General features: G+C 71.6%; 60 protein-coding genes (2 of these 60 cut by a window edge). 52 read left to right on the top strand and 8 right to left on the bottom strand.

The annotated features are described in order from the left end of the window. The 8 genes from PKE99_RS12040 to rplL all read left to right on the top strand — a co-directional run. A protein-coding gene (locus PKE99_RS12040) for an MCE family protein (RefSeq protein WP_037046079.1) crosses the window boundary here: on the top strand, positions 1–854 show its 3' portion. The gene continues 118 nt to the left of window position 1, outside the view; 854 of the gene's 972 nt are visible here — the last part of the coding sequence; the start codon falls outside the window, past its left edge; its stop codon occupies positions 852–854. Continuing rightward, positions 854–2197, top strand: a complete 1344-nt coding sequence (locus PKE99_RS12045; RefSeq protein WP_063739765.1) for an MCE family protein — start codon at positions 854–856, stop codon at positions 2195–2197. The genes PKE99_RS12040 and PKE99_RS12045 overlap by 1 nt, the downstream gene beginning before the upstream one ends. Further along, complete coding sequence (locus PKE99_RS12050; RefSeq protein WP_051737481.1) at positions 2194–3501, top strand: MCE family protein; 1308 nt, start codon at positions 2194–2196, stop codon at positions 3499–3501. Before PKE99_RS12045 ends, PKE99_RS12050 begins: the two co-directional genes overlap by 4 nt. Before the next feature lie 11 nt (positions 3502–3512). Continuing rightward, the gene (locus PKE99_RS12055) at positions 3513–4739 is read left to right on the top strand and encodes an MCE family protein (protein ID WP_231498216.1); all 1227 of its coding nucleotides are present in this window, start codon (positions 3513–3515) and stop codon (positions 4737–4739) included. Positions 4740–4802: 63 nt separating this feature from the next. Continuing rightward, a complete protein-coding gene (locus PKE99_RS12060) occupies positions 4803–5393 on the top strand; it encodes an Rv1363c family protein (RefSeq protein ID WP_051737482.1) in 591 nt (196 codons plus the stop codon). 68 nt (positions 5394–5461) lie between these two features. Further along, positions 5462–6448, top strand: coding sequence for a hypothetical protein (locus PKE99_RS12065; RefSeq protein ID WP_051737483.1), 987 nt, complete (start codon positions 5462–5464; stop codon positions 6446–6448). A 313-nt stretch (positions 6449–6761) separates the two neighbouring features. Then, positions 6762–7331: a 50S ribosomal protein L10 gene (rplJ, locus tag PKE99_RS12070; protein ID WP_037046081.1), complete on the top strand. Its 570-nt coding sequence runs from the start codon at positions 6762–6764 to the stop codon at positions 7329–7331. A gap of 48 nt (positions 7332–7379) precedes the next feature. Next, positions 7380–7772: a 50S ribosomal protein L7/L12 gene (rplL, locus tag PKE99_RS12075; RefSeq protein WP_037046082.1), complete on the top strand. Its 393-nt coding sequence runs from the start codon at positions 7380–7382 to the stop codon at positions 7770–7772. A 110-nt stretch (positions 7773–7882) separates the two neighbouring features. On the opposite strand, the gene PKE99_RS12080 is transcribed toward rplL, so the two are convergent. Both PKE99_RS12080 and PKE99_RS12085 read right to left on the bottom strand, forming a co-directional pair. Further along, positions 7883–9547, bottom strand: a complete 1665-nt coding sequence (locus PKE99_RS12080) for a class I adenylate-forming enzyme family protein (RefSeq protein ID WP_037046083.1) — start codon at positions 9545–9547, stop codon at positions 7883–7885. A gap of 8 nt (positions 9548–9555) precedes the next feature. Then, positions 9556–10530: a cyclase family protein gene (locus PKE99_RS12085; RefSeq protein WP_037046084.1), complete on the bottom strand. Its 975-nt coding sequence runs from the start codon at positions 10528–10530 to the stop codon at positions 9556–9558. Between the two features lie 664 nt (positions 10531–11194). On the opposite strand from PKE99_RS12085, the gene rpoB reads away from it, so the two are divergent. Beyond that, the gene (rpoB, locus tag PKE99_RS12090; RefSeq protein ID WP_037046085.1) at positions 11195–14704 is read left to right on the top strand and encodes a DNA-directed RNA polymerase subunit beta; all 3510 of its coding nucleotides are present in this window, start codon (positions 11195–11197) and stop codon (positions 14702–14704) included. 42 nt (positions 14705–14746) lie between these two features. Beyond that, the gene (locus PKE99_RS12095) at positions 14747–18649 is read left to right on the top strand and encodes a DNA-directed RNA polymerase subunit beta' (protein ID WP_037046086.1); all 3903 of its coding nucleotides are present in this window, start codon (positions 14747–14749) and stop codon (positions 18647–18649) included. Positions 18650–18963: 314 nt separating this feature from the next. Here PKE99_RS12095 and PKE99_RS12100 read toward each other — a convergent pair whose 3' ends face one another. Next, on the bottom strand, positions 18964–21297 hold the full coding sequence (locus tag PKE99_RS12100) for an alpha/beta hydrolase fold domain-containing protein (RefSeq protein WP_197040648.1): 2334 nt from the start codon (positions 21295–21297) through the stop codon (positions 18964–18966). A 512-nt stretch (positions 21298–21809) separates the two neighbouring features. On the opposite strand from PKE99_RS12100, the gene rpsL reads away from it, so the two are divergent. From rpsL to PKE99_RS12255, 31 genes are all read left to right on the top strand, one after another. Next, complete coding sequence (rpsL, locus tag PKE99_RS12105; RefSeq protein ID WP_037046087.1) at positions 21810–22184, top strand: 30S ribosomal protein S12; 375 nt, start codon at positions 21810–21812, stop codon at positions 22182–22184. Further along, complete coding sequence (rpsG, locus tag PKE99_RS12110; protein ID WP_037046089.1) at positions 22184–22654, top strand: 30S ribosomal protein S7; 471 nt, start codon at positions 22184–22186, stop codon at positions 22652–22654. The genes rpsL and rpsG overlap by 1 nt, the downstream gene beginning before the upstream one ends. 48 nt (positions 22655–22702) lie before the next feature. Further along, positions 22703–24802 (top strand): elongation factor G, encoded by a 2100-nt coding sequence (gene fusA, locus PKE99_RS12115; protein WP_037046090.1) that lies wholly within the window; start codon positions 22703–22705, stop codon positions 24800–24802. Between the two features lie 131 nt (positions 24803–24933). Then, positions 24934–26127 carry an elongation factor Tu gene (gene tuf, locus PKE99_RS12120; protein ID WP_037046092.1) on the top strand — a complete coding sequence of 398 codons (1194 nt, stop codon included), beginning with the start codon at positions 24934–24936 and terminating at the stop codon, positions 26125–26127. A gap of 433 nt (positions 26128–26560) precedes the next feature. Beyond that, positions 26561–26866 (top strand): 30S ribosomal protein S10, encoded by a 306-nt coding sequence (gene rpsJ, locus PKE99_RS12125; protein WP_003938093.1) that lies wholly within the window; start codon positions 26561–26563, stop codon positions 26864–26866. Positions 26867–26873: 7 nt separating this feature from the next. Continuing rightward, positions 26874–27527 carry a 50S ribosomal protein L3 gene (gene rplC / locus PKE99_RS12130; RefSeq protein ID WP_037046096.1) on the top strand — a complete coding sequence of 218 codons (654 nt, stop codon included), beginning with the start codon at positions 26874–26876 and terminating at the stop codon, positions 27525–27527. Beyond that, positions 27524–28201 (top strand): 50S ribosomal protein L4, encoded by a 678-nt coding sequence (rplD, locus tag PKE99_RS12135; RefSeq protein ID WP_037046097.1) that lies wholly within the window; start codon positions 27524–27526, stop codon positions 28199–28201. Before rplC ends, rplD begins: the two co-directional genes overlap by 4 nt. After that, the gene (rplW, locus tag PKE99_RS12140) at positions 28198–28497 is read left to right on the top strand and encodes a 50S ribosomal protein L23 (RefSeq protein ID WP_037046098.1); all 300 of its coding nucleotides are present in this window, start codon (positions 28198–28200) and stop codon (positions 28495–28497) included. The genes rplD and rplW overlap by 4 nt, the downstream gene beginning before the upstream one ends. Before the next feature lie 16 nt (positions 28498–28513). Next, a complete protein-coding gene (gene rplB / locus PKE99_RS12145) occupies positions 28514–29347 on the top strand; it encodes a 50S ribosomal protein L2 (RefSeq protein WP_037046100.1) in 834 nt (277 codons plus the stop codon). 16 nt (positions 29348–29363) lie between these two features. Next, a complete protein-coding gene (gene rpsS / locus PKE99_RS12150; RefSeq protein ID WP_037046102.1) occupies positions 29364–29645 on the top strand; it encodes a 30S ribosomal protein S19 in 282 nt (93 codons plus the stop codon). A 40-nt stretch (positions 29646–29685) separates the two neighbouring features. Continuing rightward, positions 29686–30108 (top strand): 50S ribosomal protein L22, encoded by a 423-nt coding sequence (gene rplV, locus PKE99_RS12155; RefSeq protein WP_037046103.1) that lies wholly within the window; start codon positions 29686–29688, stop codon positions 30106–30108. Continuing rightward, complete coding sequence (rpsC, locus tag PKE99_RS12160; RefSeq protein ID WP_037046104.1) at positions 30108–30938, top strand: 30S ribosomal protein S3; 831 nt, start codon at positions 30108–30110, stop codon at positions 30936–30938. Before rplV ends, rpsC begins: the two co-directional genes overlap by 1 nt. Before the next feature lie 3 nt (positions 30939–30941). Further along, positions 30942–31361, top strand: a complete 420-nt coding sequence (rplP, locus tag PKE99_RS12165) for a 50S ribosomal protein L16 (protein ID WP_037046105.1) — start codon at positions 30942–30944, stop codon at positions 31359–31361. After that, positions 31361–31597 carry a 50S ribosomal protein L29 gene (gene rpmC / locus PKE99_RS12170; protein ID WP_037046106.1) on the top strand — a complete coding sequence of 79 codons (237 nt, stop codon included), beginning with the start codon at positions 31361–31363 and terminating at the stop codon, positions 31595–31597. Before rplP ends, rpmC begins: the two co-directional genes overlap by 1 nt. After that, complete coding sequence (gene rpsQ, locus PKE99_RS12175; protein WP_037046108.1) at positions 31594–31866, top strand: 30S ribosomal protein S17; 273 nt, start codon at positions 31594–31596, stop codon at positions 31864–31866. Before rpmC ends, rpsQ begins: the two co-directional genes overlap by 4 nt. Further along, positions 31863–32231 carry a 50S ribosomal protein L14 gene (gene rplN, locus PKE99_RS12180; RefSeq protein WP_037046109.1) on the top strand — a complete coding sequence of 123 codons (369 nt, stop codon included), beginning with the start codon at positions 31863–31865 and terminating at the stop codon, positions 32229–32231. Before rpsQ ends, rplN begins: the two co-directional genes overlap by 4 nt. Positions 32232–32234: 3 nt before the next feature. Beyond that, positions 32235–32564, top strand: a complete 330-nt coding sequence (gene rplX / locus PKE99_RS12185) for a 50S ribosomal protein L24 (RefSeq protein ID WP_037046110.1) — start codon at positions 32235–32237, stop codon at positions 32562–32564. Next, on the top strand, positions 32564–33127 hold the full coding sequence (gene rplE / locus PKE99_RS12190; RefSeq protein ID WP_037046112.1) for a 50S ribosomal protein L5: 564 nt from the start codon (positions 32564–32566) through the stop codon (positions 33125–33127). The genes rplX and rplE overlap by 1 nt, the downstream gene beginning before the upstream one ends. A 3-nt stretch (positions 33128–33130) precedes the next feature. Next, the gene (locus PKE99_RS12195; RefSeq protein WP_037046117.1) at positions 33131–33316 is read left to right on the top strand and encodes a type Z 30S ribosomal protein S14; all 186 of its coding nucleotides are present in this window, start codon (positions 33131–33133) and stop codon (positions 33314–33316) included. Between the two features lie 79 nt (positions 33317–33395). After that, positions 33396–33794 (top strand): 30S ribosomal protein S8, encoded by a 399-nt coding sequence (rpsH, locus tag PKE99_RS12200; protein WP_037046119.1) that lies wholly within the window; start codon positions 33396–33398, stop codon positions 33792–33794. 15 nt (positions 33795–33809) lie between these two features. After that, entirely contained in the window at positions 33810–34346 is a 537-nt protein-coding gene (gene rplF / locus PKE99_RS12205) for a 50S ribosomal protein L6 (protein ID WP_037046120.1), read from the top strand. A gap of 3 nt (positions 34347–34349) precedes the next feature. Beyond that, complete coding sequence (gene rplR, locus PKE99_RS12210; RefSeq protein WP_037046122.1) at positions 34350–34754, top strand: 50S ribosomal protein L18; 405 nt, start codon at positions 34350–34352, stop codon at positions 34752–34754. 31 nt (positions 34755–34785) lie between these two features. After that, entirely contained in the window at positions 34786–35406 is a 621-nt protein-coding gene (rpsE, locus tag PKE99_RS12215) for a 30S ribosomal protein S5 (protein WP_037046124.1), read from the top strand. Positions 35407–35411: 5 nt separating this feature from the next. Next, a complete protein-coding gene (gene rpmD, locus PKE99_RS12220; protein ID WP_037046537.1) occupies positions 35412–35600 on the top strand; it encodes a 50S ribosomal protein L30 in 189 nt (62 codons plus the stop codon). Further along, positions 35600–36049: a 50S ribosomal protein L15 gene (rplO, locus tag PKE99_RS12225; protein ID WP_037046125.1), complete on the top strand. Its 450-nt coding sequence runs from the start codon at positions 35600–35602 to the stop codon at positions 36047–36049. Before rpmD ends, rplO begins: the two co-directional genes overlap by 1 nt. A 160-nt stretch (positions 36050–36209) precedes the next feature. After that, the gene (gene secY, locus PKE99_RS12230) at positions 36210–37520 is read left to right on the top strand and encodes a preprotein translocase subunit SecY (protein WP_037046126.1); all 1311 of its coding nucleotides are present in this window, start codon (positions 36210–36212) and stop codon (positions 37518–37520) included. A 156-nt stretch (positions 37521–37676) separates the two neighbouring features. After that, positions 37677–38228 carry an adenylate kinase gene (locus PKE99_RS12235; RefSeq protein WP_037046128.1) on the top strand — a complete coding sequence of 184 codons (552 nt, stop codon included), beginning with the start codon at positions 37677–37679 and terminating at the stop codon, positions 38226–38228. 22 nt (positions 38229–38250) lie between these two features. Continuing rightward, entirely contained in the window at positions 38251–39075 is an 825-nt protein-coding gene (gene map, locus PKE99_RS12240; RefSeq protein ID WP_037046129.1) for a type I methionyl aminopeptidase, read from the top strand. 102 nt (positions 39076–39177) lie between these two features. Next, complete coding sequence (locus PKE99_RS12245; RefSeq protein ID WP_051737484.1) at positions 39178–40290, top strand: Re/Si-specific NAD(P)(+) transhydrogenase subunit alpha; 1113 nt, start codon at positions 39178–39180, stop codon at positions 40288–40290. Further along, positions 40290–40652, top strand: a complete 363-nt coding sequence (locus tag PKE99_RS12250; RefSeq protein WP_037046539.1) for an NAD(P) transhydrogenase subunit alpha part 2 — start codon at positions 40290–40292, stop codon at positions 40650–40652. Before PKE99_RS12245 ends, PKE99_RS12250 begins: the two co-directional genes overlap by 1 nt. Then, positions 40652–42046, top strand: coding sequence for an NAD(P)(+) transhydrogenase (Re/Si-specific) subunit beta (locus PKE99_RS12255; RefSeq protein WP_425566514.1), 1395 nt, complete (start codon positions 40652–40654; stop codon positions 42044–42046). The genes PKE99_RS12250 and PKE99_RS12255 overlap by 1 nt, the downstream gene beginning before the upstream one ends. Before the next feature lie 51 nt (positions 42047–42097). Here the strand turns inward: PKE99_RS12255 and PKE99_RS12260 are convergent, their stop codons facing one another. Continuing rightward, entirely contained in the window at positions 42098–43378 is a 1281-nt protein-coding gene (locus PKE99_RS12260; protein WP_231498217.1) for an MFS transporter, read from the bottom strand. Between the two features lie 326 nt (positions 43379–43704). Here PKE99_RS12260 and infA point away from each other — a divergent pair, with 326 nt between their 5' ends. The 8 genes from infA to truA all read left to right on the top strand — a co-directional run bounded on the left by infA (position 43705) and on the right by truA (position 48366). Then, positions 43705–43926 (top strand): translation initiation factor IF-1, encoded by a 222-nt coding sequence (gene infA, locus PKE99_RS12265; protein WP_010228514.1) that lies wholly within the window; start codon positions 43705–43707, stop codon positions 43924–43926. A 54-nt stretch (positions 43927–43980) separates the two neighbouring features. After that, positions 43981–44094 (top strand): 50S ribosomal protein L36, encoded by a 114-nt coding sequence (gene rpmJ / locus PKE99_RS12270; protein ID WP_015883600.1) that lies wholly within the window; start codon positions 43981–43983, stop codon positions 44092–44094. Between the two features lie 166 nt (positions 44095–44260). Then, the gene (rpsM, locus tag PKE99_RS12275; RefSeq protein ID WP_037046145.1) at positions 44261–44641 is read left to right on the top strand and encodes a 30S ribosomal protein S13; all 381 of its coding nucleotides are present in this window, start codon (positions 44261–44263) and stop codon (positions 44639–44641) included. Next, a complete protein-coding gene (gene rpsK / locus PKE99_RS12280) occupies positions 44641–45048 on the top strand; it encodes a 30S ribosomal protein S11 (RefSeq protein ID WP_013677438.1) in 408 nt (135 codons plus the stop codon). The genes rpsM and rpsK overlap by 1 nt, the downstream gene beginning before the upstream one ends. Positions 45049–45068: 20 nt before the next feature. Then, positions 45069–45674 carry a 30S ribosomal protein S4 gene (gene rpsD / locus PKE99_RS12285; protein ID WP_037046149.1) on the top strand — a complete coding sequence of 202 codons (606 nt, stop codon included), beginning with the start codon at positions 45069–45071 and terminating at the stop codon, positions 45672–45674. Positions 45675–45774: 100 nt separating this feature from the next. Beyond that, a complete protein-coding gene (locus PKE99_RS12290) occupies positions 45775–46824 on the top strand; it encodes a DNA-directed RNA polymerase subunit alpha (RefSeq protein WP_037046151.1) in 1050 nt (349 codons plus the stop codon). Between the two features lie 2 nt (positions 46825–46826). Next, positions 46827–47483, top strand: a complete 657-nt coding sequence (gene rplQ, locus PKE99_RS12295) for a 50S ribosomal protein L17 (protein WP_037046154.1) — start codon at positions 46827–46829, stop codon at positions 47481–47483. A 16-nt stretch (positions 47484–47499) separates the two neighbouring features. Continuing rightward, positions 47500–48366: a tRNA pseudouridine(38-40) synthase TruA gene (gene truA, locus PKE99_RS12300; protein ID WP_051737485.1), complete on the top strand. Its 867-nt coding sequence runs from the start codon at positions 47500–47502 to the stop codon at positions 48364–48366. Here the strand turns inward: truA and PKE99_RS12305 are convergent. After that, positions 48344–50230: a hypothetical protein gene (locus tag PKE99_RS12305; RefSeq protein ID WP_197040649.1), complete on the bottom strand. Its 1887-nt coding sequence runs from the start codon at positions 50228–50230 to the stop codon at positions 48344–48346. The genes truA and PKE99_RS12305 overlap by 23 nt on opposite strands. Positions 50231–50316: 86 nt before the next feature. Between PKE99_RS12305 and PKE99_RS12310 the strand changes: the two genes are divergently transcribed. After that, on the top strand, positions 50317–50766 hold the full coding sequence (locus PKE99_RS12310) for a nucleoside deaminase (RefSeq protein WP_037046156.1): 450 nt from the start codon (positions 50317–50319) through the stop codon (positions 50764–50766). A 148-nt stretch (positions 50767–50914) separates the two neighbouring features. Then, a complete protein-coding gene (eccB, locus tag PKE99_RS12315) occupies positions 50915–52243 on the top strand; it encodes a type VII secretion protein EccB (protein WP_037046159.1) in 1329 nt (442 codons plus the stop codon). Here eccB and PKE99_RS12320 read toward each other — a convergent pair. Then, positions 52240–53112 carry a LysR family transcriptional regulator gene (locus PKE99_RS12320; RefSeq protein WP_037046161.1) on the bottom strand — a complete coding sequence of 291 codons (873 nt, stop codon included), beginning with the start codon at positions 53110–53112 and terminating at the stop codon, positions 52240–52242. The genes eccB and PKE99_RS12320 overlap by 4 nt on opposite strands. Before the next feature lie 89 nt (positions 53113–53201). Between PKE99_RS12320 and PKE99_RS12325 the strand changes: the two genes are divergently transcribed. Beyond that, the gene (locus PKE99_RS12325) at positions 53202–53786 is read left to right on the top strand and encodes a hypothetical protein (RefSeq protein WP_051737486.1); all 585 of its coding nucleotides are present in this window, start codon (positions 53202–53204) and stop codon (positions 53784–53786) included. Here PKE99_RS12325 and mycP read toward each other — a convergent pair. Together mycP and eccD are read right to left on the bottom strand one after the other, a co-directional pair. Beyond that, entirely contained in the window at positions 53725–54897 is a 1173-nt protein-coding gene (gene mycP, locus PKE99_RS12330) for a type VII secretion-associated serine protease mycosin (protein ID WP_037046162.1), read from the bottom strand. The two genes, PKE99_RS12325 and mycP, sit on opposite strands and share 62 nt — an antisense overlap. Next, a protein-coding gene (gene eccD, locus PKE99_RS12335) for a type VII secretion integral membrane protein EccD (RefSeq protein WP_037046164.1) crosses the window boundary here: on the bottom strand, positions 54891–56142 show its 3' portion. It continues 86 nt past the right edge of the window; 1252 of the gene's 1338 nt are visible here — the last part of the coding sequence; the start codon falls outside the window, past its right edge — the gene reads right to left on this strand; it ends in the stop codon at positions 54891–54893. Before eccD ends, mycP begins: the two co-directional genes overlap by 7 nt.

Here is a 56142-nt window from a genome sequence, read left to right on the forward strand (position 1 = left end):
ACGCCGAGTTCGGCGAGGCCGCCGGCCTGCAGGCCGACGACCGGGTCACCGTCGCCGGCGTCGAGGTCGGGCGGGTGACGTCCGTGGAGCTCGCCGGCGACCACGTCGACGTCGCCTTCCGGGTCGACGACGCCTGGGTGGGCGACCGGACCTCGGCCTCCATCGAGATCGCCACGCTGCTGGGCTCGAAGTACCTGGCCCTGGACCCGCAGGGCGACCAGGAGCTCGACCCGGGCACGACGATCCCGCGGGACCGCACGATCTCGCCGTTCGACGTCGTCGAGGCGTTCAACGGGCTGTCCGGGACGATCGACCAGATCGACACGAACCAGCTGGCGGACAGCCTCCGCACGCTGTCCGACACGTTCAAGGACACCCCGGACGACGTCCGCGGCACGCTCGACGGCCTGTCCCGGCTCTCGACCACGATCTCCAGCCGGGACCAGCAGATCCGCCAGCTCCTCGCCGGCGCCCGGAACCTGTCGTCGATCCTCGCGGAGCGCCGCGGCGACTTCGACGAGCTGCTCTCCGACGGCAACCTGCTGCTCTCCGAGCTGCAGCGGCGCAAGGACGCGATCGACCGGCTGCTCGACGGCACCCGGCTGCTCTCGCAGCAGCTGTCCGGGCTCGTCGCGGACAACTCCGACCAGCTGCGGCCGACCCTCGAGACGCTCGACCGGGTCACCGAGGTGCTGCAGCGCCACCAGGACGACCTGGCGGACACGCTGAAGAACGAGGCGGTGTTCGTGCGGCTGTTCACCAACGCCGTCGGCAACGGGCGCTGGTTCGACAACTACATCTGCGGTCTGCTCCCGATCCCGACGATCGGCCCGCTGAACCCCGGAGGCTGCTGATGGTCGGCTCCTGGGCGAACGACCGCCGCGCGCTGCAGATCACGGCGCTGGTCGCGATCGTCGCCGTGCTCGTCGCGACCGGCGTCTGGCTGATCGGCAACGGGGGCGGCCGGAAGATCACGGCCTACTTCGCCAACGCCTCGGCGCTGTTCGAGGACAACGACGTGCGCGTGCTCGGCGTGCCGGTCGGGCAGATCGACTCGATCACCCCACAGGGCACGCAGGTCGAGGTCCACATGACCATCACCGACCCGGACGTGCACCTCGCGCCCGACGCCAAGGCCGCGGTCGTCTCGCCGAGCCTGGTGACCGGCCGCTACGTGCAGCTGTTCCCGACGGTCGCGGAGGACGCGCCGCAGCTCGAGACCGGTGCCACGATCCCGCTCGAGCGGACCGCGGTCCCGCTCGGCGTCGACGACCTCGCCAAGGCCGCCACGGACCTGTCCCGGGCCCTCGGCCCGGAGGGCGCCAACTCCGCCGGCGCGGTGTCGCAGGCCCTCGACGTCGGTGCGCAGAACCTGGCCGGCAACGGCGAGGCGTTCAACGACACCATCCGCGGCCTCGGCAACCTGTCCAACACGCTCGCCGGCTCGAGCGAGGACCTCTTCGGCACCGTCACGGAGCTGCAGAAGTTCACCGAGACCCTGGCCCAGGACGACGCGAAGGTCCGGGAGTTCAACGGCCGGCTCGCCGACGTCACCGGCTTCCTCGCGAGCGAGCGGGAGGACCTGGGCGGGGCGATCAGGGACCTGTCGGTGGCCCTCGGCGACGTGGCCGGGTTCGTCCGGGACAACCGGGACACCATCCACTCCAACGTCGACCGGCTCGCCGACGTCACCCAGGTGCTGGTGGACCAGCAGCGGGCGCTCACCGAGATCCTCGACGTCGCGCCGCTGGGCATCTCCAACCTCGCGAACACGTACAACGGCTCGTCGGGCACGCTCGACACCCGGGCGAACATCAACGAGCTCAGCCGGCCGCCGATCTACTTCCTCTGCGACCTGCTGAAGACCGGCGCCCCCGACGCGCTCAAGCCGCTCGTGCCCACGTGCGCCGCCCTGCCGGACGTGAACACGCTCCCGACACCGGCGCAGATCCTGAGCTCGGTGACCAGCGGGCAGACCCCGCCCGTCCCCGGCCTCGCGATCCCGTCCGTGCCGCTCGTGCCGCAGAACCCGGCCGCGCCGGAGGCCGGTCAGCCGGCGCCGGCGGTCCCGGGGCAGGCGAACCCCGCCCCGGCCGCGCCGGCCACCACCGCCCCGGCCGCGCCGGCGCCGCAGGAGCAGGAGTCCGGCGGCGGGATCGGCGGGTTCTTCTCGAAGCTCTTCGGAGGTGGGTCGTGAGGCGCACGAGGCTCGCGGCCAGGCTCGCGGTCCTGGTGACCGTCGCGTCGGTCGCGCTGAGCGGCTGCGGGGTGTTCTCCGGCGGGCTGCGCGGGGTGGAGCTCCCCGGTGGCGCCGACCTCGGCGAGGACCCGTACGCCGTGACGATCGAGTTCCCCGACGTCGTCGACCTGGTACCGCAGTCCCTGGTCAAGGTGGCCGACGTCAGCGTCGGCACCGTCCGGTCCATCGACGTGGACCCGGCGACCTGGAACGCGCGGGTCACCGTCGCGGTGAACCGGGGCGTCCGACTGCCGGCCGACTCCGAGGCCCGGGTGCGCACCACGAGCCTCCTCGGCGAGAAGTTCGTGGAGCTGGCGGCGCCCACCCAGGGCGGCACCGGCACCCTGTCGGACGGCGCCACGATCCCGATCGAGCGGGCGGGCCGCGCGGTCGAGGTCGAGGAGGTCTTCGGCGCGCTGTCCATGCTGCTCAACGGCGGCGGCGTCGCGCAGATCAAGACCATCTCGACCGAGCTGAACAAGGCCCTCGACGGGCGCGAGCCGCAGATCCGCGGCCTGCTCGACAACCTGAACACGCTCGTCGGCGCGCTCGACGACCGCAAGGGCGAGATCACCCGCGCCCTCGACGGGCTCAACCGGCTGTCCGCCACGCTGAACGACCGGCGGCCGCAGATCGAGAACGCCCTGGACAACCTGGGCCCGGGCCTGGCCGAGCTGGAGCGCCAGCGCGGGCAGCTGGTCGACATGCTCAAGGCGCTCGACCGGCTCTCCGGCACCGCCACGGACACGATCAACCGCAGCCGGGACGACGTCCTCGCCGACCTGCGGGCCCTGCAGCCCACGCTGTCGAAGCTCGCCGAGTCCGGGCAGGACCTGCCGAACTCGCTGGAGCTGATCGGCAGCTTCCCGTTCACCGACGCCGCGGTCGACGCGTTCGCCGGTGACTACGCCAACCTGTACGTCCGGGCGGACCTGGACGCGAAGACGCTGCTGGACAACCTGCTGCGGACCCGGCAGGCCTTCCCGACGCCGGACACGCCGCTGTTCAACCAGCTCCCGCCCGTCGGCCAGCTGCTGTCGCCGCTGCTGGGCGGCAACCCGGACCAGCCCTCGCTGCCGCTGCTCGGCCCGTCGCCGACCCCGCTCGGCCAGGCCGACCCGAACAACCCGCCGCCGACCACCCCACCGACGCCGAGCGCGGTGCCCCCGCCGCCGACGGACGGCAGTGGCGCCCCCGGCGGCTCGGGTGACTCCGGCTCGGGCGGCGGTCTCCTCGGCGGACTCCTCGGAGGTGGCCGGTGATCACCCGGACCATGAGGTGGCAGCTCCTCGCGCTGCTGCTGGTCACGCTGGTCGGAGTCGGGTACACCGGCTTCCGCTACGCGAACTTCGGCGCGATCTTCGGCGCCACGACCTACCCGGTCACGATGAAGCTCGCCGACTCCGGCGGCATCTTCACCGGCGCCGACGTCACCTACCGTGGTGTCAGCGTCGGCCGGGTCGGCCCGCTGACCCTGACCGCCGACGGCGTCGACGCTCAGCTCGATCTCGAGCGCGGCGGCCCGGAGATCCCCGCCGACGTGACCGCCGCCGTGCGGAACCTGTCGGCGATCGGCGAGCAGTACGTCGACCTGCAGCCGGCCAGCGACTCCGGCCCGGACCTGGAGTCCGGCTCGGTCATCCCGCTGACCCGGGTGAGCACGCCGGTGCAGGTGGACCAGGTCGTGTCGAGCCTCGACGGGTTCGTGCGGTCGGTGCCGCTGGAGAGCCTGCGCACGGTCGTCGACGAGCTGGGCAAGGGCTTCGCCAACAGCGGCGTCCCGCTGCAGAAGCTGCTCGACACCACCAGCGAGTTCACGAAGGCGGCCACGGACGCGCTCCCGCAGACCACCGCACTGCTGCGCGACGGGCGCACGGTCCTGACCACGCAGAACGAGGTCGCCGGGCAGTTCGCCGACTTCAGCTCGAGCCTGAAGCTGCTGGCCGAGCAGCTCAAGGAGTCCGACCCGGACCTGCGGCGGCTGATCCACACCGCGCCCGAGGCCGCGGACCAGATCCGCGGGCTGCTGCGGGAGAGCGGCGCCGGGCTGTCCACGACCGTCGCCAACCTGCTGACCGTCGCCCGGATCGCCGAGCCCCGGCAGTCCAACCTGGAGCAGCTGCTCGTGACCTACCCGGGCGTGATGGCCAACGGCTACACGGCGGCGCCCAACGACGGCACCGCGCACCTCGGCCTGGTGCTCAACTTCTTCGATCCCTTCCCCTGCGTGTACGGCTACCAGGGCACACCGCACCGGCCCGGTAACGACACCAAGGACACCGAGGTCTACAAGAAGGCGTACTGTGCCGAGCCACAGGGGAGTCCGACGAGCGTCCGCGGTGCCCAGAACGCTCCCCCGGCGCCGCACTCGACGACCCCCCGCGCCAAGCCCGGCACGACCGGCAACCCGTCCGCGGGGCTCCCGCTCCCGGCGGGCTCCGACGACCCGCAACCGCTGAACCCGCTCCCCCTCGGAACACCCGCCGGGATCCTGGCCTGACGGCCGGTCCCGCACGCCACACCCCCGATGGCCGACGCCCCCACGGCCGGATGGAGTCCCGCAATGACTGCGAGCACGACCGAGAGCACGGCGAACACGAGGCCCGCCGACGAGCCCGACCCCGGGCCGTCGGGCGGCGGGAGGCGGTTCGGCGGACCGCGGGCCCTGCAGGTCGCGGCGGCGGTCGCGGTCGTCGCGGCGATCGTGTTCGGGGTGCTGTGGCTGACCACGCTGCTGAGCGGGGAGCGGAAGCTCGCCGAGGCGCGCGACGACGTGCTTGTCGCGGCCCGGCAGTCCGCGATCAGCCTGAACACGCTGGACTGGCACGACGTCGACGGCGGCCTGGACCGGTGGGAGCAGACCTCCACCGGCGCGGTCCTCGACGAGTTCCGCACCAACCGGGCGCAGTACGCGCAGTTCGTGGCCCAGTCCAAGCGGACCACCACGGCGACCGTCTCCGACGCCGCGGTCAGCGAGCTCGACGACCGCGCGGGCGTCGCGCGGGTGCTGGTGGGTGTCGACGTGACGGTGACCCCGGACGGGCAGCAGCCCATCCCCACCCGGCAGCGCCTGCAGCTCGAGATGAGCCGCACGGACGACGGCTGGAAGGTCAGCAAGCTCGCGCCGGTCCGCGCCCCCGGACAGAGCGGCTGAGCCGGGCCCACCCGCCCGACCCGGCGCCCGTCCGCTTCCGGTCGACCGACGGCCCCCAGGAGGTCACCATGTCCCCCCAGCCCCGCAAGCCCGTCCCCACCACCGCGTCCCGGCGCCGCGCCACCACCGGCATCCGCCGCCCGCGCGTCGCCGGCCGCCCGGACACCGGCCGGCCCGACACCGGGCGCCCGGACGCGCCGGGCGAGACCGCCGAGACCGAGGTCCGGCCGGACGTCACCCGCGCGGACAGCCGGCACGCCCTGTTCGAGCCGGAGACCGAGGCGCTCACCGCGCCGGAGGTCGAGGACGAGGCGGAGACCGCCGCCGTCCCGGCCGCGGAGGAGGCGGACGGCGCCGGGGAGACGGGAGCGGGGGAGCGGCCGGACGGCGCCCGCGCCCGTCGCGCCCGGCGGGCCCGCCGCGAGCGCGCCGAGGCCTTCGGGGAGCCCGCGGAGACGACAGCAGAGACGGCGGGGGAGGCGGCGGGGGAGGACCGGCCCCGGCGCGGGCTCACGGACCTGCTGCGGGTCCCGGCCCCGCCCCGGACGAAGCGGGGCACCACGATCCTCGCCGGTGTCACGGTCGTCGCGCTGGCGCTCGCCGTCCTGGCCGGCGTGAGCTGGTGGAGCATGAAGAGCACGCCCGCGGCGCAGAACACCGCGCTGGTGGACGTCGCGGCCACCACCCAGGTCAGCCAGCAGCTCGGCGACGCGGTGAAGACCGTCTACTCGTACGACTACACCCGGCTCGACCAGAACGAGGCCGCCGCCCGCGAGGTCATCACGCCGGAGTTCGGCCAGCAGTTCGACCAGCTCTTCGGCGAGGTCCGCAAGCTCGCGCCGGAGCAGCAGGCCGTGGTCACCGCGACGATCTCGCAGGCCGCCGTCGAGTCGATCGCCGGGGACCGCGCCGTGCTGGTGGTCTTCCTCGACCAGCAGGCCACCCGCGCCGCGAGCGACCAGGCCGGCCAGCAGGTCGCCGCCGCGGGCCGGCTCACGGTGACCGGGCAGCTCGTCGACGGCACCTGGAAGATCGCGGACGTCGCCGTCGCGTAGCGGCGCATCTGCAGCGTCGCGTAGCGGCGCACCGGCCCCGTCGCGTAGGTATGGGCACCCCGGCGGCGGGGGCGTCGCCGGGGTGCGTATGCTCGACGTCGGTTCCACCGAAGACCGCAGGTCTGCCCACCGGCCCCGCCGGTGGACACGAAGGCCCCGCAGCCGCGGGCGTCCCGCGCAGGAGGACGAGGCAAGCAGCCCGGGTGCGCACGCACGCCCGCACCTCACGCCCCGTGCCCTGCGCACGGGGCGTTCGTCGTCTCCTGGGTCTCGGGACGCGGTGGCACACCGACACCCCGAGAGGAGGCATCACATGGCACGACCCGACAAGGTCGAGGCGGTCGCAGAGATCGCCGACCGGTTCCGGGGCGCGTCCGCCTCGGTGGTCACGGAGTACAGCAGTCTCACCGTGGCTCAGCTGAGCCAGCTGCGCCGCGCCCTGGGCGAGAACGCCAGCTTCCGCGTCGCCAAGAACACCCTGGTGAAGCGGGCGGCGGCCGACGCCGGCGTCGACGGTCTGGACGAGCTCCTGGCCGGCCCGACGGCGATCGCGTTCGTCACCGGCGAGGCGGTCGACGCCGCCAAGGCGCTGAAGAACTTCGCCAAGGACAACAAGGGCCTGGTGATCAAGGGCGGCTACATGGACGGCCGCGCCCTGTCGGGCGCGGAGGTCGAGCGGCTGGCCGATCTCGAGTCCCGCGAGGTCCTGCTGGCCAAGCTGGCCGGCGCCATGAAGGGCAACCTGGCGAAGGCCGCGGGCCTGTTCAACGCCCCGGCGTCGCAGGTCGCGCGGCTGGCCCAGGCCCTGGCCGACAAGCGGGCCGCCGAGGGCGCGTCCGCCGAAGGCGGCCAGGACGACACCGCCGCCCCCACCGAGAGCTGATCCGGCTCCACCCCAGTTACACCCCAGACACACGAGAAGGAGCCAGAGATGGCGAAGCTGTCCAGCGACGAGCTGCTCGACGCGTTCAAGGAGCTCACCCTCATCGAGCTCGCCGAGTTCGTGAAGAAGTTCGAGGAGACCTTCGAGGTCACCGCGGCCGCCCCGGTCGCCGTCGCCGCCGCGGGTCCCGCCGCCGGTGCCGCCCCGGCCGAGGCCGAGGCCGAGAAGGACGAGTTCAACGTGGTCCTCGAGGCCGCCGGCGACAAGAAGATCCAGGTCATCAAGGTCGTCCGCGAGCTGGTCTCGGGCCTCGGCCTGAAGGAGGCCAAGGACCTCGTCGAGTCGGCCCCGAAGCCGGTTCTCGAGGGTGTCGCCAAGGACGCGGCCGACGCCGCCAAGGCGAAGCTCGAGGAGGCCGGCGCGAAGGTCTCCCTGGCCTGACCCAGAGGATGATCAGCGCCGCCTGATCCCCGCCGCGAGGCCGCCCCTGGCGGCACCGGCGGGTCCACGAACGGCACTTCCGCTCGCGCGGAAGTGCCGTTCGTGCGTTCTCAGGAGTTCTCGCGGTCCCGCAGCTCGCGGCGCAGGAGCTTGCCGCTGACCGTCTTCGGGATCTCGTCGAGGAACTCGACCTGCCGCGGGTACTTGTAGGCCGCCATCCGCTCCTTGGTGAAGGCGATCAGCTCCTCGGCGGTGACCTGCTTGCCCGCCCGGAGGCTGACGAAGGCCTTCACGGTCTCGCCGCGGTACTCGTCGGGGACCCCGACGACGGCCGCCTCGCGCACCGCCTCGTGCTCGTAGAGCACGTCCTCGACCTCGCGCGGCCACACCTTGTAGCCGCCCGCGTTGATCTGGTCCTTCTTGCGGTCGACGATGTAGAACCAGCCCTGGTCGTCCATGTACCCGACGTCGCCGGTGTGCAGGGAGCCGCCGGGCAGCGCCCGCTCGGTCTCCTCCGGCTTGTTCCAGTAGCCCTTCACGACCTGCGGGCCCGTGGTGACGATCTCGCCGACCTCGCCGGGCGGGAGGTCCTGCCCGGCCTCGCCGACGATCCGCACGACGGTGTCGTAGACCGGCACGCCCACCGACAGCGCCCCGGAGGCCTCGTCGACCGGCGCCTCGGCGCGCCTGGGGGTGCAGTGGCTGGGCGAGGTGGTCTCGGTGAGCCCGTAGATGTTGTGGATGTACTGGCCGAAGGCCTGCTGGAAGGCCTTCACCGTCGACGGCGGGATGGGCGCCCCGCCGGACCAGATCTTGTCGAGCGTGCGCAGCGCGTCCTGGTCGGCGTTGGGGGCGTTCATCAGCGCGATGAACACGGTGATCGAGCCGACCGTGAACGTCGGCCGCTCCTCGCGGATGATGTCGATCGCCGCCGACGGCTCGAAGCGGTGGAACAGCACGAGCGGCGCCCCGAGCAGCATGGCGATCGTGACGTGCCCGATCAGCCCGGTGATGTGGAAGAGCGGCGCGATCCCGAGGACGACGTCGTCGGGGCCGAGCTCGCAGAAGCCGCGGTAGGTCTGCGAGTTGAACACCAGGTTGGCGTGGGTGTTCATGGCGCCCTTGGGCGGGCCCGTGGTGCCCGAGGTGTAGGTGAGCACCGCGGTGTCCTGCGGGTCGAAGGACACCGCCGGCGGCCGCTGCCCGCGGAAGCGCTCCACGAGCTCGCCGAGGTCGACGGTGCCGTCGACCGCGCCGATGCGCTCGACGCCGCCGAGGATGCGCGCGTCGTTCCGGGTCTGGTGGTCGAGCTCGCTGGTGGTGAGCACCGTCCGGACGGAGGTGTCGCCGACCACCTTCGACGCGACGTCCCGGTACAGGCTCTCGAGCGTGACCAGCACGCTGGCCCCGGAGTCGGTGAGCAGCAGGTGCAGCTCGCGCTCCCGGTTCATGGGGTTGACGTTGACGGCGATGCCGCCCGCCTTCCACGTGCCGACCAGCGCGATCACGTACTGCGGGTCGTTCTGCAGGAACAGCGCGACGCGCTCTCCCGCGGAGAACCCGGAGTCGAGCAGGCCGGCGGCGACGGCGTCGGACAGCTCGTCGAGCTCGCGGTAGGTGATCCGGCCGTCGAAGTAGCGGATCGCGTCCCGGTCGCCGTGCTGCTCCACGGTGGCCCGGAACAGCGCCAGCATGTCCGGGAACTCGGGGGTGATCGAGGTGGGCTGGCCCTCGTCGTAGCGGGCGAGCCAGGGCTTGTCGTCGTAGACGGACACCGGGTCTCCTAGCGGATGGCGATGGGGTTGACCGGCGCGCCCGTGCCGTGCACGACCTTCAGCGGGGCGGCCGCGTAGAGGAAGGACCAACGGTTGTCGGCGGCGCAGGCGTCGGCCAGGTCGTCGAGCCAGGCGATCTCGGTGAGGGTCACGCCCAGGTTGCGCATCAGCGCACAGTGCAGCGGCAGCGCGACGCCGGAGTCGGGGTCGGCGGTCACCTCGTTGGCGATGGTGTCGGTGACGAGGTTCGGGATCTCACGCTGCTGGAACCACTCGACGAGCTCGCGGGAGTAGGTCAGCCCGGGCTCGACGAAGCCGTCGTAGAACTTCTCGGGGTCGTTCAGCTCGTACCAGTACTTCATCCAGCCCGTGCGGATCAGCAGCACGTCCCGCGGCTCGATCTCCACGCCCTGGTTCTTGGCCGCGGCCTCCAGGTCGGTGTGGTCGAACGTCTCGCCCTTGTCGAGCCACTGCTTGCCGCGGTGCCGGGCCATGTCGATCAGCACCCCGCGCCCGACGACGCCCTTCTCGGCGATGGGCAGCACCGAGGCCTTGTCCATGGCGTCGATGGTCGTACGGGCGTCGTAGCCGTTCCAGAGCTTGCCGTCGTACCAGACGTGCCCGAGGGCGTCGTACTGCGTGGAGCCCTGCAGGAAGATGTGGGCGGTGTCGTCGGCGTAGTGCAGGCCGCCCGGGAAGGCCGGTGCGTCGGGGGAGTCCCAGGTGCCCTCGTCGAGCTCGTTCTTGCGGGACATCCCCCGGCGGCCCGGCCAGATCGGGTCGCCCGGGCTGTCGGTGCGGCCCATGTGGATCTGGAGGGTGAAGACCTCGCCGGACCTCACGTGCCGGATCCCGCGCAGGACCTGGCCGGCGTCGAGGTAGTTGAGACAGCCCAGCTCGTCGTCCGGGCCCCACTTCCCCCAGTTCGTCGGGGCGTCCGCGCCCAGCAGCTCGCCCATCGTCGGCACGGTGTTCTCGGCCATTCGTCGACCCCTTCGTCAACGGGTGTGAGGCAGGTGCATGATCACGCCCGATCCTTCTGTCGGCCGTCTGCGGGCGTCAAGGCCGGTGGGCGAGGCGGCCTGACCGGAGGATCGGGCCGGGGCGTAGGGTGGAGGTCGAACCCAGGCCCGTTGCTCCGGACGAGTGAATTCCGTGCGGCGCGACGGGCGGCAGGCCGGGCCCGCGGGCCCGCCGACGGACGGTCCACCGGGGGGCCGGGAGCCCTGAGCTGCCGGTCGTCCTCCGGGAGGGACCACTTACCGACGCGTACGGTCTTGACTCGGTGCGCCTGCCGGGTCACTCTTACGTCACGGTGCTTGGCTCCGGTGGTGAGCTGAGCGACGTGTCTCGACAGCGGCTGCCTTCGCGGCTAGACTGACTCTTTGCGCTGCCTCCGCCCAGGTTCGGCGTGCACGCTGTCGGAAGTCCGCCGGTCCGAGAAGGCCGGGTCCGGAAGGTCCGCCAGGGTGCTCGGCGGACCTGGTCGGAGCGTGGCGTTCTGACAACGAACGGCGAGTTCAGCTCCCCGGCCACACCCGACACGTCGCCAGATCGCCGGACCGGTACCGGTGCGGTGACGCCGAACGGTAGCGCCTCGGGGGCAGTGCCCGCCAGACGAGAGCGTAGTTCTCGGAAGGACGCATCTTGGCTGTCTCCCGCGCCACCGTGACCACTGCGAACCCGGGGAGCGTCGTCTCGGCGAACCCCAACTTCCCTGGCGCACCCACCCGAGTCTCGTTCGCGAAGATCGCCGAGCCGCTCGAGGTGCCGGACCTCCTCGACCTGCAGATCCAGTCCTTCCAGTGGCTGGTCGGCGACGAGGCGTGGTTCCAGCGCCGGATCGACGCGGGGGACGAGAACCCGGTCGGGGGTCTCGAGGAGATCCTCACGGAGATCTCTCCCATCGAGGACTTCTCGGGCTCCATGTCGCTGTCCTTCTCGGACCCGCGCTTCGACGAGGTCAAGGCCTCCGTCGAGGAGTGCCGGGACAAGGACATGACCTACGGCGCCCCGCTGTTCGTCACCGCGGAGTTCACCAACAACACCACCGGCGAGATCAAGAGCCAGACGGTGTTCATGGGCGACTTCCCGGTGATGACCGACAAGGGCACCTTCATCATCAACGGGACCGAGCGCGTCGTCGTGTCGCAGCTCGTCCGGTCGCCGGGCGTGTACTTCGACCACGCCATCGACAAGACGACCGAGAAGGACGTCTACTCGGTCAAGGTCATCCCCAGCCGCGGCGCGTGGCTGGAGTTCGACGTCGACAAGCGCGACACCGTCGGCGTCCGCATCGACCGCAAGCGCCGCCAGCCGGTCACCGTGCTGCTCAAGGCGCTGGGCTGGACCACCGAGCAGATCCAGGAGCGCTTCGGCTTCTCCGAGACGATCCTCGCCACCCTGGAGAAGGACCACACGGCCGGCCAGGACGAGGCGCTGCTCGACATCTACCGCAAGCTGCGCCCGGGCGAGCCGCCGACGCGCGAGAGCGCCCAGACGCTGCTCGAGAACCTGTTCTTCAAGGACAAGCGCTACGACCTGGCGAAGGTCGGCCGCTACAAGGTCAACAAGAAGCTGGGCCTGGCGGAGCCCACCGAGGTCGGCACGCTGACCGAGGAGGACATCGCCACCACCATCGAGTACCTCGTCCGCCTGCACGCCGGTGAGACCTCGATGAAGGCCAAGGACGGCGAGACCGACATCCCGGTCGAGACGGACGACATCGACCACTTCGGCAACCGGCGCCTGCGCACGGTCGGCGAGCTCATCCAGAACCAGGTCCGCGTCGGCCTGTCCCGGATGGAGCGCGTCGTCCGCGAGCGCATGACCACGCAGGACGTCGAGGCCATCACGCCGCAGACCCTGATCAACATCCGGCCCGTCGTGGCCGCGATCAAGGAGTTCTTCGGCACCTCGCAGCTGTCCCAGTTCATGGACCAGCACAACCCGCTGGCCGGCCTGACCCACAAGCGGCGCCTGTCCGCGCTGGGCCCGGGCGGTCTGTCGCGCGAGCGCGCGGGCTTCGAGGTCCGGGACGTGCACCCGTCGCACTACGGCCGCATGTGCCCGATCGAGACCCCTGAGGGCCCGAACATCGGCCTGATCGGCTCGCTGTCCACGTTCGCGCAGGTCAACCCGTTCGGCTTCATCCAGACGCCGTACCGCAAGGTCGTCGACGGCGTCGTCACGGAGCAGATCGACTACCTGACCGCGGACGAGGAGGACCGCTTCGTCATCGCGCAGGCGAACGCGCCGCTGAACGCGGACGGCTCGTTCACCGAGGACCGCGTCCTGGTCCGCCGGAAGGGCGGCGAGGTCGACCTGATCCCGCCGACGGGCGTCGAGTACATCGACGTCTCGCCGCGGCAGATGGTGTCGGTCGCGACCGCGCTGATCCCGTTCCTCGAGCACGACGACGCGAACCGCGCCCTCATGGGCGCGAACATGCAGCGCCAGTCCGTGCCGCTGCTCCGCTCCGAGGCGCCGCTGGTCGGCACCGGCATGGAGCTGCGTGCCGCGGTCGACGCCGGCGACGTCGTCGTCACCGAGAAGGCGGGTGTGGTCGAGGAGCTCTGCGCCGACTACATCACCGTCATGTCGGACGACGGCACCCGCCAGACGTACCGGCTGAACAAGTTCCGGCGCTCCAACCAGGGCACCTGCAACAACCAGAAGCCGATCGTCGACGAGGGCCAGCGGGTCGAGGTGGGCCAGGTGCTCGCCGACGGGCCGTGCACCGAGAACGGCGAGATGGCGCTGGGCAAGAACCTGCTCGTGGCGATCATGCCGTGGGAGGGCCACAACTACGAGGACGCGATCATCCTGTCGCAGCGCCTCGTGCAGGACGACGTGCTCACCTCTATCCACATCGAGGAGCACGAGATCGACGCCCGGGACACCAAGCTCGGCGCCGAGGAGATCACCCGGGACATCCCGAACGTCTCCGAGGAGGTCCTCGCGGACCTGGACGAGCGCGGCATCATCCGGATCGGCGCCGAGGTCCAGCCCGGCGACATCCTGGTCGGCAAGGTCACCCCGAAGGGCGAGACCGAGCTGACCCCGGAGGAGCGGCTGCTCCGTGCGATCTTCGGCGAGAAGGCGCGCGAGGTCCGCGACACCTCGCTGAAGGTGCCGCACGGCGAGAACGGCAAGGTCATCGGCATCCGGGTCTTCTCCCGGGACGACGACGACGAGCTGCCCCCCGGCGTCAACGAGCTGGTCCGCGTCTACGTGGCCCAGAAGCGCAAGATCTCGGACGGCGACAAGCTCGCCGGCCGGCACGGCAACAAGGGCGTCATCGGCAAGATCCTGCCGGCCGAGGACATGCCGTTCCTGCCGGACGGCACGCCGGTCGACATCATCCTGAACACGCACGGTGTGCCGCGACGCATGAACATCGGCCAGGTCCTGGAGACCCACCTCGGGTGGATCGCCAAGTCCGGCTGGGAGATCGACGGCAACCCGGACTGGGCGAAGATGATGCCCGAGGAGCTCTACTCCGTGCCGCCGAACACGAACACGGCGGTGCCGGTGTTCGACGGCGCCAAGGAGCACGAGATCACCGGGCTGCTCGGGTCCACGCGCCCGAACCGCGACGGCGACCGCATGGTCGGCCCGGACGGCAAGGCGCAGCTCTTCGACGGGCGCTCGGGCGAGCCGTACCCGTTCCCGGTGGCCGTCGGCTACATGTACATCCTGAAGCTGGCGCACCTGGTGGACGACAAGATCCACGCGCGGTCGACCGGCCCGTACTCGATGATCACCCAGCAGCCGCTCGGCGGTAAGGCCCAGTTCGGCGGCCAGCGCTTCGGCGAGATGGAGTGCTGGGCGATGCAGGCGTACGGCGCGGCCTACACGCTGCAGGAGCTGCTCACCATCAAGTCCGACGACGTGGTGGGCCGGGTCAAGGTCTACGAGGCCATCGTCAAGGGGGAGAACATCCCCGAGCCGGGCATCCCGGAGTCGTTCAAGGTGCTCCTCAAGGAGCTCCAGTCGCTGTGCCTGAACGTCGAGGTGCTCTCCAGCGACGGCGCGGCCATCGAGATGCGCGACACGGACGACGAGGACCTCGAGCGCGCGGCGGCGAACCTGGGCATCAACCTGTCCAGCCGCCCGGGCTCGGACTCGATGTCCGTCGACGACGTCGTGAACTGACCCAGAGCCGAGACTCGCGAATTCCGAGAGAAGGACACACTCTTGCTCGACGTCAACTTCTTCGACGAGCTGCGCATCGGCCTGGCCACCGCCGAGGACATCCGCCAGTGGTCGCACGGTGAGGTCAAGAAGCCGGAGACCATCAACTACCGCACCCTCAAGCCCGAGAAGGACGGCCTCTTCTGCGAGAAGATCTTCGGCCCGACCCGGGACTGGGAGTGCTACTGCGGCAAGTACAAGCGCGTCCGGTTCAAGGGCATCATCTGCGAGCGCTGCGGCGTGGAGGTCACCCGCGCCAAGGTGCGGCGTGAGCGCATGGGCCACATCGAGCTGGCCGCCCCGGTCACGCACATCTGGTACTTCAAGGGTGTGCCGAGCCGGCTGGGTTACCTGCTCGACCTGGCGCCGAAGGATCTCGAGAAGATCATCTACTTCGCCGCCTACGCCATCACGTCGGTGAACACCGAGCTGCGCCACCAGGACCTGTCCACGCTCGAGAACGAGATGAGCGTGGAGCGCAAGCGGGTCGAGCAGCGCCGCGACGGCGACCTGGAGGCCCGGGCCCAGAAGCTCGAGTCCGACCTGGCCGAGCTCGAGGCGGAGGGCGCCAAGAGCGACGTCCGCCGGAAGGTCAAGGAGGGTGGCGAGCGCGAGATGCGCCAGCTCCGCGACCGCGCCCAGCGCGAGCTGGACCGCCTCGACGAGATCTGGACCACCTTCACCAAGCTGGACGTGCAGCAGCTGATCGCGGACGAGGGGCTCTACCGCGAGCTCTACGACCGCTACGGCGACTACTTCACCGGCGCCATGGGTGCGGAGTCCATCCAGACGCTGCTGCAGAACTTCGACATCGAGGCCGAGGCCGAGAAGCTCCGCGAGATCATCCGCAGCGGCAAGGGGCAGAAGAAGCTCCGCGCCCTCAAGCGCCTCAAGGTCGTCGCCGCGTTCCAGTCCACCGGCAACTCGCCGATGGGCATGGTGCTCGACTGCGTCCCGGTCATCCCGCCCGACCTGCGCCCGATGGTGCAGCTCGACGGTGGCCGCTTCGCCACGAGCGACCTGAACGACCTGTACCGCCGGGTCATCAACCGGAACAACCGCCTCAAGCGGCTGATCGACCTCGGCGCGCCCGAGATCATCGTCAACAACGAGAAGCGGATGCTGCAGGAGGCCGTCGACGCGCTGTTCGACAACGGCCGCCGCGGCCGGCCGGTCACGGGCCCGGGCAACCGGCCGCTCAAGTCGCTGTCCGACCTGCTCAAGGGCAAGCAGGGCCGGTTCCGCCAGAACCTGCTCGGCAAGCGCGTCGACTACTCCGGCCGTTCGGTCATCGTCGTCGGCCCGCAGCTGAAGCTGCACCAGTGCGGCCTGCCCAAGCAGATGGCGCTGGAGCTGTTCAAGCCGTTCGTGATGAAGCGCCTGGTCGACCTGAACCACGCGCAGAACATCAAGTCCGCCAAGCGGATGGTCGAGCGCGGCCGCTCGCAGGTGTGGGACGTGCTCGAGGAGGTCATCTCCGAGCACCCCGTGCTGCTCAACCGCGCGCCGACGCTGCACCGCCTCGGCATCCAGGCCTTCGAGCCGCAGCTGGTGGAGGGCAAGGCCATCCAGCTGCACCCGCTGGTCTGCGAGGCGTTCAACGCGGACTTCGACGGTGACCAGATGGCGGTCCACCTGCCGCTGTCCGCCGAGGCCCAGGCCGAGGCCCGGGTGCTGATGCTCTCGAGCAACAACATCCTGTCGCCGGCGTCGGGCCGCCCGCTCGCCATGCCGCGTCTGGACATGGTCACGGGTCTGTTCCACCTGACCCGGGAGCGGCCGGACGCCGTGGGCGCCGGGCAGTCGTTCAGCTCCGAGGCCGAGGCCGTCATGGCCTACGACCGCAAGACGCTGCACCTGCAGGCCCCGATCAAGATCCGGCTCCCCGGCGTCACGCCGACCCCGGGCACCGAGCTCGAGGAGGGGGACGTCTGGCGCGCCGAGACTACCCTCGGCCGGGTCATGTTCAACGAGCTGCTGCCGGCGGACTACCCGTTCGTCAACGAGCCGCTGCCGAAGAAGCGCCAGGCCGCGATCATCAACGACCTGGCCGAGCGCTACTCGATGACCGAGGTCGCGCAGGTGCTCGACCGCCTCAAGGACGCCGGCTTCTACTGGGCCACCCGGTCCGGTGTCACGCTGGCGATCGACGACGTCGTGGTCCCGCCGAACAAGCAGGAGATCCTCGACGGCTACGAGGCCAAGGCCGACCAGGTCAACAAGCGGTACCAGCGCGGTGCGCTCTCCCACCAGGAGCGCAACGACGAGATGGTCAAGATCTGGACCCAGGCGTCCGAAGAGGTCGCCAAGGCCATGGAGGACAACTTCCCCGAGGACAACCCGATCCCCACGATCGTGAAGTCCGGGGCGGCGGGCAACATGACGCAGGTCCGGCAGCTGGCCGGTATGCGTGGTCTGGTCGCCAACCCCAAGGGTGAGTACATCCCCCGCCCGATCAAGGCGAACTTCCGCGAGGGCCTGTCCGTGCTGGAGTACTTCATCTCCACGCACGGCACCCGGAAGGGTCTGGCGGACACCGCGCTGCGGACCGCCGACTCGGGTTACCTGACCCGTCGTCTGGTCGACGTCTCGCAGGACGTCATCGTCCGCGAGGTCGACTGCGGCACCTCCCGCGCGGTCACCATGCCGGTCACGGAGGAGACGGCCGACGGCCGCCTCATCCCGCACCGCTACATCCGCACGTCGGTGTACGCGCGGAGCTCGGCAGAGGAGGTCACGGACGCCGACGGCAACGTGATCGTGGCCAAGGGCGGCGACCTCGGCGACCCGGCGCTCGACGCGCTGGTCGCGGCGGGCGTCCGGCAGATCCGCGTGCGCAGCGCGCTGACCTGCGAGTCGGCCACCGGAATCTGCGCGACCTGCTACGGCCGCTCCATGGCGACCGGCAAGCTGGTCGACGTCGGCGAGGCGGTCGGCATCGTCGCGGCCCAGTCCATCGGTGAGCCGGGTACGCAGCTGACGATGCGTACCTTCCATCAGGGCGGTGTCGCGGGCGACGACATCACGACCGGTCTGCCGCGTGTCACGGAGCTCTTCGAGGCCCGTGTCCCGCGCGGTAAGGCGCCGATCGCGGACGTCGACGGCCGCATCCGCATCGAGGACGGCGACCGCTTCTGGAAGATCACCCTCATCCCGGACGACGGGGGCGAGGAGATCGTCTACGAGAAGCTGTCGAAGCGGCAGTGGCTCGCCATGACGGTGGTCGACGGCGAGGAGCGCCCGCTCCGGGACGGCGACCACGTCGAGGTCGGCCAGCTGCTCCTCGAGGGCACGGCGGACCCGCACGAGGTGCTGCGCGTCATGGGCCCGCGCGAGGTGCAGCTGCACCTGGTGCGTGAGGTGCAGAAGGTGTACCGCACGCAGAGCGTGGACATCCACGACAAGCACATCGAGGTGATCGTCCGGCAGATGCTCCGCCGGGTCACGATCATCGACTCGGGTGCCACCGAGTTCCTGCCCGGCGCCCTCGCCGAGCGGGGCGAGTTCGAGTCGGAGAACCGGCGCGTGGTCGCCGAGGGCAACGAGCCGGCCTCCGGCCGCCCGGTGCTCATGGGCATCACCAAGGCCTCGCTGGCGACGGAGTCGTGGCTGTCCGCGGCCTCGTTCCAGGAGACCACCCGGATCCTCACCGACGCCGCGATCAACGGGAAGCGCGACAAGCTCGTCGGGCTGAAGGAGAACGTGATCATCGGCAAGCTGATCCCCGCCGGTACGGGGATCAGCCGGTACCGCAACATCCAGGTGCAGCCCACGGAGGAGGCCCGCGCGGCCGCCTACGCGCTGCCGAGCTACGACGACGGCTACTACAGCCCCGACGTGTTCGGCACGGGCACCGGTGCCGCGGTGCCGCTGGACGACTACGACTTCGGCCGCGACTACCGCTAGTCGCACCGCGTGGTCCGCACGAGGTCGGACGGGGCCGGCGCCTTCGGGCGCCGGCCCCGCCGCCGTTCTCGGGCCGCGCTCGCTGTGCCGGCGGCACGCGAGGAAGGGGCGGAGAACGACGCACCCCTCCGGCGGGCACATGCCGGAGGGGTGCGAGGCGTTATGGAGCCATGACGCGCTCTGAGGCCCGCTCCACGCGTGTTATGGAGCCATAACGCGTTCTGAGGGCGCTCTACCCGCGTTATGGAGCCATAACGCGTTCTGAGGGCGGCTCCGCGCGCGTTATGGAGCCATAACGCGTTCTTCTAGGTCGGTCAAGCAGTGAGGTACTCGCCCTCGTCGAGGGTGGAGGTGCGGCGGCGGTACTCGAGCATCGTGCCGGGCCAGTTGTTGGTGATCCGGCCCGAGTCGGTGCGGTACCAGCTCACGCACTCCGTCCACACGCTGTCCGTGAGCCGCGACTGCATCTCGGTGTCGTAGGCGGTGGCGGCGCCGGGCCGCACCTCCAGCGAGCGCGTTCCGGTGGCGAGCCGCCGGATGCCTTCGCGGGCGTAGCGGATCTGGCACTCGAGCATGTGCACGATCGAGCCCGAGCCGACGTTGGTGTTGGGGCCGTAGAGCAGGAACAGGTTGGGGAAGCCGGGCACGGTGATACCCAGGTGCGCCCGCGCCCCCTCACGCCACTCCTCGGACAGCTCGCGGCCCTCCCGGCCCACCACCCGCATCGGTGCCAGGAAGTCCTGGGTGCGGAAGCCGGTCCCGAAGATGACGACGTCGGCCGGGTACAGCGTGCCGTCGGCGGCGACCACGCCCTCCTCGGTCACCTCGGAGATCTTCTCGGTGACGACGTCGACGTTCGGCCGGGCGAGCGCGCGGAACCAGTCGGAGGAGATCAGCACCCGCTTGCAGCCGACGGGGTAGTCGGGCGCGACGCGGTCGCGCAGCTCCGCGTCGGGGACCTGCAGCCGCAGCTGGGCGCGGTGCAGCAGGCCGAAGGTCGAGGCGAAGGGCCTGATCGCGGTGAAGCCGAGCGCGCCGAACTCGAAGAACCCGGCCCAGAACGTCCGCGCGGCCCGGCTCCAGCCGCGGAACCGCAAGGAGAAGGCCCGCGGGCCGTACGGGCGGTCCAGCTTGGGGATGACGTACGGCGCCGAGCGCTGGAACACGGTGACCTGCGCGGCGTCGGGGGCGATCGCCGGCACGAACTGGATGGCGCTGGCCCCCGTCCCGACGACCGCGACCCGCTTGCCGCGGAGGTCGACCGAGTCGTCCCAGCGCGCGGAGTGGAAGACCGGCCCGGGGAAGCGCTCGATCCCGGGCAGGTCGGGCGTTGCGGGCTGCGAGAGCTGCCCGCACGCCGCCACCAGGGCCTCGGCCTCCAGGTCCCCGCCGCTGGTCCGGATCCGCCAGACGGCGGCGTCGTCGTCCCACCTGGCGTCCGTGACCTCGGTGCCGAGCTTGATGTCCCGCTCCAGGTCATGGTCGGCCGCCACGCTCTGCAGGTAGCGCAGGATGTCCGGCTGCGGGGCGAAGCGACGGCTCCAGTCCCCGGGAGCGAACGAGTACGAGTACAGGTTCGACGGGACGTCGCAGGCCGCACCCGGGTAGGTGTTGTCCCGCCAGACCCCGCCGACCTGCGGCGCCTTCTCCAGGACGGTGACGTCGGCGAGGTCGTCCTCGCGCAGGGCGACGCCCATGCCGATCCCGCCGAAGCCGGCGCCGACGACCGCGACCCGCACCCGCCGGTCCGCCACGTCGCGCCGCAGGGCCGCCCCGAGCTCCCGCAGGTCCGCGTGGGCCCGCCCGAGCAGCCCGGCCTCCAGGACGTGGTCGTGCCACATGCCCTCGGCGCGCGTGTACGTGACCGTCCCGCCGGCCGCGCGGACCCGCTCGACCAGCCGGTCGGCGTCGCCCACCAGGACCTCGTCCGCCCCGGCGACGACGTGCAGCGGCGGCAGGCCGGACAGGTCGGCCTCCAGCGGCCGCAGCTCCGGGTCGACGGCCTCGCCCCCGCGCAGGTACGACCGCTTGCCCTCGCGCAGCAGGCCCGGCCCCAGCATCGCGTCCCGCCCGGTGTTGCGGGCGATGGCCGGGTCGGTGAGGTCGAGGTCCAGCCAGGGGGAGATCAGCCCGACGCTCCCGGGCAGCGGCAGGCCCGTCGCACGCAGCCGCAGGAGCAGGGCCACGGCCAGTCCGCCGCCCGCGGAATCTCCGGCGAGGGCGATGCGTTGTGACTGGTGTCCCGCGTCGAGGAGCGCCCGGTAGGCGCGCTCGGCGTCGTCGAGCGCGGCGGGGTGCGGATGTTCGGGCGCCAGCCGGTAGTCCAGCAGGTGCACCGTCCCGCCGCTCGCCTCGGCCAGCCACGCCCCGAGCGATCGGTGCGAGGCGGGGGAGCCGACCACGTAGCCGCCGCCGTGCAGGAAGAGCACGGGGCGGTCGTCGCGGCTGCCGGGGACCGACACGCGGACCGACGGCCGGCCGCCGAGCGACGAGGGGGTGGAGCGGGTGCCACGGGGCACGGGGAGCAGTCGGCCCTGGAGGTCGACGAGCGCCCGCGAGACCGGGATCGGCAGCCGGGGCGAGAGTGCGGGGGCCACGAGCAACCGGGTGGCGGCCCGGACGGCGGCGCACGGCAGTGTGAGGCGCATGATCGAACCGTAGGGTCGCGCCACGGGCCCGCGGACCGGGGCGGCCGGGGCAACGGCGGCCCGCGCGGGCCAGGCCGGTGACCGGGGCGTCCGCAGGTCGTCGACGTGCGACGAGCGCGGGTCGATCTGCGACGAGCGGGTGAGCCTGCTTGCGTCGGCGTACGGGCTGCGGCAGCCTCCCAGGCGACGCGCGAGTGGCCCGGAGATGGCCGGCGGAAGGCCCGCAGGCCCCGCCGCGGCCCCTGGGCGGACCCGTTTTGACCCTCGTCAGACGGGCCGCGTACCCTTGGGACCTGCGCGCGATCACGCGTGCCCTCGTCCGTCCTGGACGCCTCCGCGGAGTTCCCCGACTCCGGGCCGGTGCGCAGGGCGCGACACGCCCGACCTCGCGGTCCGGCGGGCCGGGGTGGAAGCGGCCCGTGACCACGATCGGGCGGCGCACGACCGCCCGCCCGGGCAGCCGCACGGGCGAGACACCTGAGCATCACGAGTAGGGAAGAAGCAGAGGGTTCATGCCCACGATCCAGCAGTTGGTCCGCAAGGGCCGCGAGGACAAGGTCGCGAAGACCAAGACCGCCGCGCTCAAGGGCTCGCCCCAGCGCCGCGGGGTCTGCACGCGCGTCTACACCACGACCCCGAAGAAGCCGAACTCCGCACTGCGGAAGGTCGCTCGCGTCAAGCTGAGCAGCGGCATCGAGGTCACCGCGTACATCCCCGGCGAGGGCCACAACCTGCAGGAGCACAGCATCGTGCTCGTCCGCGGCGGCCGCGTGAAGGACCTGCCGGGAGTCCGGTACAAGGTCATCCGCGGGTCGCTCGACACCCAGGGTGTGAAGAACCGGAAGCAGTCCCGTAGCCGCTACGGCGCCAAGAAGGAGAAGAGCTGATGCCTCGTAAGGGCCCCGCCCCGAAGCGGCCGCTGGTCTCCGACCCGGTCTACAGCTCGCCCCTCGTGACGCAGCTGATCAACAAGGTGCTGAAGGACGGCAAGCGCTCGCTCGCCGAGCGGATCGTGTACGCCGCGCTCGAGGGCACCCGCGAGAAGACCGGCACCGACCCGGTCGTCACGCTCAAGCGCGCGCTGGACAACGTCAAGCCGGCCCTCGAGGTCCGCAGCCGCCGTGTCGGTGGCGCGACCTACCAGGTTCCGGTCGAGGTCCGCGCCGTCCGGCAGACCACCCTCGGCCTCCGCTGGCTCGTGAGCTACGCCGGCCAGCGTCGCGAGAAGACGATGGTCGAGCGCCTCATGAACGAGCTGCTCGACGCGAGCAACGGCCTCGGCGCCAGCGTGAAGCGGCGCGAGGACATGCACAAGATGGCGGAGTCCAACAAGGCCTTCGCCCACTACCGCTGGTGACGGGCCGACCGTCCGCGCCAACCTTTTCCCAGGGGAAGTGAGCTGAACGTGGCACGGGACGTGCTGACGGACCTGACGAAGGTCCGCAACATCGGCATCATGGCGCACATCGACGCCGGCAAGACCACCACCACCGAGCGGATCCTGTACTACACCGGGATCAACTACAAGATCGGTGAGGTCCACGACGGCGCCGCCACGATGGACTGGATGGAGGAGGAGCAGAAGCGCGGCATCACGATCACGTCCGCCGCGACGACCTGCTTCTGGAAAGACCACCAGATCAACATCATCGACACGCCCGGCCACGTCGACTTCACCGTCGAGGTGGAGCGCTCGCTGCGCGTGCTCGACGGCGCGGTCGCGGTCTTCGACGGCAAGGAGGGGGTCGAGCCGCAGTCCGAGCAGGTCTGGCGGCAGGCCACCAAGTACGACGTCCCCCGCATCTGCTTCGTCAACAAGATGGACAAGCTGGGCGCGGACTTCTACTTCACCGTCGGCACGATCCAGGACCGGCTCGCGGCCAAGCCGCTGCCGCTCCAGCTGCCGATCGGCTCGGAGAGCGAGTTCATCGGCGTCGTCGACCTGGTCGAGATGCGCGCGCTGACCTGGCGTGGCGACGTCCAGAAGGGCGAGGACTACGCCGTCGAGGAGATCCCGGCCGACCTGCAGGAGAAGGCGGAGGAGTACCGCACCGCCCTTCTCGAGGCCGTCGCCGAGACCGACGACGAGCTCATGGAGATCTACCTCGGCGGCGAGGAGCTCACCGTCGAGCAGATCAAGGCCGGCGTCCGGCAGATCGTGAAGGACCGCTCGGCGTACCCGGTGCTCTGCGGCTCCGCGTTCAAGAACAAGGGCGTCCAGCCCATGCTCGACGCGGTGATCGACTACCTGCCGTCGCCGTACGACGTGCCGCCGGTCGAGGGCACGCTGACGGACGGGGAGACCCCGGCCAGCCGCAAGCCCTCGAAGGAGGAGCCCTTCTCGGCGCTCGCCTTCAAGATCGCCGCGCACCCGTTCTTCGGCAAGCTGACCTACGTCCGGGTGTACTCGGGCCGGGTCGCCGCGGGCTCCCAGGTCATCAACTCGACCAAGGACCGCAAGGAGCGCATCGGGAAGCTCTTCCAGATGCACGCCAACAAGGAGAACCCGGTCGACGAGGCCCTGGCCGGCCACATCTACGCGGTCATCGGCCTGAAGGACACGACCACCGGCGACACGCTCAGCGACCCGCAGGCACCGATCGTGCTCGAGTCGATGACGTTCCCGGACCCGGTCATCCAGGTCGCGGTCGAGCCGAAGACCAAGGCGGACCAGGAGAAGCTCTCCACGGCGATCCAGAAGCTCGCCGAGGAGGACCCGACCTTCCAGGTCTCGCTGGACGACGAGACCGGGCAGACGATCATCGCCGGCATGGGCGAGCTCCACCTCGAGGTGCTCGTCAACCGGATGAAGAGCGACTTCAAGGTCGAGGCGAACATCGGTAAGCCGCAGGTGGCCTACCGGGAGACGATCCGCAAGACCGTCGACAAGTACGAGTACACGCACAAGAAGCAGACCGGTGGGTCGGGGCAGTTCGCCCGGGTCATCATCAAGCTGGAGCCGCTCGACACGGCGGACGGTGCGCTGTACGAGTTCGAGAACAAGGTCACCGGTGGTCGCGTGCCGCGGGAGTACATCCCGTCCGTCGACGCCGGCGCGCAGGACGCCATGCAGTACGGCGTGCTCGCGGGCTACCCCCTCACGGGGATCAAGCTGACCCTGCTCGACGGTCAGTACCACGAGGTCGACTCGTCCGAGATGGCGTTCAAGGTCGCCGGCTCGATGGCCCTCAAGGAGGCCGCGCGCCAGGCGTCCCCCGCCATCCTCGAGCCGATGATGGCGGTCGAGGTCACCACGCCCGAGGACTACATGGGCGACGTGATCGGCGACCTCAACTCCCGCCGCGGCCAGATCCAGGCCATGGAGGAGCGGGCGGGCGCCCGCGTCGTCAAGGCGCTGGTCCCGCTCTCGGAGATGTTCGGCTACGTCGGCGACCTCCGGTCGCGGACCCAGGGCCGGGCGAACTACACGATGGTGTTCGACAGCTACGCCGAGGTCCCCTCGAACGTCGCCAAGGAGATCATCGCGAAGGCGACCGGCGAGTAAGTCCGGACCGCTCGCGAGGCGCGGTCCGCGGACGGGTAGGGTCACCCGCCTGTTCGCGGCCCGCACCTCGAAACCCCCAGACCTGCCGTCAGCACGGCGGAGAAGAAGATCAAGTCCAGGAGGACACTGCAGTGGCGAAGGCGAAGTTCGAGCGGACCAAGCCGCACGTCAACATCGGCACCATCGGTCACATCGACCACGGCAAGACCACGCTGACGGCGGCCATCACCAAGGTTCTGCACGACAAGTACCCGGACCTCAACGAGGCCTCGGCGTTCGAGAACATCGACAAGGCGCCCGAGGAGCGCCAGCGCGGTATCACGATCTCCATCGCGCACGTCGAGTACCAGACCGAGAAGCGGCACTACGCGCACGTGGACTGCCCCGGTCACGCCGACTACATCAAGAACATGATCACCGGTGCGGCGCAGATGGACGGCGCCATCCTGGTGGTCGCGGCGACCGACGGCCCGATGCCGCAGACGCGTGAGCACGTGCTGCTCGCCCGCCAGGTCGGCGTGCCCTACATCGTGGTCGCGCTGAACAAGGCCGACATGGTCGACGACGAGGAGATCCTCGAGCTCGTCGAGCTCGAGGTCCGTGAGCTCCTGTCCTCGCAGGAGTACCCGGGCGACGACCTCCCGATCGTCCGCGTCTCGGCGCTCAAGGCCCTCGAGGGCGACGCCGAGTGGGGCGCCAAGCTCCTCGAGCTGATGGACGCCGTCGACGAGGCGATCCCGGAGCCGGAGCGCGACACCGACAAGCCGTTCCTCATGCCGGTCGAGGACGTCTTCACGATCACCGGTCGCGGCACGGTCGTCACGGGCCGTATCGAGCGCGGCATCGTGAAGGTCAACGAGACCGTCGAGATCGTCGGCATCCGCGAGAAGTCGACCTCGACCACCGTCACCGGTGTCGAGATGTTCCGCAAGATCCTCGACGAGGGTCGTGCGGGCGAGAACGTCGGCCTCCTGCTCCGCGGCATCAAGCGCGAGGACGTCGAGCGCGGCCAGGTCGTCGTGAAGCCGGGCTCCATCACGCCGCACACCGAGTTCGAGGGCCAGGTCTACATCCTGGGCAAGGACGAGGGCGGCCGGCACACGCCGTTCTTCAACAACTACCGTCCGCAGTTCTACTTCCGGACGACGGACGTGACCGGCGTGGTGACCCTCCCGCAGGGCACCGAGATGGTCATGCCGGGTGACAACACCACCATGAGCGTTCAGCTGATCCAGCCGATCGCCATGGAGGAGGGCCTGCAGTTCGCCATCCGCGAGGGTGGTCGGACCGTCGGCGCCGGCCAGGTCACCAAGATCACCAAGTAAGACCCCTTCCGCGGCCCGTGGACCCCTGTGGTCCACGGGCCGCACCCCGGTCGAGGGCCACCCGAACCGGTGTGGCATCCTTGACGGGTTGCGCGCGGACGGCGGGCACACGGCAGCCGGGATCTCCCGGGACTCCGTGAGTCGTCGGAAGCGCCGACCCCGGATCGACAGGCGACCCCCCTGGGGGAAGCGGTGACCCGGGGACCGGTATGCGGGTAGCAGGGCGACACGCCCGACCTCGTGGACCGGAGCCCAGTGGGTGAGACCTGAACAGAGCGCGGACGCCCGGTCCGCATCGGATGCCCGAGTCCGCACGGACTCGCGCGCGTCGGTGCCGGTGGTTGCGACGTAGAGCTGGTCGGGGCTCCCCTCGGGGCGGGACACCCGGAGACACCGTGAAGCAGCGGCAGGAAGAAGAGGACGACCCACGACCATGGCGGGACAGAAGATCCGCATCAGGCTCAAGGCCTACGACCACGAGGCAATCGACGCGTCTGCTCGCAAGATCGTGGAGACGGTGACGCGTACCGGTGCTCGTGTCGTCGGTCCGGTGCCGCTGCCGACCGAGAAGAACGTGTACTGCGTCATCCGCTCGCCGCACAAGTACAAGGACTCGCGCGAGCACTTCGAGATGCGCACGCACAAGCGGCTGATCGACATCCTCGACCCGACGCCGAAGACGGTCGACGCGCTCATGCGCATCGACCTGCCGGCCAGCGTCGACGTCAACATCCAGTAGGGCACCGATGAGCGACAGGCAGATCACCGGGATCCTGGGCCGGAAGCTCGGGATGACCCAGGTATTCGACGAGAACAACCGGGTGGTTCCGGTCACCGTGGTCCAGGCCGGGCCCAACGTCGTGACGCAGATCCGCTCGCAGGAGAAGGACGGGTACGAGGCGGTCCAGCTCGCCTTCGGTGCGGTCGACCCGCGCCGGGTGAACAAGCCGGAGACCGGGCACTTCGCGAAGGCCGGCGTGACCCCGCGCCGCTTCACCGTCGAGCTGCGCACGACGGACGCCGCGAGCTACGAGCTCGGCCAGGAGATCACCGCCGAGGCCTTCGAGGCCGGTGCCGTGGTCGACGTCGTCGGCACCACCAAGGGCAAGGGCACCGCGGGTGTCATGAAGCGCCACGGCTTCAAGGGCCTCGGCGCCTCGCACGGCACCCAGCGCAAGCACCGCTCGCCGGGCTCGATCGGTGGTTGTGCCACCCCGGGCCGCGTCTTCAAGGGCGTGCGCATGGCGGGTCGGATGGGTGTCGCCCGGCAGACCACGCAGAACCTGAAGATCCACCGCGTCGACGCCGAGCGCGGGCTGCTGCTGATCAAGGGCGCCGTCCCCGGCCCCCGTGGCGGGCTCGTCGTGGTGAAGAGTGCCGCGAAGGGTGGTGCCCAGTGAGCACCGTCGAGATCAAGGACGCGTCGGGCGCGAAGTCCGGCTCGGTCGAGCTCCCGGACCACGTCTTCGACGTGACCGCGAACGTGCCGTTGATGCACCAGGTCGTCGTGGCCCAGCAGGCCGCGGCCCGCCAGGGCACGCACGACACGAAGACCCGCGGCGAGGTCCGTGGCGGCGGCAAGAAGCCGTACCGCCAGAAGGGCACCGGCCGTGCCCGTCAGGGCTCGACCCGCGCGCCGCAGTTCGCCGGCGGTGGCACCGTCCACGGCCCGACGCCGCGCGACTACAGCCAGCGGACCCCGAAGAAGATGAAGGCCGCCGCGCTGCGCGGCGCACTGTCGGACCGGGCCCGCGCGGGCCTCGTCCACGTCGTCTCCGGGATCGTCGACGGGGACACCCCCTCGACGAAGTCCGCCCGCCAGGCCGTCGCGGCCGTCGCCGGCGCCGACACCCGCGTGCTCGCGGTGGTCGACCGGGACGACTCGGTGAACCTGCTGAGCCTGCGCAACCTGCCGCAGGTCCACCTGATCGCACCGGACCAGCTGAACACGTACGACGTGCTCGTGAACGACGTCGTGCTGTTCACCCAGGCCTCGCTGGACGCGTTCCTGGCCGGTCCGGTCGCGGTCAAGACCAAGCGTGCCGAGCGTGCGGAGAAGGAGGAGGGCAAGTGATCCCCGACCCGCGCGACATCCTGCTCGCGCCGGTGGTGTCCGAGAAGAGCTACTCGCTGCTCGACGAGAAGCAGTACACCTTCCTCGTCCACCCCGACGCGAACAAGACCCAGATCAAGATCGCCGTGGAGCAGGTGTTCGGGGTGAAGGTCGTCAGCGTGAACACGCTGAACCGCCCCGGGAAGCGGAAGCGCTCGCGCACCGGCTACGGCAAGCGCAAGGACACCAAGCGCGCGATCGTCACGCTCTCCGCGGAGAGCAAGGACATCGACGTGTTCGGTGCCCGGGCGAGCTGAGGGAGCGAGCTGACCCATGGGTATCCGTAAGTACAAGCCGACGACTCCCGGCCGCCGCGGTTCCAGCGTCTCCGACTTCGCGGAGATCACCCGCGACACCCCGGAGAAGTCCCTGATCCGTCCGCTGCACGGCAAGGGCGGCCGCAACGCGCACGGCAAGGTCACCACCCGCCACCAGGGCGGCGGCCACAAGCGCGCGTACCGCTTGATCGACTTCCGGCGGAACGACAAGGACGGCATCCCGGCCAAGGTCGCGCACATCGAGTACGACCCCAACCGGACGTCCCGCATCGCGCTGCTGCACTACGCCGACGGCGAGAAGCGCTACATCATCGCGCCGGCGCGGCTCAAGCAGGGCGACAAGGTCGAGGCCGGCCCGAAGGCCGACATCAAGGTCGGCAACAACCTGCCGCTGCGCAACATCCCGACCGGCACCGTGGTGCACGCGATCGAGCTCCGCCCCGGTGGCGGCGCGAAGATCGCCCGCTCCGCCGGGTCGAGCGTGCAGCTGGTGGCGAAGGACGGCCCGTACGCGCAGTTGCGCATGCCGTCCGGCGAGATCCGCAACGTCGACGTGCGCTGCCGCGCCACCGTCGGCGAGGTGGGCAACGCCGAGCACTCCAACATCAACTGGGGCAAGGCCGGCCGCATGCGGTGGAAGGGCAAGCGCCCGACCGTCCGCGGTGTCGCCATGAACCCGGTCGACCACCCGCACGGTGGTGGTGAGGGGAAGACCTCCGGTGGCCGCCACCCGGTCAACCCCGCGGGCAAGCCCGAGGGCCGCACCCGCCGCACCAAGCCGTCCGACAAGTTGATCGTCCGCCGGCGTCGTACCGGCAAGAAGCGCTGAGCAGGGAGGTTAAGACATGCCGCGCAGCCTGAAGAAGGGCCCGTTCGTGGACGACCACCTGCTCAAGAAGGTGGACGCCCTCAACGAGTCCGGCAAGAAGACCGTCATCCGGACCTGGTCCCGACGGTCCACCATCATCCCGGACATGATCGGCCACACGATCGCGGTGCACGACGGCCGCAAGCACGTGCCGGTGTTCGTGTCCGACTCGATGGTCGGCCACAAGCTGGGGGAGTTCGCTCCCACCCGCACGTTCCGTGGCCACATCAGGGACGACCGCAAGGCGCGCAGGCGCTGAGGCGGACCGAGTAGCGACCAAGGAGAGGTGGAGAAACAGCATGGCTGACACAGCCAGCAGCACCGCCGACGCCGCGCTCGAGCCCGCTCGTGCGCTCGCGAAGGCCCGGTTCGTGCGGATGTCGCCGACCAAGTGCCGTCGTGTCGTGGACCTGGTCCGCGGCCTGCCGGTGAACGAGGCGCTGGCGATCCTGCGGTACTCGCCGCAGGCCGCCGCGGAGCCGGTGGCGAAGGTCGTGGCGAGCGCCGCGGCCAACGCCGAGAACAACTTCGACATGGACCCGGAGACCCTCGTGGTCGCCGTCGCCATGGTCGACGAGGGGCCGACGCTCAAGCGCATCCGGCCGCGGGCCCAGGGCCGCGCGTACCGGATCCGCAAGCGGACGAGCCACATCACCATCGAGGTCGAGTCCGCGCCCGCGAAGGCCGGCCGTTCCCGTGGTGCGAAGGGGAGGGCCCGCTGATGGGGCAGAAGATCAACCCGCACGGCTTCCGCCTGGGCATCACCACGGACTGGAAGTCGCGCTGGTACGCCGACAAGCAGTACGCGGAGTACGTGAAGGAGGACGTCGAGATCCGCCGCATGCTCTCCAAGGGCATGGAGCGGGCCGGCATCTCCAAGGTCGAGATCGAGCGGACCCGGGACCGTGTGCGGGTGGACATCCACACCGCCCGCCCGGGCATCGTGATCGGCCGGCGCGGCGCCGAGGCCGACCGCATCCGCGGCAACCTCGAGAAGCTGACCAAGAAGCAGGTCCAGCTCAACATCCTCGAGGTCAAGAACTCCGAGTCGGACGCACAGCTCGTGGCGCAGGGCGTCGCCGAGCAGCTGTCCAACCGCGTGGCCTTCCGCCGCGCGATGCGCAAGGCCATCCAGTCGGCCATGCGCTCGCCGCAGGTGAAGGGCATCCGGGTGCAGTGCTCCGGCCGCCTCGGCGGCGCGGAGATGTCGCGCTCCGAGTTCTACCGCGAGGGTCGCGTCCCGCTGCACACGCTGCGCGCGGACATCGACTACGGCCTGTTCGAGGCCCGGACGACCTTCGGCCGCATCGGCGTGAAGGTCTGGATCTACAAGGGCGACGTCGTCGGCGGCCGCCGCGAGAACGCCCCCGCCGCCGAGGCGCCGGGCCGCGGACCGCGTCGCGAGCGTCCGGCCCGCCGTCGATCCGGAGCCTCGGGCACGACCGCGACCAGCACCGACGCCGGGCGTGCGGCTGCCGAGCAGTCGGGTGGCACCGCCACCGCGACCGCTGCGCCGTCGGAGGCCCCGGCCTCGAGCAACGGGGAGAACTGAGCCATGCTGATCCCCCGCAAGGTGAAGCACCGCAAGCAGCACCGTCCGCACCGGACGGGGATGTCGACCGGTGGCACCCGGGTCACGTTCGGCGAGTTCGGGATCCAGGCGCTGGAGCCCGCCTACGTCACCAACCGCCAGATCGAGTCGGCGCGTATCGCGATCAACCGGCACATCAAGCGTGGTGGCAAGGTCTGGATCAACGTCTTCCCGGACCGTCCGCTGACCAAGAAGCCCGCCGAGACCCGCATGGGTTCCGGTAAGGGCTCCCCCGAGAAGTGGGTGACCAACGTCAAGCCCGGCCGGGTGCTCTTCGAGATGAGCTACCCGAACGAGGCTCTCGCGCGGGAGGCCCTGCGCCGCGCCATCCACAAGCTGCCCATGAAGTGCCGGATCGTGACCCGTGAGGGTGGTGACATCTGATGGCGGCCACCACTGCTGCCGAGCTGCGTGAGCTGACCGACGAGGAGCTCGTGCTGCGGGTCAAGGAGGCCAAGGAGGAGCTGTTCAACCTCCGCTTCCAGATGGCGACCGGGCAGCTGGACAACAACCGGCGGCTGCGTACCGTCCGGCACGACATCGCGCGGATCTACACGGTCATGCGCGAGCGCGAGCTGGGCCTCTCGGCCGCCCCGAGCGACAACGAGGGCGCGGCATGAGCGAGAAGACTCAGGAGCAGCGCGGGGAGCGGAAGGTCCGCGAGGGCCTGGTCGTGTCCGACAAGATGGACAAGACCATCGTGGTCACCCTCGAGGACCGCGTGAAGCACCCGCTGTACGGCAAGGTCATCCGGCGGACCAGCAAGGTCAAGGCGCACGACGAGGCCAACACGGCCGGCGTCGGCGACCGCGTCCGGCTGATGGAGACCCGGCCGCTGTCCGCCACCAAGCGGTGGCGGCTGGTCGAGATCCTGGAGAAGGCGAAGTGATCCAGCAGGAGTCGCGGCTGCGCGTCGCCGACAACACCGGTGCCAAGGAGATCCTGTGCATCCGGGTGCTGGGCGGTTCGGCGCGACGCTACGCGGGGATCGGCGACACCATCGTCGCCACCGTCAAGGAGGCCATCCCCGCGGCCGGCGTGAAGCGCGGTGACGTCGTCAAGGCGGTCATCGTGCGCACGGTCAAGGAGAAGCGCCGCCCGGACGGCAGCTACATCCGGTTCGACGAGAACGCCGCCGTCCTGATCAAGGACAACGGTGAGCCGCGGGGGACCCGTATCTTCGGCCCGGTCGGCCGCGAGCTCCGTGACCGCCGGTTCATGAAGATCATCTCCCTCGCCCCGGAGGTGCTGTAGAGCATGAAGGTCAAGAAGGGCGACACGGTCCTCGTCATCGCCGGCAAGGACAAGGGCGCGAAGGGCAAGGTCATCCAGGCCTACCCGGACCGCGACCGCGTCCTCGTCGAGGGCGTGAACCGTATCAAGAAGCACACGCGGGTGAGCCAGAACCAGCGGGGCGCGCAGTCCGGCGGGATCGTCACCCAGGAGGCGCCCATCCACGTCTCGAACGTGATGGTCGTCGACTCCGACGGGAAGCCGACCCGTGTCGGCAAGAAGCTCGTCGAGTCCGAGGACGGCGGCAAGGCCAGACGCGTCCGGATCTCCCGCAAGTCCGGGAAGGAGATCTGATGACCACCACGGAGAAGGTCAACCCGCGCCTCAAGCAGCGCTACGTCGACGAGATCAAGGGCGAGCTGCAGAAGCAGTTCTCCTACGGCAACGTCATGCAGATCCCCGGCGTCGTGAAGGTCGTCGTGAACATGGGCGTCGGCGACGCCGCCCGTGACTCGAAGCTGATCGACGGCGCCGTGCGGGACCTGGCCACCATCACCGGCCAGAAGCCGCAGGTCCGGCGGGCCACCAAGTCCATCGCGCAGTTCAAGCTGCGCGAGGGCATGCCGATCGGCGCGAAGGTCACCCTGCGCAACGACCGGATGTGGGAGTTCCTGGACCGGCTGCTGACGATCGCGCTGCCGCGTATCCGCGACTTCCGCGGCCTCTCGCCGAACCAGTTCGACGGGCGGGGCAACTACACGTTCGGTCTCACGGAGCAGTCCATGTTCCACGAGATCGACCCGGACTCGATCGACCGGCCGCGTGGCATGGACATCACCGTCGTGACCACCGCGACCACGGACGAGGAAGGCCGGGCGCTCCTGCGCCAGCTCGGCTTCCCCTTCAAGGAGAACTGAGAGATGGCGAAGAAGGCGCTTCGCATCAAGGCGGAGAAGACCCCCAAGTTCAAGGTCCGCGGCTACACCCGCTGCCAGAAGTGCGGGCGTCCGCGCGCGGTCCTGCGCAAGTTCGGCCTCTGCCGCGTGTGCGTCCGCGAGATGGCACACGCCGGCGAGCTGCCGGGCGTCAGCAAGAGCAGCTGGTAATCACTCAGCTGTCGTTTCGTTCGCCGCAGGCCCCCCGTGAGTCACGGGGGGAACCACGGCGGGAAAGAGACACCACACCATGACGATGACCGATCCGATCGCAGACATGCTCACGCGTCTGCGGAACGCGAACTCGGCCTATCACGACCAGGTCGTGATGCCGCACTCCAAGCTGAAGGTCGCCATTGCGGAGATCCTGCAGAAGGAGGGCTACATCGCGAGCCACCACACCGAGGACGCCGAGGTCGGCAAGTCCCTGGTGATCGAGCTGAAGTACGGGCGCAACCGCGAGCGCAGCGTCGCGGGCCTGCGCCGGGTCTCGAAGCCGGGCCTGCGGGTCTACGCGAAGTCGACCAACCTGCCGCGCGTTCTCGGCGGCCTGGGCATCGCGATCATCTCGACGAGCCAGGGCCTCCTCACGGACAAGCAGGCCTACCGGAGCGGCGTGGGCGGGGAAGTCCTCGCCTACGTCTGGTGAGAAGGGAGTAGAGCGATGTCCCGCATCGGGAAGCTGCCGATCACCGTGCCGTCCGGCGTCGACGTGACCATCGAGGGCCGCACGGTCACCGTCAAGGGGCCCAAGGGCACCCTGTCGCACACCGTCATCGCGCCGATCACGGTCGCGCTGAACGACGGCGTCGTCTCGGTCGAGCGGCCGGACGACGAGCGGAAGACCAAGGCCTACCACGGCCTGTCCCGCACCCTGGTGAGCAACCTCGTCGAGGGCGTCACCAAGGGCTACGAGAAGAAGCTCGAGATCGTCGGTGTCGGTTACCGCGTCGCGCTCAAGGGCTCGAACCTGGAGTTCGCCCTCGGGTTCAGCCACCCCGTCGTCATCCAGCCGCCGGAGGGCATCACCTTCGCCGTCGAGTCGCCCACCAAGTTCTCGGTGAGCGGCATCGACAAGCAGCTGGTGGGCGAGACCGCGGCGAACATCCGCAAGATCCGCAAGCCGGAGCCCTACAAGGGCAAGGGCGTGCGGTACGCCGGCGAGAACGTCCGCCGCAAGGTCGGGAAGACGGGTAAGTAAGCCATGGCCGACACGATTTCTGCGAACGCGAAGAAGCGCACCGCCTCGCGGGTGTCCGCCACCCGCCGCAAGGGGCTGGCCCGCCGGCACGCCCGGCTGCGCAAGAAGATCAGCGGGACGCCGGCGCGTCCGCGGCTGGCCGTCAAGCGCTCCTCGCGCCACCTGCACGTGCAGCTGATCGACGACGTCGCGGGCCACACGCTGGCCGCCGCCTCGTCGCTCGACGCGGACGTGCGCTCGGTCGAGGGCGACAAGAAGGCCAAGGCCGCCAAGGTCGGCGAGCTCATCGCCGACCGGGCCAAGGCCGCCGGTGTCGAGGCCGTCGTGTTCGACCACGGTGGCTTCGGCTACCACGGCCGGATCGCGGCGCTGGCCGACGCCGCCCGCGAGGGAGGCCTGAAGTTCTGATGAACACCAACATGATGGAAGGGACCGTCTGATGCCGGGACGTACGCGGCGCGAAGGCGGTGGCCCGGGCGGTAACGACCGCCGGGACCGCCGCGACGGTGGCCGTGGCGGGGCGGCCCAGGACAAGACCCCGTACATCGAGCGACTCGTCACGATCAACCGCGTGGCCAAGGTCGTGAAGGGTGGTCGTCGCTTCAGCTTCACCGCCCTCATGATCGTCGGCGACGGCGACGGCCTGGTCGGCGTGGGCTACGGCAAGGCCAAGGAGGTGCCGGCCGCGATCGCCAAGGGTGTCGAGGAGGCGAAGAAGAACTTCTTCCGCGTCCCCCGCATCGGCGGCACGATCGTGCACCGCGTCCAGGGTGAGGCGGCCGCGGGCGTGGTCCTGCTCCGCCCGGCCAGCCCCGGTACCGGTGTCATCGCCGGTGGCCCGGTGCGCGCCGTCCTGGAGTGCGCCGGCATCCACGACATCCTGTCGAAGTCGCTGGGTAGCGACAACGCGATCAACATCGTGCACGCCACGGTGGACGCGCTGAAGCAGATCCAGCGGCCCGAGGAGGTCGCGGCCCGCCGTGGCCTGCCCCTCGAGGACGTCGCGCCCGCGTCGATGCTCCGTGCCCGCGCCGAGGCCGCCCAGGCTGCGAGGGTGTGAGCGTCATGGCCGACAAGAAGCTGAGGATCACGCAGGTGAAGTCCGCCATCGGCGGGCAGCGCAACCAGCGTGAGTCGCTGAAGGCCCTCGGCCTGCGCAAGATCCGCCAGTCCCAGGAGTGGCCGGACACGCAGCAGGTCCGCGGGCTCGTCAACACCGTGCGTCACCTCGTGACCGTGGAGGAGGTGTCCTGATGAGCGAGACGATCAAGGTTCACCACCTGCGCCCGGCGCCCGGCGCCAAGACCGCCAAGACCCGCGTCGGTCGCGGTGAGGGCAGCAAGGGCAAGACCGCCGGTCGCGGTACCAAGGGCACCAAGGCCCGGAAGACCGTGTCCCCGGCCTTCGAGGGCGGGCAGATGCCGCTGCACATGCGGCTGCCCAAGCTCAAGGGCTTCAAGAACCGGTTCCGGACCGAGTACCAGGTCGTGAACGTCGGCGACCTGGCGGCCCTCTTCCCGCAGGGCGGCGAGGTCGGCCCGGCCGAGCTCGCCGAGGCCGGTGCGGTCCGCAAGGGCCAGCCGGTCAAGGTCCTCGGCAACGGGGACCTCGACGGTGTCACGCTCACCGTCAGCGCCCACGCCTTCTCCGGCTCCGCCAAGGAGAAGATCGCGGCCGCGGGTGGCACCGCCACCGAGCTCTGACCTGTCCCAGACAGGGCTTCACCCGGCGACGCCGTCCGAGCGGCCCGCCCCCGTCGAGGGGCGGCCGAGCGGGCGGCGTCGTCGCTGTTAGAGTCGTCTTTCGCCCAGGTGCGTCGCGACGCACGGACCGTGCGGGCAGCAGACCAGGAGGATCACCGAGGTGCTCAGCGCTTTCCGGGCGGCCCTCACGACCCCGGATCTCCGGAAGAAGATCCTCTTCACCCTCGGGGTCGTGGCCGTCTACCGGCTCGGGGCGAACATCCCGTCGCCCGGCGTGTCCTACCCGAACGTGCAGGAGTGCATCCGGCAGGTCGAGGGCAGCGACAACGCGGGCATCTACTCGCTCATCAACCTGTTCTCCGGCGGCGCGCTCCTGCAGCTGTCGATCCTGGCCCTCGGGATCATGCCGTACATCACGGCGTCGATCATCATCCAGCTGCTCACCGTGGTCATCCCGCGGTTCGAGGTGCTGAAGAAGGAGGGCCAGTCCGGGCAGGCCAAGCTCACGCAGTACACCCGCTACCTCACGATCGCGCTGGCGATCCTGCAGGCCACCGGGATCGTGGCGCTGGCGGACCGCGGCGCGTTGCTCGGCAACTGCGACCGGCCGATCATCCCGGACTCCAACGTCTTCTCGCTGTCGATCATCGTCATCGTCATGACCGCGGGCACCGCGGTCGTCATGTGGCTGGGTGAGCAGGTCACGGAGAAGGGCATCGGCAACGGCATGTCGTTGCTGATCTTCGCCTCGATCGCGCACCGCATCCCCGCCGAGGGCAAGAACATCCTCGACAACGCCGGCCCGCTGGCCTTCGCGGCCGTCTGCGTGTTCGGCCTGGCGATCATCGTCAGCGTCGTGTTCGTCGAGCAGGGCCAGCGCCGGATCCCGGTGCAGTACGCCAAGCGGATGGTCGGGCGCCGGATGTACGGCGGCACGTCGACGTACCTGCCGCTCAAGGTGAACCAGGCCGGCGTCATCCCGGTGATCTTCGGCAGCTCGCTGCTGTACCTGCCGGACCTGGTGTCCCGGCTGCTCGGCAACGAGGGCGGCGCCTTCCAGCAGTTCGTCCAGACCTACCTGGTCGACCAGTCCAACTGGCTGCACATCACCCTGTACGTGGCGCTCATCATCTTCTTCACCTACTTCTACGTCGGCATCACCTTCAACCCGGAGGAGCGGGCCGACGAGATGAAGAAGTTCGGCGGCTTCATCCCGGGCATCCGGCCGGGCCGGCCGACCGCCGAGTACCTGAACTTCGTGCTCAGCCGCATCACCCTCCCCGGATCGCTCTACCTGGGCATCATCGCCGTCCTGCCGAACTTCTTCCTCGGCGTCACGGGCAGCGGGCAGAACCAGAACTTCCCCTTCGGCGGCACCGCCGTACTGATCATGGTCGGGGTCGGGCTGGACACCGTGAAGCAGATCGAGAGCCAGCTGATGCAGCGGAACTACGAAGGTTTCCTGCGTTAGAGTCGGGGTAGAGGGCCTTGTTCGACGGGCCGTCGAAGATGCAGTATCGACGCCTCGGCGACCGGGCCCTCGAGCCCGACGGTCCCGTCGAGGATCACCTCGTTCGTCGCCAGAGCAGGCGGCAGAGCAGAAGAGAGCAGGGAGGTCGGGTTCCAAGTGCGACTCGTTCTTGTCGGTCCGCCGGGTGCGGGTAAGGGGACCCAGGCCGAGCGCCTGGCCCAGCAGCTGGACGTCCCCCACATCTCGACCGGAGACCTGTTCCGGGCGAACCTGAAGGACGAGACGCCGCTCGGCCTCGAGGCCAGGTCGTACATGGACGCCGGCAACCTCGTGCCGGACTCGGTCACCGTCGCGATGGTGAAGGACCGCCTCGCGGACCCCGACGCCGCGAAGGGCTTCATCCTCGACGGCTTCCCGCGGACCGTCCCGCAGGCGGACGCGCTGGCCGGGATCCTGGCCGAGTACGGTGTCGAGCTCGACGCCGTCGTCGAGTTCCAGGTGGACGACGAGGTCGTCGTGCAGCGGCTGCTCGGCCGCGGCCGGTCGGACGACAACGAAGAGGTCATCCGCAACCGCCAGCAGGTGTACCGGGACGAGACGGCGCCGCTGCTGCGGTACTACGCCGACCGGCTCGTCACCGTCGACGCCGTCGGTGAGGTCCCCGAGATCACGGACCGGGTGACCACCGCACTCGAGGCACGCAAGTAGCACCCATCGACAGGAGGCCCGCATGACCGGCAGGAAGGGCGGCGTGCGCGGCGCGATCGCACGGCTTCGGGGGCGCGACATCGAGCTCAAGAGCCCGGCCGAGATCGAGGCCATGCGGGCGGCGGGGGCCGTGGTGGCCGCCGCGCTGGCGGCGGTCGCCGACCTCGCCAAGCCGGGGGTCTCCACGGCGGAGCTGGACGCGCTGGCCGAGCAGGTCATCCGGGACGCCGGCGCCGTCCCCTCCTTCAAGGGCTACCACGGGTTCCCGGCGAGCATCTGCGCGTCGGTGAACGAGCAGATCGTCCACGGCATCCCGTCGTCGGCCCAGGTGCTGGCCGACGGGGACCTGGTCTCCGTGGACTGCGGCGCGATCCTCGACGGCTGGCACGGCGACTCCGCCGTCACGCTGGCCGTCGGGGAGGTGGCCGCCGCGGACCTCGCGCTGTCGAAGGCGTGCGAGGGCGCGATGTGGGCGGGGATCGAGGCCGTGCGCCCGGGGGCCCGGCTCACCGACATCTCGTACGCGATCCAGGAGGCCTGCCGCGCCGCCGCGATCGCGGACCGGGCGGACTACGGGATCGTCGCCGAGTACGGCGGCCACGGCATCGGCACGTCGATGCACATGGACCCGTTCCTGCCCAACCACGGCGAGCCCGGGCACGGCCCGAAGCTGCGCCCCGGCATGGCCCTGGCGATCGAGCCGATGCTCACCGGGGGCGACCCCGAGACCCACGAGCTCGAGGACGGCTGGACCGTCGTCACCGCGAACGGCGGGCGGGCCGTGCACTGGGAGCACACCGTCGCCGTCACCGAGGACGGGCATTCCGTCCTCACACTCCCCGGCTGACCGGTCCCGCGGTCCCCGCCCGGCGGGTACCGCCCGGTCGGGCAGGGTCTCGGATTGATCCGGAGAGGGCCTCCCGGCGCCCGGCTGGTCTACGTTCCACGCATGAGTGCTGATGCCGCAGCGCAGCGGCCTCCGGGAGCGACCGTGGGCGTGCCCCGCGAGTCGGGCTCCGGCGAGCGTCGCGTCGCGCTGGTGCCGAAGGTCGTGGAACGGCTCCGGTCGAAGAACGTGTCCGTGGTCGTCGAGTCGGGCGCCGGCCTCGGTGCCCTGATCCCGGACCAGCTGTACGTCGACGCGGGCGCGACGGTCGGCGATCCGTGGTCGTGCGACGTGGTGGTGAAGGTGGCCCCGCCGACCGCGGAGGAGATCGGCAGGCTCCGCTCGGGGGCCACGCTGATCGGCTTCCTGGCCCCGCTGACGTCGCCGGACACGACCTCCGCGCTGCGCGACGCCGGGGTCACGGCGTTCGCGATGGAGTCGGTCCCGCGGATCTCGCGGGCGCAGTCGATGGACGCGCTGTCCTCGCAGGCGAACGTGGCCGGGTACAAGGCGGTGCTGCTCGCGGCGGAGCGCTCGACGCGGTTCTTCCCGATGCTCACCACCGCGGCCGGCACGGTGAAGCCCGCGACCGCCCTGGTGCTCGGCGTGGGCGTGGCGGGGCTGCAGGCGTTGGCCACCGCGAAGCGGCTCGGCGCCCGCACGACCGGCTACGACGTGCGGCCCGAGGTGGCCGACCAGGTGCGTTCGCTGGGCGCGCAGTGGCTGGACCTCGGCATTGACGCAGCCGGCGAGGGCGGCTACGCCCGGGAGCTGACGGAGGACGAGCGGGCCGATCAGCAGAAGCGCCTCGAGGAGGCCATCACCGGGTTCGACGTCGTGATCACCACGGCGCTGGTGCCCGGGCGCAAGGCTCCGACCCTGGTCACCGCGAAGGCCGTGGAGGGGATGAAGCCGGGCAGCGTCGTCGTCGACCTGGCGGGGGAGACCGGCGGCAACTGCGAGCTGACCGAGCCGGGCGAGGTCGTCGTCAAGCACGACGTCACCGTCGCCTCGCCGCTGAACCTGCCCGCCGGGATGCCCGAGCACGCGTCGGAGCTCTACGCCCGCAACGTCTCGGCCCTGCTCGAACTCATGCTCGACGACGGCGGCGCCGTGGCGCCGGACTGGTCGGACGAGGTCCTGGCGAAGTCCTGCGTGACGCGAGAGGCGGAGTGATGCAGAGCGGGTCCCTGCTGGCGAACATCGCGATCCTGGTGCTGGCCGGGTTCGTCGGGTTCGCGGTCATCTCGAAGGTGCCGAACACGCTGCACACGCCGCTGATGTCCGGCACGAACGCGATCCACGGGATCGTGCTGCTCGGCGGGCTGATCGTGCTCGGTGAGCTGGAGAACCCGTCGGTGCTCGACGCGATCATCCTCGTCGTCGCGATCGCCTTCGGCACGATCAACGTCGTCGGTGGCTTCCTGGTCACCGACCGCATGCTGGGCATGTTCAAGGCCAAGCCTGCCGAGAAGGTCAGCGCCGAGAAGGTCAGCGCCGACGCGGAGCAGAGCGCGGACGGTCAGGTGCAGCGCTGATGGACGCCGCGGTCCTGGACGTCCTCGTCCCGATCCTCTACATCGTCGCGTTCGCGCTGTTCATCTACGGCCTGATGGGCCTGACCGGGCCGAAGACGGCGGTGCGCGGCAACAAGATCGCCGCTGTCGGCATGCTGATCGCGGTCGTCGCGACGCTGCTGCGGGTGCACCACAACTGGATCCTGATCGTGGTCGGCCTGGTCGTGGGCGCGGCGCTGGGCGTGCCGTCGGCGCGGCAGGTGAAGATGACCGCGATGCCGCAGATGGTGGCGCTGTTCAACGGCGTCGGCGGCGGGGCGGTCGCGCTCATCGCCTGGTCGGAGTTCCGCACGTCCGGCGGCTTCCTCGACACCGCGACCTACGTCGTCGTCGCCTCGCTGTTCGCGGCGATCGTGGGGTCGGTGTCGTTCTGGGGCTCGCTGATCGCGTTCGGCAAGCTGCAGGAGATCCTGCCGGGCCGGCCGATGGGGCTGGGCAGGGCGCAGCAGGCGGTCAACGTGCTGCTGCTGGTCGCGGCGGTCGTCTGCGCCGTGGTCGCCGGGCTGGGCGGGGCGTCGGAGCTGTGGATCGTGCTGGTCCTGCTGCTGGCGGCGGTGCTCGGGGTGATGGTGGTGCTGCCGATCGGCGGCGCGGACATGCCCGTGGTGATCTCGCTGCTCAACGCCCTGACCGGGCTCTCGGCCGCGGCCGCCGGTCTCGCGCTGGACAACACGGCGATGATCGTCGCCGGCATGATCGTCGGCGCGTCCGGTTCGATCCTGACCAACCAGATGGCCGTGGCGATGAACCGGACGATCCCGGCCATCGTGGCCGGCGGGTTCGGCGGCACGGGCGTGGCGGCGTCGGACGACGGCGTGGAGCGGACCGTGAAGTCGACCTCGGCGTCGGACGCGGCGATCCAGATGGCCTACGCCTCGCAGGTGATCGTGGTGCCGGGCTACGGGATGGCGGTCGCGCAGGCCCAGCACGCGGTCAAGGACATGGCCAAGCTGCTCGAGGCCAAGGGGGTGGAGGTCAAGTACGCCATCCATCCCGTGGCCGGGCGCATGCCGGGGCACATGAACGTGCTGCTGGCCGAGGCCGACGTCGCCTACGACGCGCTCAAGGAGATGGACGAGATCAACGACGAGTTCGCCCGCACGGACGTCACGCTCGTCATCGGGGCCAACGACGTCACCAACCCGGCGGCGCGCAACGACCCCAGCTCGCCCATCCACGGCATGCCGATCCTCAACGTCGACGAGTCCCGCACCGTCATCGTGCTCAAGCGCTCGATGAACAGCGGCTTCGCCGGCATCGACAACCCGCTGTTCTACGCCGAGCGCACCAGCATGCTCTTCGGCGACGCGAAGAAGTCCGTCATGGAGGTCACCGAGGAGCTCAAGGCGCTCTGACCTGCCCGGCGAACGGCGCTCCCGCTCACCGGGAACGAGCGAGAGCGCCGTTCACCGTTCGGGGGTGGGGTCGAGGGGGTGCTGCAGCTCGTCGCGGTGCAGGCGCCAGCCCACGACCGCGGCGACGGCGAGCAGCACCGGGGCGAGGCCGGCGATCGCGAAGGTGAGCGGGATGCCGACCGCCTCCCCGACCGGGCCGGCGAGCGCGGTCGAGACCGGCATCAGCGCGAGCGACACGAAGAAGTCGAGGCTCGAGACGCGGCCGAGCAGGTGCGACGGGACGCGGCGCTGCAGCAGCGTTCCCCAGATCACCATGGCCGCGCCGTGCGCCGCCCCGACCACGCCGACGATCGCGCCCATGACCCACAGCCGGTCGGTGAACCCGATCGCGGCCAGCGGGACGCCGCCGACACCCCACAGCAGGATCATCACCGTGAGGTAGCGGCGTGGCATCCGGCCCGCCGAGGCGATCAGCGAGCCCGCCGCGCCGCCCAGCCCGAACGCGGCCAGCACCAGCGCGTACCCGCCCGGTCCGCTCGCCGTCTGGTCCCGGACGGCGAAGGGCAGCAGCACCTCGATCGGGCCGATCACGACCAGCACCAGCAGCACCGCGAAGGCGAGCGTGGCGAAGAGCCAGCCGGTGCGCAGCAGGTAGGCGAAGCCCTCGCGCAGGTCGGCGAGGACCGAGCTGTGCTCCCGCTCCTCCTCCGCGGACGGCGGCACCCGCATGGCGAGCAGCGGCAGCAGCGCCAGCGCGTACCCCGCGGCGGCGCCGCCGAGCGCGACGCCCGGCCCGAACGCGGCGACCAGTCCGCCGGCCAGCGCGGGGCCCGCGGCGTACATCGCGACCGGCCGCAGGACGCCCTCGAGGCCGTTGGCGGCCAGCAGCTCGTCGGCCGGCAGCAGTGTCGGCAGGATCGCCGAGTAGGCCGGGTAGAAGAAGGCCTCGGCCGCACCGACGACGAACGCGACGGCCGCCAGGTGCCAGAGCTGCAGGGTGCCGGTCAGCGCGAGCGTCGCGGCGAGGCCGGCCATGACGATCCGCACCGCTTCGACGAGCCGGAGCAGCAGCCGTCGGGAGACCCGGTCCGCCGCCACCCCGCCCAGCAGGACGCTCGCCAGCAGGCCGGTGGCCGCGGCCGCGGACACCAGGGACAGGTCCGACGGCCCGCCGCCCAGCGCGATGACCTGGTAGACCAGCGCGACGATCCACAGCCCGCTGGCGAACAACGACGCCGCCATGGACAGCGCGAGCATCGTGTAGTCGCGGTGCCGGAAGGGCCGCAGCGGCCGGGGCAGGCGCTGCGGGACGGGTGCCGTTCCGGTGCTCACGAGGCATACTGGAGCACCTGCACCGGGGTCGAGGTCAACCGGATTCCGGGCGAAGCGGACAGGAGCGGGGTGCCCGGGGCCCGTGTCGCGGGGCCGGCGGCTTCCCGCGCGCGTACCCCATGTGCCGGGCCCTGTAAAGCACACGTACACTGGGTCCTCGGCGCGCCGTGTGGCGCCGGTTCCGCTCGTGCGCGTGCGCACCCTCCGGTCCCGTCCCCGCCCCGTGGTGCGCCCGCAGCAAGGCGAGCAGTACCCCAGAAGTACCCAGCAGTACCTGCAGTACCAGCACGACCGACAACAGTCACCTGTCACGGAACGCGGAGGACATGGCCAAGAAGGACGGGGCGATCGAGGTCGAGGGCCGGGTCGTCGAACCCCTGCCGAACGCGATGTTCCGCGTGGAGCTGGAGAACGGGCACCGGGTCCTCGCGCACATCAGCGGGAAGATGCGGCAGCACTACATCCGGATCCTCCCCGAGGACCGGGTGGTCGTGGAGCTCTCTCCCTACGACCTCTCCCGCGGCCGCATCGTCTACCGCTACAAGTGACACATCCGGGGGCTCCGCCCCCGGAGACCCACACGGAACGGCAAAAGGACAGACGTGAAGGTCAAGCCGAGCGTCAAGCCGATCTGCGACAAGTGCAAGGTGATCCGCCGTCACGGCCGGGTCATGGTGATCTGCGAGAACCTGCGCCACAAGCAGCGCCAGGGCTGATCACCGCACTCCACGCGGAGACGCTCACAGCTCAACAGAGGAACCCGACGGACCTGCCGCGCCACCCGAGGCGCGGTGACACCTCCGGTACCGGGCCGGTGCCCTGGCCAGTCACCAGGGACGGCCGTCGGGAGTACCCGGCACGACCCAAGGAGACACCAGCCGCATGGCACGACTCTCTGGTGTCGACCTCCCCCGCGACAAGCGGATGGAGGTCGCACTGACCTACATCTACGGGATCGGGCGCTCGCGCTCGCTCGAGATCCTCGCCGCCACGGGCATCAGCGTGGACCTGCGCTCGAAGGACCTGACCGACGAGCAGCTCGCCACCCTGCGCGAGTACATCGAGAACAACTTCCGTGTCGAGGGCGACCTGCGCCGTGAGGTGCAGGCCGACATCCGCCGGAAGATCGAGATCGGGTGCTACCAGGGCATCCGCCACCGTCGTGGGCTTCCGGTCCGCGGCCAGCGCACGAAGACCAACGCGCGCGGCCGCAAGGGCCCGAAGAAGACCGTGGCGGGCAAGAAGAAGGCAGGTAAGAAGTAATGCCGCCCCGCACCCGTGGCGCGGCCGGACCCAAGAAGGTCCGCCGCAAGGAGAAGAAGAACGTCGCGCACGGCCACGCGCACATCAAGAGCACGTTCAACAACACCATCGTGTCCATCACGGACCCGACCGGTGCCGTGATCGCGTGGGCCTCCGCCGGGCACGTGGGCTTCAAGGGCTCGCGCAAGTCCACGCCGTTCGCGGCGCAGATGGCCGCCGAGAACGCCGCCCGCAAGGCGGCCGAGCACGGCATGAAGAAGGTCGACGTCTTCGTGAAGGGCCCGGGCTCGGGCCGCGAGACCGCGATCCGCTCGCTGCAGGCCGCCGGCCTCGAGGTGGGCACGATCTCCGACGTCACGCCCCAGCCGCACAACGGATGCCGCCCGCCCAAGCGGCGCCGGGTCTAAGGGAGAGGGAGTAACCAGAGATGGCTCGTTACACCGGCCCCATGACCCGCAAGTCCCGCCGGCTGAAGGTCGACCTCGTCGGCGGCGACCAGGCGTTCGAGCGCCGTCCCTACCCGCCCGGCCAGCACGGCCGGATCCGGATCAAGGAGACCGAGTACCTCCTGCAGATGCAGGAGAAGCAGAAGGCGCGCTTCGCCTACGGCGTGCTGGAGAAGCAGTTCCGCTCGTACTACGAGGAGGCGCACCGCCGTTCCGGCAAGACCGGTGACGAGCTGCTCCGCATCCTCGAGTCGCGGCTGGACAACGTCGTCTACCGGGCGGGCCTCGCGCGCACCCGGCGGATGGCCCGGCAGCTGGTGAACCACGGGCACTTCCTGGTCAACGGCCAGAAGGTGAACATCCCCAGCTTCCGCGTCTCGCAGTACGACATCATCGACGTCAGGCCGAAGAGCCTGAACCTCGACCCGTTCGTCATCGCCAAGGAGACCCAGGGCGACCGCCCGGTCCCGGCGTGGCTGCAGGTCGTCCCGTCGAACCTGCGCATCCTCGTGCACCAGCTGCCCGAGCGCGCGCAGATCGACACGCAGGTCACCGAGCAGCTGATCGTCGAGCTCTACTCCAAGTAGCCCTCGCCGGTCTCCTGTTCGTCCCCCCGCCCTGCAGTGGGGCGGGGGGCTCACTGCGACATCAAATAGTGGGTGTCGCGGCATACGAAGGAGACACACAGTGCTGATCTCTCAGCGCCCCACCCTGACCGAGGACTCGGTCACCGAGACCCGCTCCCGGTTCGTCATCGAGCCGCTCGAGCCGGGCTTCGGCTACACGCTGGGCAACTCGCTCCGGCGCACCCTGCTGTCCTCCATCCCGGGGGCGGCGGTGACCAGCATCCGCATCGACGGCGTGCTGCACGAGTTCACCACCGTGCCGGGGGTGAAGGAGGACGTCACCGACATCATCCTCAACCTCAAGGAGCTGGTCGTCAGCTCCGAGGAGGACGAGCCGGTGACGATGTACCTGCGCAAGCAGGGCCCGGGCGCGGTCACCGCGGGGGACATCGTCCCGCCGGCCGGTGTCACCGTGCACAACCCGGACCTGCACATCGCCACGCTCAACGACAAGGGCCGGCTCGAGGTCGAGCTCGTCGTCGAGCGGGGCCGCGGCTACGTGCCGGCGATGCAGAACAAGGCCACCGGCGCCGAGATCGGCCGGATCCCGGTCGACTCGATCTACTCGCCGGTCCTCAAGGTGACCTACAAGGTCGAGGCCACCCGTGTCGAGCAGCGCACGGACTTCGACAAGCTCGTGCTCGACGTCGAGACCAAGCCGAGCATCGGCCCGCGCGACGCGCTGGCCTCGGCCGGCAAGACCCTCGTCGAGCTGTTCGGCCTCGCCCGCGAGCTGAACGTCGACGCCGAGGGCATCGAGATCGGTCCGTCGCCGCAGGAGGCGGACACCATCGCGGCCTTCGCGATGCCGATCGAGGAGCTCGACCTCACCGTCCGCTCCTACAACTGCCTCAAGCGCGAGGGCATCCACACCGTGGGTGAGCTCGTCGGGCGCAGCGAGGCGGACCTGCTGGACATCCGCAACTTCGGCGCGAAGTCGATCGACGAGGTCAAGATGAAGCTCGTCGGCCTCGGCCTCGCGCTCAAGGACAGCCCGCCCGGGTTCGACCCGTCTGCGGCCGCCTCGGACTACGGGACCGACACCGGCGGCTACGACGCCGACCCGTTCTCCGACGACGGCCAGGACTACGCAGAAACGGAGCAGTTGTAGCCATGCCTCAGCCCACCAAGGGGCCCCGCCTCGGCGGTTCGCCCGCTCACCAGCGGCTGATCCTGGCCAACCTGGCGACCGCGCTGTTCCAGCACGGCCGGATCACCACGACGGAGGCCAAGGCCCGCCGGCTGCGGCCCTACGCCGAGCGGCTGATCACCAAGGCCAAGCGGGGCGACCTGCACAACCGCCGCGAGATCCTCAAGGTCATCCGCGACAAGGGCGTCGTCCACCGCCTCATCGAGGAGATCGGCCCGTTCTACGCGGACCGCAACGGTGGCTACACCCGGATCACCAAGACGCTGCCGCGCAAGGGCGACAACGCCCCCATGGCCGTGATCGAGCTGATCCAGCAGAAGACCGTCACGGACGAGGCCAACCGGGCCCGGCGCGCGGCGGCCTCGCAGGCCACGCAGTCCGCCCCGGCGGCCGAGGCGACGGCGACCGAGGAGACCGCGACCGAGGAGACGGCGGCCGACCAGCCGGTCTCCGAGGAGACGGTGGCCGCGGCGGGTCAGCCGCAGCCCACCGACGCCGAGGCGATCGAGGAGGCCGAGGCGGCCACCGCCCCGGCGTCCGACGCCGAGGAGTCCGCGGGCGCCGAGGCGAAGGCCGACGACGCGTCGGACAAGGACGACAAGGGCACCGAGAAGGCCTGATCAGGGGTCCACTCGCGTGACCACGCAGTATCCGGACGAGCCCGCCACCCGCGAGGGTGGCGGGCTCGCCCGCTTTCGTCTCGACATCACCTACGACGGCACGGACTTCTCCGGCTGGGCGGTACAGCCGACCCGCCGCACGGTGTGCGGTGTGCTCGTCGACGCGTTGAGCCGCATCCTGCGCACCGAGGTCGGGCTCACCGTCGCCGGGCGTACGGACGCCGGGGTGCACGCCACCGGCCAGGTCGCCCACGCCGACCTCGCGGCGGACGTCGACACCGCGCGGCTGGTCCGCCGGCTCGCCCGGTTCCTGCCGCCCGACGTGCGGGTCCGCGCCGTCACCCCCGTCCCCGCGGCGTTCGACGCCCGGTTCTCGGCGCTGCGCCGGCACTACGTCTACCGCGTGGCGACCACCCCGTACGGGGCCGAGCCGCTGCGCGCGCGGGACACCGTGTCCTGGCCGTACCCGATCGACCTCGACGCCGTGAACGCCGCCTCGGAGCGGCTGCTCGGCGAGCACGACTTCGCGGCCTTCTGCAAGCGCCGCGAGGGCGCCACGACCGTCCGCGCGCTGGAGCGGTTCTCGTGGACCGGGGACGCGGACGGCGTGGTGTCGGCGGCCGTGTCGGCCGACGCCTTCTGCCACTCGATGGTCCGCAGCCTCGTCGGTGCGCTGCTCGACGTCGGGCGCGGGCGTCGCGCCGTCGACTGGCCGGCCGCGCTGCTCGGCCGGGCGGAGCGGCAGGGCGTGGCCGTGGCCCCGGCGCACGGGCTCACCCTCGTCGGCGTGGACTACCCGGACGACGCCGCGCTCGCCGCGCGGGCCGAGGTCACCCGCAACCTGCGGGTCCCGACCGGACCTACCGCCCCCGCAGCTCCCTGACGTTCACCACGAGCAGGACCAGCGCCGCCAGGGCCAGCGACCCGGCCAGCACGATCTTCCAGCCGGACAGCAGTGCGATCACCCCGCTGGTGATCACGAGCGCGGTGATCGCGAGCCCGGCCATGGTGGCGGCGAACTCGATCGACCGGCGCCGGGCCACGGCCTCCACCACGGCGAACAGCACGAGGCCGACGGCGAACCACACCAGGGTCGACAGGTGCGGCCAGAACAGCAGGGCGCCGAGGCCGCCGATGAGCACCGGGATCGACAGCGCCGCCCACACCCGCAGGAACCGGGACCGGAGGTCCGCCGGTACCACGTACGGCATGTGCGGCCGGCGCAGGTGGGCATCGGGCGGGCCGGGCGGGCGCGGGCCCGCCAGGCGGTCCGCCTGGACGTCGATCTCCTCGGTCAGCCGCACCCGCTCGGCCACCAGCTCCGCGAGCTCGCGCTCCCGCCGTTCGAGCTCCTCGAGGTGGGCGGGGCGGCCGGGGGCGGCGTCGGAGCGGGCGGCGAGGAACCGCAGCTCCGCGTGGAGGCCGCGGACCCCCGCGCGCTCGGTCTCGATCTCGTCCTCCAGCTCGTCGACCCGGGTCTGCAGGACCTTCATCCGCTCCTGCAGCGCCGCGGCCTCCTCCTCGGCCGTCGCGGCCACCTTGTCCAGGCCCGCCCAGCCCAACGGGTCGGCCCAGGAGCGGCGGACCGTCCGGTCGCGCTCGTAGCGGGGCCCGGCGGGGGCGCGCTCGCCGCCGAAGGAGTCGCGGGTGTCGAGCCCCCACAGGCCGCGGAAGTCACGGATCCAGGTGGTGCCGTCGTCGACGAGCACCGCGGTCCACGAGCGTCCCCCCGGACCCAGCCGGACGCCGTCGCCGCGCGCGTAGTCGATGAACGGGATGTCGAAGCCGCCGGTCCCGGGTTCGGGCGCGAACGGCATCAGCCAGCGCCGCACGCGTTGGAGCGTGCGCAGGACCGCGCGGAGGGGGGGAAGGCCGACGCTGACGACGTAGTCCCCGGCCACGAACGCGTGCGAGTGCGACCCGGCGCCCGGGTAGAGCACCGCGTGGGTGCCGTCCCGGTCGAGCCGCGGGTCGTCCCAGCGGCGGCGCAGGTCGTCGCCGTGGTCGTCGTGCGTGGAGGCGGCGACCCACGCCGGCACGAGGCCCCCGGCCCCGTCCGGCACGAGGTAGACGGCGACGGTCTCCCAGTCGGCCTCGTGGTCGTTGACGCCGTGGAAGGTCGAGCGCCAGTCGTTGAAGGCGTAGAAGAACCAGTACTGCAGGACCGTGTAGCCCGCGGTGCGCACGACACGCCCGTAGTAGGTCGCGCCGGTCAGGTCGCGGGCGCGCTGGTGGGCGGCCGCGACGAGGCCGTTGGGCACCTTGCCGCGGACGAGCAGGGACAGCCGCAGCAGGACGTCGATCAGCCGGGCGATCACCCCGACCGCGGCGAAGCGGCCGATGCCGCCCAGCCGCGGGCGCTCGGCGCGGCGCCACCGCTGGACCTCGCGCGCCCCGAGGGACTCCTGCACGAACCGAAGGTGCAGACGACGTTCCCGGTAGCGGCGGCCGGCCTCGCCGAGGCCCTCGAGCGTGAGCTCGCCGGCTGGGACGAGCGGCTCGCCGGGGCGCTTGCGGTCGCCCGCCGGCTCGTCCCACAGGCTGCAGCGGCGGACGTAGTCCCCGACCGTCACCGGCAGGAACAGCTCGCCCTTCGTGTAGCGCAGGACCGGCTCGTACCGGCGGAGCAGCGTGAGGTCGTCGGCGGTCTCGGGGACGGAGTCGAGGGTGGGGTCGGGCGTGGCGGCGCCGGCGTCGGGGGCGGCGTCGGTGGTGGACTCACCGGGGGTCTCTCGGGGCGTGTCCACGCTTCCCACAGTAGCCAGCGGAACGGTGTGTTTCGCGTGGGTTGCCCGGGCACCGCACGGGCGCCCCGGATGGGAGGCTGGGCCGCGTGGACGCACACGCCGCCCTGGAGATCGCGCTCGAGGAGGCCCGCGCCGGGCTCGCGTCGGGAGGCATCCCGATCGGCGCCGCGCTGCTCGGGCCCGGGGGCGAGGTGCTCGGCCGCGGGCACAACCGCCGGGTCCAGGACGACGACCCGTCGGTCCACGGCGAGACGGCCGCCTTCCGCAACGCGGGCCGGCAGCGGGACTACCGGCGCACCACGATGGTCACCACGCTCTCGCCGTGCTGGTACTGCAGCGGGCTGATCCGGCAGTTCGGCATCGGCGCGGTGATCATCGGGGAGAGCCGGACCTTCACCGGCGGGCACGACTGGCTCGCCGAACACGGGGTCCGGGTGACCCTGCTCGACGACGAGCGCTGCGTCCGGCTCATGGAGGACTTCATCGCCGCCCGCCCCGACCTGTGGAACGAGGACATCGGGGTGGCGGAGGAGTAGCGCGAGTCGGGAGTTCCGGCACCGCGAGTCGGGAGTTCCGGCACCGCGAGTCGGGAGTTCTGTGCGTCCGAGGTGGCGATCCGGGAGGCCGGGCACGAGTTCTCCCGTTTCGCCTCGGTCGAGGGCGCCGCGGAGCTAGCGTCCGGACGTGCCGTTCCCGGTCCCGCCGCCCGCGACCCGCGACCAGGCCGACGCCCACCGCTACGCGTTCCGGCGGCTCGAGGCCGCGCTCGTGCGGGCCGACCCGGTGCCGCTGCACGAGCAGCTGCGCGCGCAGCGCCGGGCCACGCTGGTCGGCGTCGTCCTCGCGCTGCTCGGGCTCGGTGCCGCCGCGGTGCAGGCGGCGCTCGCGCCCCGGCCGGACTGGAGCCGGCAGGCGCTGGTGGTCGGCACGCCGTCGGGCGCGGTGTACGCCGTCGCCCACGAGCCGGACCGGCTGGTCCCGGTGCCTGACGCCGTCGCCGGGCGCCTCGTCCTCGCCGCACTCGGGCAACCACCGGGCGAGCCGCGGATGGTGCCGGACGCCGACCTCGTGACTGTGGCGCGGAACCCGCCCGCCGAGCTACCGGGCGCGGTAGGAGTCGCGATCGACGGGCCCGCGGTGCCGGAGCGCTGGGCGGTCTGCGACGCGCCGGAGGGCACGACGGTACTGGCCGGGACGCTGGGGGCCGGGACTCCGGCGGCACCGGCGCTGTTCGTCGAGGCGCCCGGCGGGGAGCGCTTCGCGGTGCTCGACGGCGTCCGGCACGCGGTGGGCGCGGATCCCACCGTGCTGACCGGTCTCGGCCTCGCGGGCGCCGCGCCCCGGAAGGTCGGCGCGTCGACGCTCTCCGCGATCCCCGAGGGACCGGCCCTGGCGCCGCCCGTCCTGCCCGACGGCCCGGGCCCGCGCGGGGTGCCAGGCCGGCCCGGCGACGTCCTGACGACCACCGGTCTCGACGGCGGCCGCGCCTTCCTGGCGATCGTGCCGGGCGGCGCGCAGGAGGTACCCGCGACCCTCGCCGAGGTGCTGCGGGCACAGGGTGGAGCGGGTCCGCGCGAGGTCGCGCCCGCCGTCGTCGCCGAGGCCCCGCGGCTCACCACGTTGCCGACCGCCGGGTGGCCGGACCGGGTGCCCGCGTGGTCGTCGGACGGCGGGATCGTGTGCGCGACGGCGGCCGACGCGCGCCCCGGGGTGAGCCTGACGCCGATGCTGCCGGCGGTCCGGGAGGGTGTGCGGGTGCCGCTGACCGGTGGTGAGGCGGCCGCGGCCGTGCTGCTCGGCGGCGGGCCGGTGCGGGCGGTCTCGCCGACCGGGGGCGGCACGGTCTGGCTGTTGTCGGCGAGCGGGATCGCCCACGGCGTGGCCGACGCCGACACGGCCGCCGCGCTCGGCCTGCCGGCCGCCCTCCCGGCCGCGCCCGAGGCCGCGCTCCGACTGCTCCCGCAGGGCGGGCGCCTGGACCTCGCCGACGCCCGCCGCGCCGTCGGGTCCTAAGGCCTCAGCTCGCTGCGGATCCGGTCGGCCAGGGCGCGTGCGGGCCGGCTGAGCCCGGCGAGGTCACGGGTCGCGAGGACGAGGTCGCGGTCGGCCCAGGCGTCGGCGAGGGGAACGCGGACGAGCCCGTCGGCGATGCTGCGCGCATGCAGGACCGCGATCCCGACGCCGGCCGCGACCGCCCGGCAGACGGACGCCGCGTCGGGGAAGCGGCCGCGGTGCCGGGGATGCGCGCCCAGCGGCAGGGCCTGCCGGCGGAGGTGCTCCTCGAACGCGCTCCCCTCGGCGTAGCCGACGAAGGGCCGGTCGAGGACCTCGGCGAACGTGAGGGTCGCGGCCCTCGCCAACGGGTCGTCCGGGGTGCACGCGACCTGCAGCGGGTCGGGGCAGAGCCGGACCGTCTCCAGCCCGGCGAGGTCGACGGTGTCGGCGAGGAGCCCGAACTCGGCCCGCCCGGACGTCAGCCCGACGACGATCCGGTGGCTCGGCCGCTCGAGGAGGTCGACGTCGGCGTCGGGATGCTCGGCCAGGAAGCCGATGAGGACGTCCGGTAGCAGGGTCGCCGCGGAGGTGTTGGCCAGCACGGTGACCGTCGCAGGCCGGCCCGCGAGGTCCGCGAGCTCCAGGCGCATCCGGTCGTGGCGCTCGACGATCTCCCGCGCGTGCGTCAGCAGCAGGACACCGGGGCGCGTGGGGACGACTCCGCGCCGGTGCCGGTCGAGCAGCGGCGCGCCCGAGGCCGCCTCCATCGCCCGGATCCGGCCGCTCGCCGAGGCCAGCGAGAGGTGCACGAGCTCGGCGGCGCGGGTGATGCTGCCGTGCTCGGCCGCCGCGAGGAAGAGCCGGAGATCGAGCAGGTCGAACGCCATGCCCGGACCGTACAGCCTTCGGATCCGCCGAAGTCTCACCCGACGATCGGCACATTGTGCTTCCGTCACGACCGGCCGATTCTCGATCCGTGACACACACCGGGTTCGACGTCGAGCGGGTGGCAGCCGTGGTGCGGCGGATCGCGCCGGCCGCGGCCTTCGTCGTGCTCGTCCTGGCGGTCCTCTTCGGCGACGCGGCCGGGGCGCGGGCGGTGTCCCGCGCGGCGCCGGACCTGCACCGCACCAAGGCGACCACCGTCGCCGGCGCCCCCGTCCGCGCGCCGGACGAGAACGCCCTGGTCTCGCAGGTCCCGGTGCAGGCCGTGTGGCTCGCCCCGGACGGCACGGGTCGCCGCGGGCCGGTGACGGTCGCGCCGGGCACCCCCGCGGGCCGGACCGTGCCGCTGTGGGTCGATACCGCCGGGCGCCCCGTCGCTCCGCCGGCGACGGGCACGGCCGACGCGGTCGTCGTCGGTGGCCTGATCGTGCTGCTCGGCGGGGCGGCGATCGCCGCAGCGGTGTGGCTGACAGCGGCGGCCGCGGCCCGGCAGCGTTCCCGCCGGCTCGCTGCGGAGTGGGCCGCGGCGGAGCCGCTGTGGAGCGGGCGTCGGATCAGGGACGGAGCCGACGCACCAGGAGCGGAGAGGCGGCGGCGAGGACGCAGAGCGCCGTGACCGCGGCGATCGGCACCCAGGCGGGCGTCGGGCGCGCGGGCGGGCGGGACGCGACCGCGGAGGCGGCCGGGCGCGGGTCGGCCGCGGTGAGGAGGGTCAGGGCGGAGAGCGGATCGACGACGCCGGCACCGAGCGCGTCGGACCGACCGCCCGGGACCCGCCGGGCCGTGGCGACCAGGCGTTCGGCGACAGCCGTCGCGTCGAGCACGGGGAAGCGTTGCCGGACCAGCGCGGCCGTGCCCGCGACGATCGGCACCGCGAGGCTCGTGCCCTGCAGGTCGGGACCGGTGAGCCCGGAGCCGGGGGCGAGCGACCGCAGACCCGTTCCGCGGGCGGCGAGGTCGACCCAGGGGCCGTGGACGGTGAACGGGGCCGGGGCGTCGTCGGGGGTCGTGGCGGCGACGGCGAGCACCCCGTCGTCGAGCACGCCCGGGCCGCCGGCGAAGCCCGCGGCGGCGGGCAGGGGTACCTCGCCCGGCTCGCCCGTGCAGCCGCCGGAGCCGACGTTGCCGGCGGCGGCGACCACGAGCACATCCGCCGCCTTCGCCGCCCGCACCGCGGCCCGCAACGGCCGCCCGACGACGGCGGCGCGAGCGGCGTCGAGGCAGACGGCCTCGCTGATCGTCACGACCGAGGCGCCGAGGCCGACCGCCCGCAGCACCGCCTGGGCCAGCGTGGCGGTGTCGCCGGCGGGCAGGGTCTCGCCGCTCGCCGTCGTCACCGTGAACGACGGGCTGGCCTGCCGGATCGCGACGACCTCGACGCCCGGTGCCACGCCGACGACGTCGTCGTCGGGGCTCGGGGCGGCGGCGAGCAGCCCCGCGACGGCGGTGCCGTGACCGTCGCAGTCGGTGAGTCCGTCGCCGCCGGTGAGGTAGTCGCCGCCGCCGGTCAGCCGGGCCAGGCGCGGGTGCGGGGCGACGCCGGTGTCGATCACCGCGACCCGGATGCCGGTGCCGTCGGCCAACGCGTGCACCTGGGCCAGTGGCAGCCCACCGCCCCGCTCCGTGCCGCCCGCCCCGACGCACTCGGTCACCTGGCTCAGTCCGCCGTCCGGTCCCGGCGCCAGCGCGAGCAGCAGCGCGGCGACCGGGACGAGCGCGCTCACCATCCGCGGGCCAGCGCGAACAGGCCGAGCGCTGCCGCCGCGAGCGGCACGCACGAGGCGGTCAGCACGAGTTCGGCGAGGTCGAGGGTGCGGCGGCCGACCGGTCCGGAGCGGCGCGGCCGGGCGTGCAGCGCGAGCACGACGAGCAGGGCGGCCAGGCTCGCGAGCGCCGCCAGGAGACGGATCGGGGCGGGGGCGGCAAGGATTCCCGCTGCCGCCGCGCCGCACCCGCCGAGCAGCCCCGCCACCTGCAGCGCGCGGGAGGGGAGCGGCTCGGCGAACCCCCTGGCGCGCAGCAGGAGCACGACGCAGACGGCCGCCGCGAGGAGCGGACCCCACGGCCCCGGGGCGGTGGCGGCGAGCCCCGCGCCGCCGGCGGTGACGACTGCGCCGCCGAGCACCAGACCGGCGAGGTGGCGGCGGGCGAGATCGGCCCGGGGCTCCGGTTCGGGTGGTGGGTGCACGGGATCCTCGGGGCCCGGTAGCCCCGCGAGCCGGAGCGCCAGCCGCGGTACCAGAGGAGCGACGAGCACACCGACGGCCGCGCACACCGCTCCGGCCGCGGCGGGAGTGCCGCGGGTGAGCAGGAGAACGGCGCAGCTCAGGGCCGCCGTCGCACCGACGAGAGCGGCGGCGGTGAGGACGGGTGCGACGATCCGCACCACGGCCTGGGCGGTCGCCGCGGCCAGGGCGAGGAGCAGCGCCGCACCCAGCGCCGCGGCCGTCGGCGAGCCGGGGGCCAGGAGCCAACCCGCCGCAGCGGCCGGCGGGAGGGCGCAGAGAGCGGCCAGGAGGTTCCGCGCCCTGTCCTCGGATCCCGCCGGCGCAGGTCCGGCCCCCACCCCCCGCCCACTGACCCGCGCCACCACCAGAGCACCGACCGCCGCCCCGACCCCCACCACCATCCCGGCCGCGGAGAGGAGCAGCCCACCCCCGCGCACCCCCGCGAGCAGCGCCGACGTGGCCGTCACCGCGACGAGAACCGCGAGCGGGAGGACCCGGTCGCCGCCCCGAACCCCGGCCTCGACCGCCGCGGCGAGGGCCTCGGGCAGGTCGTCGTACTGCGGCGGTGGCGGCGGGGCGAGCGCGGGACCGATCCGCAGCAGCTCGCCGTCGTGCACGCCGAGCTGCGCGAGCGTGGCGCCCGGCGGGAGCGGTGCCCCGGCCGCGCCGTCGAGCCGCCACGGGACCGGGGCCCGTCCGGCGGCGGGCACGGGGTCGCCCAGCAGCTCCCGCACCATCGGGACC

Origin of the sequence: Pseudonocardia halophobica, assembly GCF_027922425.1 — a bacterium.
Taxonomy (GTDB): Bacteria; Actinomycetota; Actinomycetes; order Mycobacteriales; family Pseudonocardiaceae; genus Pseudonocardia; species Pseudonocardia halophobica.

Coding starts and splice junctions, on each gene's coding strand:
- rplQ (WP_037046154.1), top strand. CDS start 46,827: ATGCCTCAGCCCACCAAGGGGCCCCGCCTCGGCGGTTCGCCCGCTCAC.
- rplB (WP_037046100.1), top strand. CDS start 28,514: ATGGGTATCCGTAAGTACAAGCCGACGACTCCCGGCCGCCGCGGTTCC.
- rpsM (WP_037046145.1), top strand. CDS start 44,261: ATGGCACGACTCTCTGGTGTCGACCTCCCCCGCGACAAGCGGATGGAG.
- mycP (WP_037046162.1), bottom strand. CDS start 54,897: ATGGTGAGCGCGCTCGTCCCGGTCGCCGCGCTGCTGCTCGCGCTGGCG.
- rpsQ (WP_037046108.1), top strand. CDS start 31,594: ATGAGCGAGAAGACTCAGGAGCAGCGCGGGGAGCGGAAGGTCCGCGAG.
- rpsL (WP_037046087.1), top strand. CDS start 21,810: ATGCCCACGATCCAGCAGTTGGTCCGCAAGGGCCGCGAGGACAAGGTC.
- infA (WP_010228514.1), top strand. CDS start 43,705: ATGGCCAAGAAGGACGGGGCGATCGAGGTCGAGGGCCGGGTCGTCGAA.
- rplO (WP_037046125.1), top strand. CDS start 35,600: ATGAGCGAGACGATCAAGGTTCACCACCTGCGCCCGGCGCCCGGCGCC.
- PKE99_RS12320 (WP_037046161.1), bottom strand. CDS start 53,112: ATGGCGTTCGACCTGCTCGATCTCCGGCTCTTCCTCGCGGCGGCCGAG.
- rpsH (WP_037046119.1), top strand. CDS start 33,396: ATGACGATGACCGATCCGATCGCAGACATGCTCACGCGTCTGCGGAAC.
- rpsD (WP_037046149.1), top strand. CDS start 45,069: ATGGCTCGTTACACCGGCCCCATGACCCGCAAGTCCCGCCGGCTGAAG.
- rpsE (WP_037046124.1), top strand. CDS start 34,786: ATGCCGGGACGTACGCGGCGCGAAGGCGGTGGCCCGGGCGGTAACGAC.
- PKE99_RS12250 (WP_037046539.1), top strand. CDS start 40,290: ATGCAGAGCGGGTCCCTGCTGGCGAACATCGCGATCCTGGTGCTGGCC.
- PKE99_RS12085 (WP_037046084.1), bottom strand. CDS start 10,530: ATGGCCGAGAACACCGTGCCGACGATGGGCGAGCTGCTGGGCGCGGAC.
- rplV (WP_037046103.1), top strand. CDS start 29,686: ATGGCTGACACAGCCAGCAGCACCGCCGACGCCGCGCTCGAGCCCGCT.
- PKE99_RS12100 (WP_197040648.1), bottom strand. CDS start 21,297: ATGCGCCTCACACTGCCGTGCGCCGCCGTCCGGGCCGCCACCCGGTTG.
- PKE99_RS12065 (WP_051737483.1), top strand. CDS start 5,462: ATGTCCCCCCAGCCCCGCAAGCCCGTCCCCACCACCGCGTCCCGGCGC.
- rpsG (WP_037046089.1), top strand. CDS start 22,184: ATGCCTCGTAAGGGCCCCGCCCCGAAGCGGCCGCTGGTCTCCGACCCG.
- rplC (WP_037046096.1), top strand. CDS start 26,874: ATGAGCGACAGGCAGATCACCGGGATCCTGGGCCGGAAGCTCGGGATG.
- rplJ (WP_037046081.1), top strand. CDS start 6,762: ATGGCACGACCCGACAAGGTCGAGGCGGTCGCAGAGATCGCCGACCGG.
- PKE99_RS12245 (WP_051737484.1), top strand. CDS start 39,178: ATGAGTGCTGATGCCGCAGCGCAGCGGCCTCCGGGAGCGACCGTGGGC.
- rplE (WP_037046112.1), top strand. CDS start 32,564: ATGACCACCACGGAGAAGGTCAACCCGCGCCTCAAGCAGCGCTACGTC.
- rplL (WP_037046082.1), top strand. CDS start 7,380: ATGGCGAAGCTGTCCAGCGACGAGCTGCTCGACGCGTTCAAGGAGCTC.
- rpsK (WP_013677438.1), top strand. CDS start 44,641: ATGCCGCCCCGCACCCGTGGCGCGGCCGGACCCAAGAAGGTCCGCCGC.
- rpmC (WP_037046106.1), top strand. CDS start 31,361: ATGGCGGCCACCACTGCTGCCGAGCTGCGTGAGCTGACCGACGAGGAG.
- map (WP_037046129.1), top strand. CDS start 38,251: ATGACCGGCAGGAAGGGCGGCGTGCGCGGCGCGATCGCACGGCTTCGG.
- rplP (WP_037046105.1), top strand. CDS start 30,942: ATGCTGATCCCCCGCAAGGTGAAGCACCGCAAGCAGCACCGTCCGCAC.
- rpsC (WP_037046104.1), top strand. CDS start 30,108: ATGGGGCAGAAGATCAACCCGCACGGCTTCCGCCTGGGCATCACCACG.
- PKE99_RS12255 (WP_425566514.1), top strand. CDS start 40,652: ATGGACGCCGCGGTCCTGGACGTCCTCGTCCCGATCCTCTACATCGTC.
- rpmD (WP_037046537.1), top strand. CDS start 35,412: ATGGCCGACAAGAAGCTGAGGATCACGCAGGTGAAGTCCGCCATCGGC.
- PKE99_RS12060 (WP_051737482.1), top strand. CDS start 4,803: ATGACTGCGAGCACGACCGAGAGCACGGCGAACACGAGGCCCGCCGAC.
- rplF (WP_037046120.1), top strand. CDS start 33,810: ATGTCCCGCATCGGGAAGCTGCCGATCACCGTGCCGTCCGGCGTCGAC.
- PKE99_RS12195 (WP_037046117.1), top strand. CDS start 33,131: ATGGCGAAGAAGGCGCTTCGCATCAAGGCGGAGAAGACCCCCAAGTTC.
- rplR (WP_037046122.1), top strand. CDS start 34,350: ATGGCCGACACGATTTCTGCGAACGCGAAGAAGCGCACCGCCTCGCGG.
- rplX (WP_037046110.1), top strand. CDS start 32,235: ATGAAGGTCAAGAAGGGCGACACGGTCCTCGTCATCGCCGGCAAGGAC.
- rpsJ (WP_003938093.1), top strand. CDS start 26,561: ATGGCGGGACAGAAGATCCGCATCAGGCTCAAGGCCTACGACCACGAG.
- PKE99_RS12045 (WP_063739765.1), top strand. CDS start 854: ATGGTCGGCTCCTGGGCGAACGACCGCCGCGCGCTGCAGATCACGGCG.
- PKE99_RS12055 (WP_231498216.1), top strand. CDS start 3,513: ATGAGGTGGCAGCTCCTCGCGCTGCTGCTGGTCACGCTGGTCGGAGTC.
- rpsS (WP_037046102.1), top strand. CDS start 29,364: ATGCCGCGCAGCCTGAAGAAGGGCCCGTTCGTGGACGACCACCTGCTC.